Source organism: Bifidobacterium sp. UMB1197 (genome assembly GCF_030217745.1).
Taxonomy (GTDB): domain Bacteria; phylum Actinomycetota; class Actinomycetes; order Actinomycetales; family Bifidobacteriaceae; genus Bifidobacterium; species Bifidobacterium vaginale_B.
The window spans coordinates 1-47,734 of the sequence record NZ_JASOOL010000010.1 but is presented as its reverse complement, the minus strand read 5'-3'; the positions used below and the strand labels follow the sequence as shown (position 1 = coordinate 47,734).

Annotated in this window: 41 protein-coding genes and 5 tRNA genes; 34 read left to right on the top strand and 12 right to left on the bottom strand. The window is 48.9% G+C overall.

The features are described 5' to 3' along the window. Positions 1-289: 289 nt before the first annotated feature. Together QP420_RS06020 and QP420_RS06015 are read right to left on the bottom strand one after the other, a co-directional pair. Positions 290-374, bottom strand: a tRNA-Ser gene (locus QP420_RS06020). 134 nt (positions 375-508) lie between these two features. Beyond that, positions 509-1,270, bottom strand: a complete 762-nt coding sequence (locus QP420_RS06015) for a Bax inhibitor-1/YccA family protein (RefSeq protein WP_481616842.1) — start codon at positions 1,268-1,270, stop codon at positions 509-511. Positions 1,271-1,650: 380 nt separating this feature from the next. Here QP420_RS06015 and QP420_RS06010 point away from each other — a divergent pair. The 18 genes from QP420_RS06010 to QP420_RS05925 all read left to right on the top strand — a co-directional run bounded on the left by QP420_RS06010 (position 1,651) and on the right by QP420_RS05925 (position 19,048). Next, a tRNA-Gly gene (locus QP420_RS06010) sits at positions 1,651-1,723 on the top strand. A gap of 26 nt (positions 1,724-1,749) precedes the next feature. Further along, positions 1,750-1,820, top strand: a tRNA-Cys gene (locus QP420_RS06005). 31 nt (positions 1,821-1,851) lie between these two features. Next, positions 1,852-1,923 (top strand) — tRNA-Val (locus tag QP420_RS06000). Between the two features lie 39 nt (positions 1,924-1,962). After that, positions 1,963-2,035: transfer RNA gene (locus tag QP420_RS05995), tRNA-Val, on the top strand. A gap of 319 nt (positions 2,036-2,354) precedes the next feature. Further along, positions 2,355-2,657 (top strand): ACT domain-containing protein, encoded by a 303-nt coding sequence (locus tag QP420_RS05990; RefSeq protein ID WP_481616841.1) that lies wholly within the window; start codon positions 2,355-2,357, stop codon positions 2,655-2,657. A 19-nt stretch (positions 2,658-2,676) separates the two neighbouring features. Further along, positions 2,677-4,041, top strand: a complete 1,365-nt coding sequence (locus QP420_RS05985) for a DUF711 family protein (protein WP_481616840.1) — start codon at positions 2,677-2,679, stop codon at positions 4,039-4,041. Between the two features lie 160 nt (positions 4,042-4,201). Continuing rightward, positions 4,202-5,191 (top strand): ribokinase, encoded by a 990-nt coding sequence (locus tag QP420_RS05980; protein ID WP_481616845.1) that lies wholly within the window; start codon positions 4,202-4,204, stop codon positions 5,189-5,191. Between the two features lie 68 nt (positions 5,192-5,259). After that, positions 5,260-6,276, top strand: coding sequence for a ribose-phosphate diphosphokinase (locus tag QP420_RS05975; protein ID WP_415689456.1), 1,017 nt, complete (start codon positions 5,260-5,262; stop codon positions 6,274-6,276). A gap of 209 nt (positions 6,277-6,485) precedes the next feature. Next, positions 6,486-6,782 (top strand): 30S ribosomal protein S6, encoded by a 297-nt coding sequence (gene rpsF / locus QP420_RS05970; protein WP_060786896.1) that lies wholly within the window; start codon positions 6,486-6,488, stop codon positions 6,780-6,782. A gap of 117 nt (positions 6,783-6,899) precedes the next feature. Then, positions 6,900-7,583 (top strand): single-stranded DNA-binding protein, encoded by a 684-nt coding sequence (gene ssb / locus QP420_RS05965; RefSeq protein WP_481616839.1) that lies wholly within the window; start codon positions 6,900-6,902, stop codon positions 7,581-7,583. Between the two features lie 187 nt (positions 7,584-7,770). Further along, complete coding sequence (gene rpsR, locus QP420_RS05960; protein WP_004105399.1) at positions 7,771-8,019, top strand: 30S ribosomal protein S18; 249 nt, start codon at positions 7,771-7,773, stop codon at positions 8,017-8,019. A gap of 15 nt (positions 8,020-8,034) precedes the next feature. Next, entirely contained in the window at positions 8,035-8,481 is a 447-nt protein-coding gene (gene rplI, locus QP420_RS05955; protein WP_004121179.1) for a 50S ribosomal protein L9, read from the top strand. A 906-nt stretch (positions 8,482-9,387) separates the two neighbouring features. After that, entirely contained in the window at positions 9,388-10,416 is a 1,029-nt protein-coding gene (gene mvk, locus QP420_RS05950; RefSeq protein ID WP_481616838.1) for a mevalonate kinase, read from the top strand. 10 nt (positions 10,417-10,426) lie between these two features. Continuing rightward, the gene (mvaD, locus tag QP420_RS05945) at positions 10,427-11,545 is read left to right on the top strand and encodes a diphosphomevalonate decarboxylase (RefSeq protein WP_481616837.1); all 1,119 of its coding nucleotides are present in this window, start codon (positions 10,427-10,429) and stop codon (positions 11,543-11,545) included. Beyond that, positions 11,538-14,036, top strand: a complete 2,499-nt coding sequence (fni, locus tag QP420_RS05940; RefSeq protein ID WP_481616836.1) for a type 2 isopentenyl-diphosphate Delta-isomerase — start codon at positions 11,538-11,540, stop codon at positions 14,034-14,036. The genes mvaD and fni overlap by 8 nt, the downstream gene beginning before the upstream one ends. 539 nt (positions 14,037-14,575) lie before the next feature. Next, entirely contained in the window at positions 14,576-14,770 is a 195-nt protein-coding gene (gene rpmB, locus QP420_RS05935; RefSeq protein WP_004105392.1) for a 50S ribosomal protein L28, read from the top strand. A gap of 576 nt (positions 14,771-15,346) precedes the next feature. Further along, positions 15,347-17,791, top strand: coding sequence for an ATP-dependent DNA helicase RecG (locus QP420_RS05930; RefSeq protein WP_481616835.1), 2,445 nt, complete (start codon positions 15,347-15,349; stop codon positions 17,789-17,791). Between the two features lie 108 nt (positions 17,792-17,899). After that, positions 17,900-19,048: a PfkB family carbohydrate kinase gene (locus QP420_RS05925; RefSeq protein WP_415696008.1), complete on the top strand. Its 1,149-nt coding sequence runs from the start codon at positions 17,900-17,902 to the stop codon at positions 19,046-19,048. Between the two features lie 85 nt (positions 19,049-19,133). Here QP420_RS05925 and uriT read toward each other — a convergent pair whose 3' ends face one another. After that, positions 19,134-20,555, bottom strand: a complete 1,422-nt coding sequence (uriT, locus tag QP420_RS05920) for a uridine transporter UriT (protein ID WP_481616834.1) — start codon at positions 20,553-20,555, stop codon at positions 19,134-19,136. A 52-nt stretch (positions 20,556-20,607) separates the two neighbouring features. Continuing rightward, the gene (gene uriH / locus QP420_RS05915) at positions 20,608-21,555 is read right to left on the bottom strand and encodes a uridine-preferring nucleoside hydrolase UriH (RefSeq protein WP_060786919.1); all 948 of its coding nucleotides are present in this window, start codon (positions 21,553-21,555) and stop codon (positions 20,608-20,610) included. A 276-nt stretch (positions 21,556-21,831) separates the two neighbouring features. Between uriH and rsmD the strand changes: the two genes are divergently transcribed. Next, positions 21,832-22,416 (top strand): 16S rRNA (guanine(966)-N(2))-methyltransferase RsmD, encoded by a 585-nt coding sequence (rsmD, locus tag QP420_RS05910; RefSeq protein ID WP_481616833.1) that lies wholly within the window; start codon positions 21,832-21,834, stop codon positions 22,414-22,416. A 172-nt stretch (positions 22,417-22,588) separates the two neighbouring features. Here the strand turns inward: rsmD and trmD are convergent, their stop codons facing one another. From trmD to cysS, 7 genes are all read right to left on the bottom strand, one after another. Beyond that, the gene (trmD, locus tag QP420_RS05905; RefSeq protein WP_481616832.1) at positions 22,589-23,428 is read right to left on the bottom strand and encodes a tRNA (guanosine(37)-N1)-methyltransferase TrmD; all 840 of its coding nucleotides are present in this window, start codon (positions 23,426-23,428) and stop codon (positions 22,589-22,591) included. A gap of 30 nt (positions 23,429-23,458) precedes the next feature. Then, entirely contained in the window at positions 23,459-24,043 is a 585-nt protein-coding gene (gene rimM / locus QP420_RS05900) for a ribosome maturation factor RimM (protein WP_481616831.1), read from the bottom strand. Positions 24,044-24,051: 8 nt separating this feature from the next. Then, positions 24,052-24,285 (bottom strand): RNA-binding protein, encoded by a 234-nt coding sequence (locus QP420_RS05895; RefSeq protein WP_016636230.1) that lies wholly within the window; start codon positions 24,283-24,285, stop codon positions 24,052-24,054. A 2-nt stretch (positions 24,286-24,287) separates the two neighbouring features. Further along, positions 24,288-24,761, bottom strand: a complete 474-nt coding sequence (gene rpsP / locus QP420_RS05890; protein WP_060786915.1) for a 30S ribosomal protein S16 — start codon at positions 24,759-24,761, stop codon at positions 24,288-24,290. 626 nt (positions 24,762-25,387) lie between these two features. Then, positions 25,388-26,611, bottom strand: coding sequence for an endonuclease/exonuclease/phosphatase family protein (locus QP420_RS05885; protein ID WP_481616830.1), 1,224 nt, complete (start codon positions 26,609-26,611; stop codon positions 25,388-25,390). 39 nt (positions 26,612-26,650) lie between these two features. After that, the gene (gene ffh, locus QP420_RS05880) at positions 26,651-28,357 is read right to left on the bottom strand and encodes a signal recognition particle protein (RefSeq protein WP_481616829.1); all 1,707 of its coding nucleotides are present in this window, start codon (positions 28,355-28,357) and stop codon (positions 26,651-26,653) included. Between the two features lie 41 nt (positions 28,358-28,398). Beyond that, positions 28,399-29,994, bottom strand: coding sequence for a cysteine--tRNA ligase (gene cysS / locus QP420_RS05875; protein ID WP_481616828.1), 1,596 nt, complete (start codon positions 29,992-29,994; stop codon positions 28,399-28,401). A 303-nt stretch (positions 29,995-30,297) separates the two neighbouring features. Between cysS and QP420_RS05870 the strand changes: the two genes are divergently transcribed. After that, positions 30,298-31,704, top strand: a complete 1,407-nt coding sequence (locus tag QP420_RS05870) for a nicotinate phosphoribosyltransferase (protein ID WP_481616827.1) — start codon at positions 30,298-30,300, stop codon at positions 31,702-31,704. Positions 31,705-31,754: 50 nt separating this feature from the next. On the opposite strand, the gene QP420_RS05865 is transcribed toward QP420_RS05870, so the two are convergent. After that, complete coding sequence (locus tag QP420_RS05865) at positions 31,755-32,102, bottom strand: DUF3039 domain-containing protein (RefSeq protein WP_060786909.1); 348 nt, start codon at positions 32,100-32,102, stop codon at positions 31,755-31,757. Between the two features lie 372 nt (positions 32,103-32,474). On the opposite strand from QP420_RS05865, the gene coaD reads away from it, so the two are divergent. The 14 genes from coaD to QP420_RS05795 all read left to right on the top strand — a co-directional run bounded on the left by coaD (position 32,475) and on the right by QP420_RS05795 (position 47,582). Further along, complete coding sequence (gene coaD / locus QP420_RS05860) at positions 32,475-33,035, top strand: pantetheine-phosphate adenylyltransferase (protein ID WP_481616826.1); 561 nt, start codon at positions 32,475-32,477, stop codon at positions 33,033-33,035. 135 nt (positions 33,036-33,170) lie between these two features. Beyond that, positions 33,171-34,106 carry a hypothetical protein gene (locus QP420_RS05855; RefSeq protein ID WP_481616825.1) on the top strand — a complete coding sequence of 312 codons (936 nt, stop codon included), beginning with the start codon at positions 33,171-33,173 and terminating at the stop codon, positions 34,104-34,106. 1 nt (position 34,107) lies between these two features. Next, positions 34,108-34,764, top strand: coding sequence for a YceD family protein (locus tag QP420_RS05850; RefSeq protein WP_481616824.1), 657 nt, complete (start codon positions 34,108-34,110; stop codon positions 34,762-34,764). Between the two features lie 448 nt (positions 34,765-35,212). After that, positions 35,213-35,407 (top strand): 50S ribosomal protein L32, encoded by a 195-nt coding sequence (rpmF, locus tag QP420_RS05845; RefSeq protein WP_004113441.1) that lies wholly within the window; start codon positions 35,213-35,215, stop codon positions 35,405-35,407. 385 nt (positions 35,408-35,792) lie between these two features. Further along, positions 35,793-36,683 (top strand): ribonuclease III, encoded by an 891-nt coding sequence (rnc, locus tag QP420_RS05840; RefSeq protein ID WP_481616844.1) that lies wholly within the window; start codon positions 35,793-35,795, stop codon positions 36,681-36,683. 42 nt (positions 36,684-36,725) lie between these two features. Next, positions 36,726-37,898: a tyrosine recombinase XerC gene (locus QP420_RS05835; protein WP_481616823.1), complete on the top strand. Its 1,173-nt coding sequence runs from the start codon at positions 36,726-36,728 to the stop codon at positions 37,896-37,898. A gap of 145 nt (positions 37,899-38,043) precedes the next feature. Continuing rightward, on the top strand, positions 38,044-39,564 hold the full coding sequence (gene sufB / locus QP420_RS05830; RefSeq protein ID WP_481616843.1) for a Fe-S cluster assembly protein SufB: 1,521 nt from the start codon (positions 38,044-38,046) through the stop codon (positions 39,562-39,564). Further along, complete coding sequence (gene sufD, locus QP420_RS05825; protein ID WP_481616822.1) at positions 39,564-40,865, top strand: Fe-S cluster assembly protein SufD; 1,302 nt, start codon at positions 39,564-39,566, stop codon at positions 40,863-40,865. The genes sufB and sufD overlap by 1 nt, the downstream gene beginning before the upstream one ends. 9 nt (positions 40,866-40,874) lie before the next feature. Further along, positions 40,875-41,651: a Fe-S cluster assembly ATPase SufC gene (sufC, locus tag QP420_RS05820; protein WP_004113429.1), complete on the top strand. Its 777-nt coding sequence runs from the start codon at positions 40,875-40,877 to the stop codon at positions 41,649-41,651. 66 nt (positions 41,652-41,717) lie between these two features. Then, positions 41,718-43,643, top strand: a complete 1,926-nt coding sequence (gene typA, locus QP420_RS05815) for a translational GTPase TypA (RefSeq protein ID WP_248901334.1) — start codon at positions 41,718-41,720, stop codon at positions 43,641-43,643. A 35-nt stretch (positions 43,644-43,678) separates the two neighbouring features. After that, on the top strand, positions 43,679-44,113 hold the full coding sequence (locus QP420_RS05810; RefSeq protein WP_060786901.1) for a hypothetical protein: 435 nt from the start codon (positions 43,679-43,681) through the stop codon (positions 44,111-44,113). A gap of 100 nt (positions 44,114-44,213) precedes the next feature. Continuing rightward, entirely contained in the window at positions 44,214-45,248 is a 1,035-nt protein-coding gene (locus QP420_RS05805) for a prephenate dehydratase (RefSeq protein WP_481616821.1), read from the top strand. Next, complete coding sequence (locus QP420_RS05800; protein WP_481616820.1) at positions 45,242-46,327, top strand: prephenate dehydrogenase; 1,086 nt, start codon at positions 45,242-45,244, stop codon at positions 46,325-46,327. Before QP420_RS05805 ends, QP420_RS05800 begins: the two co-directional genes overlap by 7 nt. A gap of 406 nt (positions 46,328-46,733) precedes the next feature. Beyond that, a complete protein-coding gene (locus QP420_RS05795) occupies positions 46,734-47,582 on the top strand; it encodes a Panacea domain-containing protein (RefSeq protein ID WP_481616819.1) in 849 nt (282 codons plus the stop codon). The last annotated feature ends 152 nt before the right edge of the window (positions 47,583-47,734 follow it).

Below are 47,734 nucleotides of genomic sequence, written 5' to 3'. Positions count from 1 at the left end.
CAGGGAAGTATCCACGCAGCGTGGATAGTGTGATTAAGTAAAAGGGATATGTGTCCAGAAAAAGGGGTACATATCATTGGGTCAAATGTGGTACAAAGTGCGGAGTTGTGTTCCGCGTTTTGTACGTGATTTGGGTCAAATTTGGTACAAAGTGCGGAGTTGTGTTCCGCGTTTTGTACGCGATTTGGGTTGATTTTGGTACAAAATGCGTCAACTTTTCCGCTTTTTGTTGTTATAGACGCAAGAGACGAAAAAAGGGTTTCTAGCGATTTGCTAGAAACCCTGCTTGCGGATGAGGCGAGATTCGAACTCGCGGTAGGTTTCCCTACAACGGTTTTCAAGACCGTCTCCTTAGACCGCTCGGACACCCATCCAGTTGTGCGTGCTACGCTATAAACGTAAAAAGTGCACAATCGCACATTTTACCATAATCCCTGGGAAAACTTGGGATAAGCGCGCGCCCGCACGAGTCGCGCATCATACTCGCGCCACACGAGCGCACAAATACCTAGTCGCGCCTATTTCCCAGCAACTCCAACAAGTAAACAAACATGTTGATGAAGTCCAAATAAAGATTAAACGCGCAAATAATTGAAACGCGCTTAATCATTTCTGGCTGATTGGCGTACGCTTCAAAAATCGCACGCGTTTTCTGCGCATCGTAAGCCGTAAGACCTGCAAAAATAAGCACCGCAATCGCCGCAATAAATCGCATAGTTCCAGCGCTTGGCGCAACAAACATAAGGATAACTTGGCTAACTACAAGCACGATAAGTGCAACCATAAGAATTGGGCCAGCCTTAAGCATATTCACTTTTGTAGTGAGCGCAAGCATGGTAAGGCATAGGAAGAATCCCGCAGTTAAAGCCAAAACCATTGCAATAGAGCCAAGACTAAACACTGTAAAAATCGTACTAAGCGTAAAGCCCGTAAGTGCCGAATACGCGTAAAAAAGCGCGCGCGCCGCCGCAACGCTCATCTTCATAATGCGCATTCCAAGCACAACAGCCAGTGCCACCTGCGCAATAACAATGCCGAAGAAGCCGAGCCTACCCGTAGCATACAAGTACGAATAAAGCGCGCCCGTGCTTTGCGTAAACATTGCAACAAGCGTTGTAACAATTAAGCCAACGGTCATTTCTGCATAAACGCGACGCACGCTCACGCGCTCGGCCTGCTCGCGCACATAAGTGGCCTGCGTGTCTACGATTGTTGGGTTTTGCGCGAAATCGCCAGCATAATTGCCGTTAAAATTTCCAAAATCTCCCATAAATCCTCCTAAAATTCTATAAGACCATATACAACTCTATACAACTCTATAAACCCTTGAAAATATGAGTATAGTACATTTGTACGAAATGCGCAAGAGTAAAAGATCAGCAACAAAAGTACGCGACGACCTGCCTGAGCGCGGCTAATCCGCGCGAGCAATTTCCCGAGAATGTTGTTCAAATTGGCATGTTGAGCTACAAAATCGGGAGGTTTTTCCCGAGAATGTTGTTAAAAATGGCAAAATCAGCTACAAAATCGGGAAAAATGATCGAGAATGTTGCTCGACACGCCAAATATGGATAGGACTTGCATTTGAAAATATTTAGGGTATAGTAGTTACTCGTGCTTCGAGCTGGCATTAGTTAGCGAGAATGCGTTGCGGACATAGCTTAGTTGGTAAAGCGCAACCTTGCCAAGGTTGAGACCGCGGGTTCGAGTCCCGTTGTCCGCTCTAGGTCTGGTGAGTTATCGGCCTGTGGTGGGTTAGCCAAGCGGTTAGGCAGCGGCCTGCAAAGCCGTATAGATGAGTTCGACTCTCGTACCCACCTCGATTGAGCGTGTTAGCTTAATAAACAACCTGGGCGGTTGGCGCAGTGGTAGCGCACTTCCCTGACACGGAAGGGGTCACAAGTTCGAACCTTGTATCGCCCACTCGAAAGGATTGCCTTTCACGCATAATTAAAAAATTTTGGGTGATTGGCGCAGCGGCTAGCGCACTTCCTTCACACGGAAGGGGTCATAGGTTCGATTCCTATATCACCCACAATATGTTTGTTTTCGCGGTATTTTACCGCGTTTTTTTTTTTATTCATTGTTGTTCGCATTGTAAATCAGCTCGCATCACGCTGCATCACGCTGCATCGCGTTGCATCACGCTGCATCACGCATAAGCGCCATCCAATCGCAACGAATTGTCGATTATACGCGGCGGGCAATAGTATAAATAAGGAGAAAATCGCGCGCGAATGGCGTATGGTGTATAGCATATAGACCCTCCGCCGCGCCGAAATATCGCCAATAAAGCCAATATAGCTAATAAGCCCATAGAGCCAATAAAGCTAATAGAGCCAATAGGAGTGATTATGAACACCACTAATCCCACTAATCATGATGAAAACAAAGCCGTAATCACCGTAGTGGGCAAAGACGCTGTAGGAATCATAGCTAAAGTCACGACTCACTTAGCAAACAGCAAAGCAAATATTTTAGATATATCTCAAACAATCGTCAACGGATTCTTTAACATGATGATGATTGTAGACGTAAACGAAATAAGCGTAGAATTTGGCGAACTGGCCGAAGAACTGGCAAAGCTGGGCGAGGGAATAGGCGTTAGCATACACTGCCAGCGCGCGGAAATCTTTACAAACATGCACAGAATCTAGGGATTAGTAGGAGAAGCCCATGCTAAACATTATGGAAGTGAGCGAAACAAACTCCATGATCGAGCAAGAAAAGCTCGACGTTAGAACCATAACAATGGGAATAAATCTGCTAGACTGCGCAGACGCAAGCGTGCAAAAAGTGTGCGAAAACGTATACAACAAGATTACGCGCCTTGCAAAAGACTTAGTCAGCACGGGATGCGCGATTGAGCGTGACTACGGAATTCCGATTGTAAACAAGCGCATAACCGTAACGCCAATAAGCCTTGTTGGTGCGGCCGCATGCAAAAGCCCAGACGACTTTGTGCAGATTGCGCACGCGCTAGATAGAGCGGCTAAAAAAGTTGGCGTAGACTTGATTGGTGGCTATTCCGCACTGCCCGCAAAATCCATGACCGCCGCCGATCGCATGCTTATAGAATCGCTGCCAAAAGCCTTGAGCGAGACGGATATTGTGTGCTCGAGCGCAAACGTTGGGTCCACGCGAACTGGAATCGACATGGATTGCGTTCAGCTGCTTGGGCGAGTAGTCAAGCAAATCGCGCGCGCCACTGCAGACCGCGACTCGTACGGATGCGTAAAATTCGTGGCATTTTGCAACGCTCCAGACGATAATCCGTTTATGGCAGGCGGATTCCACGGCGTAACCGAAGGAGACGCTGTAATAAACGTTGGCGTATCGGGGCCAGGCGTGGTTTCGCGCGCGCTAGACGAGGCGCGTGGCAAGGATTTTGCGTTCTTGTGCGAGACGATTAAGCGCACAGCTTTTAAGATTACGCGAGTCGGCCAGCTGGTTGCGCAAGAGGCGTCTAGAAGGCTTGGTGTGCCGTTTGGAATAATCGACTTGTCGCTTGCGCCAACCCCAGCCGTGGGAGATTCCGTAGGTGAAGTCCTAGAGAAAATCGGACTTTCTACTGTTGGCGCGCCTGGCACAACCGCCGCTCTTGCAATGCTTAATGATCAAGTTAAAAAGGGCGGAATAATGGCCAGCAGCTACGTTGGCGGGCTTTCTGGCGCGTTTATACCTGTTTCGGAAGACGCAAACATGATTGCTGCCGCAAAGTCTGGCTGCCTTAAAATAGAAAAGCTAGAAGCAATGACGTGCGTATGCTCGGTAGGCCTAGATATGATTGCGATTCCTGGAAGCACAACCGCCGCAACAATATCTGGAATGATTGCGGACGAGGCGGCAATTGGCATGATAAATCAAAAAACCACTGCCGTGCGCATAATCCCAGTGGAAGGCAAAGGCGTTGGGCAAATGGCCAATTTTGGCGGTTTAATGGGGTATGCTCCGATTATGCCAGTAAACACCGAAAGCTGCGAGGAGTTTGTTTCGCGCGGCGGGCGAATTCCAGCGCCTGTTCACAGCTTTAAGAATTAAGTCACGGTTTAATCACGATTTAAATTACGGTTTAAGTCACGGTTTAATTACGGCTTAAGTCACGGCTTAATTACGACTTTAATAACGACTTTAATCACAATTTAATAATGATTTACGAAAGGAAGTCATTATGGAACAGACCACGCCGCTAAGCAGCGAAATGCTTGCTAGTGCGCTAAAAAAGATAGGTGAATCAAGCAATCGCGTTGCAGTAGTAGGCTCCATGAACGCCGACTACACAATAGTTGCCGACCGCCTGCCAAATCCTGGAGAAACCGTAAACGGAAGCGATTTGCGCGTGCTGCCAGGCGGAAAATCGGGCAACCAGGCCGTTTCTGCCGCAAAAATCGGAGCAAACGTGCAAATGTTTGGCGCGGTAGGCAGCGACGAAAACGCAAAATTCCTGCTAAACACGCTGGAATCCGCTGGCGTAGATACGTGTAAAATCCTGCGCGTAGAAGGCGTAAAAAGCGGCGCAACCGTAATCACAGTAGACGCCAAAGGCGGCGAAAATACAATCGTTTACGCGCCAGGATCCAACGCAAAAGTGAGCGTGGAATATATTAGTCAAGACGATGTTAAGCAGGCGATTTGCAGCGCAAGCGTTTTAGGACTTTGCTTAGAAAGCCCAATGGAAACCGTAACGGCGGCCGCAAAAATCGCGCACGCGGCTGGCGTAAAAGTTTTGCTAAACAATTCGCCTTTTGTAAGCGAGCTTCCGCGCGAGTTGATTGAAAACGCAAGCATACTTCTTGTAAACGAGCACGAGATGGCGCAGCTGCTTAAAATTAGCGAGCCAGAAGACGGAAATTGGGACGATTTTGACTGGGATAATGCGGCGCGCGTTATGCACGAGTACGGCTTCGACGAGGCCGTTGTAACGCTTGGCGCAAAAGGCTCGGTTGTTTTAGACTACGCTGCGCAAGATGGCAAAAAGGTTGTGCGCATTTGCCCTCAGCGCGTTAAGGCAGTAGACACCACGGGCTGCGGAGACGCGTTTATGGGAACCGTTTTGGCAGCGCTCGCCGCTGGATTTAGCCTAGCGCAAAGCGCGCAAGTGGCAACTTACGTTTCGGCGTATGCGGCAATGGGATTTGGTGCGCAAAGCTCATACGGCAGCGCGCAGCAGGTGGTTCGTGCGTTTGAGTAGTGGCGCTGTATGCTGATAGACTAGATGCGTACGCGTTTTTTTACCGATTTTGCAATGGGAAGGCAGATATGTCAACAATTCTTGAAGGCACTCCAAAAAAGCAAATGATGCTGGTAACGGGTAGGGCGTACCCACAGCTTGCGGAAGAAACTGCAAGCTACCTTGGCATAGACGTGCTGGAAACAACTGCCTATGACTTTGCAAACGGGGAGATGTACGTGCGCTTTACGCAGCCAGTTAGAGGCGCGGACGTTTTTGTTTTGCAAGCGCACACCGATCCAATCAACAATTGGATTATGGAACAGCTGCTTATGGTGGATTCTTTAAGGCGAGCATCCGCGCGTAGCATAAACGTTGTGGCGCCTTTCTTTGGGTATTCGCGCCAAGACAAAAAGCATCAAGGTCGCGAGCCGATTACTGCGCGACTTATGTTTGATTTGTTCCGATCTGCTGGAGCTACTCGTATTTTGACTGTAGACATGCACGCGGCTCAAGAGCAGGGATTCTTCGACGGACCTGTGGATCACTTAACGGCTATGCCAGTTTTGATTGACTACGTTCGCAACACAATGAGCCTAGAAAACACTACGATTGTTTCGCCAGACGCTGGACGAATCAAGGTTTCGGAGCAGTGGGCTGCAAAGCTAGGCGGATTGCCGTTGGCGTTTATTCACAAAACGCGCGATACAACAAGGCCAAATCATGCGGAAGCGCACGGAATTATTGGCGATATTAGCGGTCGCGATTGCATTGTTGTAGACGATATGATTGACACGGCTGGCACGATTTGCGAAGCGGTGCGCACGCTTAAGGGGGCGGGTGCAAAATCCGTTACCTTGGTTGCCACTCACGCGCTGCTTTCGGGGCCTGCGGTAGAGCGACTTAAGAGTTGCGGTGCGCGCGAAATTATTTTAACGGATACGGTTCCTGTTCCAGAAGAAAAGCGCTTAGAAAACATGACGGTTCTTTCGATTGCGCCGCTTTTGGCTGCGGGAATTAGGTCTGTGTTTAGGTCTGGGTCGCTTGTTTCGCTTAGAAACGCGCTTCCAGAAGACATGAAGCATAGAAATATTTACGCTCATTAGTGTTGTTGATTAGCTGCGCGGCGGTGAGTCGCAAGCATGATGTAGAATTAATAGGTTGTTCGTAAAATTAAATATGCAAAAATATATTGCATGATTAGTGCATGATTATTGCGTAATAAATTGCGTAATAACCTTGATTTACGAACGATTTTGCAAACACACTCCTGCTGTGGAAAGCCCGCAGCCGAATAGTCCGAAGGAGGTGGGTGATGTCTGCACATAAGTATGAACTGATGTTCATTGCCGATCCAGAGCTTGATGAGCGTGGTCTTAAGAAGTTGACCGAGCAGTATCTTGAGCTTGTCACCAAAGAGGGCGGTTCCGTTGATGGTACCGACTATTGGGGTCGCCGTAAGCTTGCTTACGAGATTAATGGCAAGAACGAAGGTAACTACGTTGTAGTGAATTACACTGCTGAGCCAGCCCTTAGCGACGAGCTTGACCGTGTTTTGAATCTTAACGAATCCGTAGTCCGCACGAAGATTCTTCGCAAGGACGCAAAGTAAAGCAAAATAAAGCAAAGTAAAGTCAAAAAGTCAAAATCTAAGATATTCAAAATTATTTTGGATTTGCTCTAATTGTTCCAAAAAATTGTTCCAAGTCTTAATAGAAACGAGGCTACGATGGCTGGAGAAACTGTTATAACGGTGATTGGTAATTTGGCTAAAGAGCCAGAGACTGCTACCAGTTCCAACGGTAGCGTTAGAACGTCTTTTACGATTGTTTCTAATTCTTCTACTTTTGACCGAAGAACAAACAGCTACGTTAACGGCACGCCATTATCGCTTAGATGCGTTGCTTGGGGCGACTTGGCCGAGCATTGCGCGCAAACGCTTACAAAGGGAATGCGCGTTATTGTTCAGGGTAGGTTGCGTGCAAACAACTACGTTGATAAAAACAGCAACGAAAAGCGATACAGCATTGATTTGATGGTTGATGAGATTGGGCCATCCTTGCGATTTGCCACCGCTCAAGTTAATCGTTTGAGCTCTAAGGGCGGTTTTGCGGGGAATAATGGCGGATTTAATCAGGGTGCTGATTTTGGAGCGGGCGCGTCAATGGGCGCTGGCGCTGGAATGGCTGCTGGTGGATACACTGGTGGTTATGCTGGCGGCGCGAATTATGCGAATAGTGCGGCCGCTGGTGCGGGTGCTGGAGTTGGCGCTGGAATGCCTGCGCAAAATGGCGCTAATCAGGGCGTAAACGTTGAAGACCCGTGGAGCGCTTCGGCTCCTTCAAACGGCGGATTTGCAACGTTTGGAGCTAGCTCCGATTTTGGTGGAGCAGACGAAGAGCCAGAATTCTAGTTTGCTGTGCGGGCTAATGGCGTCTAGGCGCCGCTGCTTTAGGGCAGATAGCTTAGCAAATATGCTTAGTAAAATGGCTTATTGTTTGTAAAACTAATATCGGCAAAAATCTAAATACGACTTTACAATTAAAAACATCAGTTTAGCGTATAAACAAACGTTTAACGCATTTAAGAGAGGACATCCTATGTCACGTAAGAGGCCGCAACCACCGGTCAAGCCTTTTAAGAAGAAGCCAAATCCTTTAAAGGCTGCCAAGATTACTGAAATTGATTACAAGGACGTTGCTTTGTTGCGCAAGTTCGTTTCGGACCGCGGCAAGATTCGTTCCCGCCGTATTACTGGTGTAACCGTACAGGAACAGCGCAAGATCGCGAAGGCCGTTAAGAACGCTCGCGAGATGGCTTTGCTCCCATACGCCACCACTGGTCGCTGATTGAGAGGATAGAACATGGCAGAAACCAAGGTTATTCTCACCAAGACCGTTGCAAACTTGGGTCACTCGGGTGACGTTATTACTGTTAAGGCTGGTTACGCACGTAACTACTTGATTCCACAGGGCTTGGCCTTTGCGTGGAATAAGGGCGCTGCTTCCCAGATTGAAGCTATGCGTCGCGCACGCTTGGCTAAGGCTGTGGCCACTCGCGAAGAGGCCGTTGCAGCTAAGGCCGCAATTGAAGGCACTGTTGTAGAAATCGCCGCTAAGGTGAGCGAATCCGGCAAGCTCTTTGGTGGTGTTTCCGCCGATAAGATTGCTGCCGCTTTGGCGCCAAAGGCCGCTGTTGAAGCACGCGCTATTAGCGTTGCTGCAATCAAGACCACTGGCGAATTCCCAGCAACTGTGGCTCTTCACCCAGAAATCACTGCTTCCTTTACTGTTAAGGTTGTAGCTGAGTAGTTAAACGTGTTCCAGCTTCCCACGCGGGTTTTGCGGGTCTTGCTTGTGAATTCTTGCTTGTGAATTCTTGCTTGTGATTTTGCGGAATTTGCGATGGGAGGCAATCCATTTGGATTGATCTTAAGCATTAGCTCTGCGTGAGTTGTGGCGAGTTTTATTTGCTGCGACTTGCGCGGGGCTTTTTTCGTTTCCAAAATTGGCCAAAATGGGAACAAACGTGGGGGAGTGTTCTTGTGTTTGTTTCCCAAAACACCAAAAATGGGAACAAACGTGGGGAAAAAGAAACAAACGTGGGGGAGTGTTCTTGTGTTTGTTTCCCAAAACACCAAAAATGGGAACAAACGCGGGCAAAAGGGAACAAACGTGGGCGCAGCTAATCTGCGTGCGAGTCGACGATTTCGAGCTGCATAATGCGCGAGAAATCACCTCGACTCGCTGAGCCGCTCAGGCAGAAGCACTGCTTCTGCGCGGCGAAGACGTTCGCGCGCGTAGACCGCGCGAACGACGACCTATATTTCCGCTTTTTGTACGTGATTTAGGTCAAATTTGGTACAAAGTGCGGAGTTGTTTGACGGGTTTTGTACGTGATTTAGGTCAAATTTGGTACAAAGTGCGGAGTTGTTTGACGGGTTTTGTACGTGATTTAGGTCAAATTTGGTACAAAGTGCGGAGTTGTTTGACGGGTTTTGTACGTGATTTAGGCCAAATTTGGTACATTTTCGGGAAATGTGAATGTGTTGTGTGTGTATGCGGCAAATCGTGGTGTTAAATCGTTTTAGATACTAAATTATAAAAGTTGGGAAAATGTGACTAGCCTAACGCGAACGATTGCAGCGGCGAACGATTGCAGCGGCGACGATTGCAGTGGCGACGAGTGAGCCTGTAGAACATTGCAAAGGAGGATTAGTGAGCGAGTGCAGCGGTTTAGCAAGTGGCGTTGGCGAAACTTGCGCAAAAGTGATTCTTTTTGGCGAGCACTCGGTGGTTTACGGCTACAGCGCAGTGGCTATTCCGTTGAAGAATCTTAAGATGCGTGCCACAGTCAAGAGAGCAAACGCGCCAATCACATCAAACGCGTCGAACGCATCAATCGCATCGAACGCGTCGAACGTATCAATCACATCAATCGCGGATGAAAAAAACAGCATAACGCTTAAAGCACTGGATTTTTGCGGGCCATTGCAAAACGCGCCAAAGCGCTTGGACTCCGTTAAAACCGCGATTTATAAGGCTTTGCAATTTGTAAATTGGCGCGGCGAAGCGTTGCAGGTGGAAACAGCTTGCGATTTTCCGCCAGAGCGAGGATTGGGGTCATCGGCTGCGGCGGCAGGTGCCGTAATCCGCGCGATTCTAGATTTTTACTCGATTGAAGCCAGCGAGGACGAGCTGTTTGCGCTCACGCAAGAGGCGGAAAATGTTGCACATGGAAAGGCATCGGGATTAGACGCTAAGGCTACGGCTGCGGCGCGCGCGGTGCGATTTTTTGGCGGCGAATTTAGCAACATAAATATACGCATGCACGCGTGGCTTGTTTTGGCCGATTCGGGGTGCAAGGGGCAAACGCGCAACACGGTTGAAGCTTTGCGCAAAAAGCGCGATTTGAATCCGCATGAGGTTGATGCGCTTCTAGAGCAGCTTGGAAAAATCGCCATTAGCGCTGAGGGCGATTTAGAGCTTGGGCGGCCGCTGGAAATTGGGCTTAAGATGAGCCGCGCGCACGAGATTCTTGCGCAATTAGGCGTGAGCACGCCGCTTTTAGACGCGTTGGTTAGGGCCGCGTGCAAAGGCGGGGCTTTGGGGGCAAAGCTGACTGGCGGCGGCGGAGGCGGTTGCGTTATCGCGCTTGCGCAAAGCTGCGAGGATGCGCTTAAAGTAAAATTGGCGCTAGAGCGCGCGGGCGCTGTTAAAACGTGGATTGTGGAAATCGGCGGTTAGAAAGGTGATTGTGGAAAACGTTGAAATTGAGCCAAAAATAGCGTTTGACGAGTCGATGCAAACGCATTGCGCAATCGCGGAAGCAAACGCAAACATTGCGCTAATCAAGTATTGGGGAAAGCGCGATGAGCAGCTGATTTTGCCGTATGCGTCTTCCTTATCTTTGACTTTGGGCGGATTTTCAACGAAAACCAGCGTGCACTTTGATGATTCTCTAGCAGACGACTCCGTTTGCTTAAACGATGTAGAGCTTAGCGGCGATTTGCTGCAAAGCAATGAACGCGCGCGAATCGTAAGAATGCTGGACATGGTGCGAAAAATGGCTGGAACGAGCCGCAAAGCGCGAGTCGTAAGCAAAAACACGGTTCCAACGGCGGCGGGCCTTGCGTCTAGCGCCTCGGGTTTTGCGGCGCTGGCGGCGGCGGCATCTTATGCGGCTGGTCTTAAGCTAAACGCGCGCGAACTTTCGATTTTGGCGCGCAAAGGGTCGGGCTCGGCATGCAGGTCGATTTATGGCGGATTGGTGCTGTGGAACGCAGGCGAGAGTAGCGAAACAAGCTACGCGGAGCCAATCGAATTGCCAAAAGATTTGAGCCTTGCAATGGTGGCCGTTGTTTTAAATCCTAACAAAAAGAAGATTTCCAGCCGCGTTGCAATGCGGCAAACTGTTGAAACATCGCCGCTTTACAAAAGTTGGATTAAAAGCTGCGAGGATGACCTTAAAACGGCTTTGCAAGCGATTAAAAACTGCGATTTAGAGGCGTTGGGCGAGGTTTCGCAGCGAAATGCTTTGGGAATGCATGCGGCGATGCGCGCGGCCAATCCCAGCGTTGATTACCTTAGCGAAGAAACGCACGCCGTGCTTAGAGTTGTGCGGCAAATGCGCGGCGAGGGGTGGCCTGTTTGGGCTACAATGGACGCGGGTCCGAATGTTAAGGTTTTAACTAGCGCGGGCAAGGCTTTGAGCGTTAAAAACGAGTTAAGACAGCGGGTTTTGCAGGAGATTGCGCAATCGCGGGGTTCGCTGGCGGCGTCGGGTTCCGACTCTGCGCAATCCAATCCGCAGTTTGTTATTGCGCGAGCGGGCGGTGCGGTTAGCGTGACGGCGTACGGAGAAAATCATGACTAAATTTCAAGCGGAAGCTCCTGGAAAGCTTTATATTGCAGGCGAATACGCTGTTGTAGATGGAAAAGCTGCGATTGTTGCAGCCGTGAATCGATATGTAAAAGTTACGGTTGACGCGGCTGGAGCTTGCGATTTTCCTTGCGATTTTTCTGAAGATGCCGACTGCGGCAGGAATTTTTACGGCAGGAATTTTTACGGAAAAATTGCGTGTGAGGATAAAAACTTTGAGCCGCTGTATTGGAGGTTTGACGAAGCACGTTTTGGCGGCATGCGTTTTGGCGGCATGCGTTTTGGCGGCAACAGCAGGGAATTTATTTTAGATAAAAGTTGCGGATGTGGCTTTGATTCCCGCGCGGATGCTTGCGATTTGCCCGCGGAAGAATCGCAAGCAACCAACGATTTGCCAGCGCAAACTAATGTAGAAAAAATTAAAAAATACTACGCGTATGTGATTTCCGCAATGAACGTAGTAGATGAATATGCGCGCGAGATGGGCGTGTTGGGCGCGGCGGGAGCGCAAGGCTTAAAGGGCGGCGCGCGCGAATACAACGTACGCATTGAAAGCGATTTAGACGATAAAAAAACGGGCAAAAAATACGGTCTCGGCTCTTCGGCGGCCGTAACGGTGGCGGCTGTTCGCGCGCTGTGCGAATGGTACGGGTTGACGATTGCAACGCCAGAACTGTGCAAATTGGCCATAATCGCATCGTCGCTAGTAAAAAAGTCAGGAAGCGGCGGAGATGTGGCTGCAAGCGCATACGGCGGGTGGGTATTATACCGCGCATACAATCGCGAATGGCTTAAAGCAGAAGTGGAAATGATTGAAAGCGGCGACTCCAGCTTGTGCGAGTTGCTGCAAAGAAAATGGCCGCGATTTGAAGTAAAACGATTAAAAGTGGGCGGTGGCTTGCGACTTTTAGTTGGGTGGACGGGGAGCCCTGCCAGCAGCGCGGAGCTTGTTGGAAGCGTGAAGGCTGGGGTGAAGGCTGGCGCAGCGTCTGGCGCAAATTCTGGCGATTCAGCCGCGCGCGAGCACGCTAAAACACATGCCAAAACATACGAAGATTTTTGTGCGCAAAGCGAAAAATGCGTGCAAAAAATCGCAAAAAGCCTAGAAAATGGGGATTTTAACGCGTTATTAAGCGGATTTGCGCAAAATCGAACGCTGCTAAAAGATCTTGGCGAAATAACGGGAACGCTAATCGAAACGTCAAAACTTACGCGGCTAATAGAGGCTGCAAATTGCGCAGGATTGCCAGCAAAAACAAGCGGCGCAGGCGGAGGAGATTGCGGAATCGCGATTGCGCGCTCGCAAGATTTTGATGCAGTGGCTAATCGCATTAAAAGCGAATGGCAAAAAAACGGGATTGAGGCGCTTGGGTTGCAAGTGGCGGAATTTGATGAAAATCGCGATTCTTCGCTTATCGAGCAGCGCAAAAACGATCACATAAAACTTGCGTGCAAACAATATAAATCGCGCGCGGATGCTGGGTTTGAAGCAGTGCGATTTATTCCAAACGCGTTGCCGCAGCTTGCGTTAAGCGACGTAGATACAAGCGTGAGCGTGCTTGGTGCCGCCGAAAAATGGGCTGCTCCGCTGTACATTAACGCAATGACGGGTGGCAGCAAAAATGGCGAAAATATAAACGCGTCGCTAGCTAGAGTGGCGGCAAAAACTGGCGTGGCAATGGCGTGTGGGTCGCTAAGCGCGGCGCTTAAAAATCCGCAGCTTGCGGGAACATTTAGCGTGATTAGACGCTTTAATCCGCGCGGATTTGTGATGGCGAATGTGAGCGCGGGAGCCGCCGCTGAGCAGGCGATTAAAGCCGTGGAAATTTTGCAGGCAAACGCGTTGCAAATCCACCTTAATGCGGCGCAAGAGCTGGTTATGAGCGAAGGCGACCGCGATTTTAGCGCGTGGCTTAGCAATATTGAGGCCATTGTGAGCGCGCTTGATTCAATGAAAGTGCCAGTTGTTGTTAAGGAAACTGGCTGCGGAATGAGCGCGCGTGATGTGTTGCGCCTGCAAAATGTTGGCGTGCGCGCGGTGGACGTTGGCGGGCGCGGCGGCACGAATTTTGTTGCGATTGAGAATGCAAGGCGCGGGGGCGGGCGCAGCTACGAGTTTCTTGATTCTTGGGGGCTTACCACTGTTGAGTCGTTGCTGGATATAGCGCGATGCGATGAGATTTTGTGCGATTCTGGCGATTCTTGCGATTCTTACGACTCTGCGCAAATGCAAGTGTTTGCAAGCGGAGGAGTGCGTACGCCGCTTGATGTTGTGCGCGCGCTTAAGCTTGGGGCAAGCGCAGTTGGAGTTGCGGGCGAGTTCTTGCATACGCTCACTTGCGGCGGTATGGATGCGCTTGTTGAGCAGATTGAGGATTGGAAGACGCAGATTCGCGTGATTATGGCGCTGCTTGGATGCAGAAATATTGCCGACTTGCGCAAAAATTCGCGCATCTTGATCGATGGCAAGCCGTTCGCGCTGTAACTGAACTTTATTGTTGCGCGATTTCCTATTTGGTGTTGTAGGAGGGCTGGGTGTTTCTTGTCTCACAACGCTCCGCCTATTACGTGTAGTCTGTTGTTGCGGTTGTTCCGATTTGGCTTTGATTTTGTTTTTGTGTTGAAGTTTGTTTGTAGGGTGAGTCATTGGATTATTTGGTATCGGCTGCCGCTCTTATACTGTTCGACCAAGAATCACCCAGCCCTCTTGCGTGCTTGAACAATTGTGTATCGCTAATCGCCTGAGATTCTCGATTTTTCTTGCTCTCTCGGCGAGTCACCACCTTCGGCGCTGAGGCTCACCTCGTTCACGGCGAAAAATCTCGAATCTCTACCGCACTTTGCGGAATTTTAAGCGTTATACCAACTCGTTCACGCTGTAATGTCGGGCGTAGTGATATACTTGTGTAGTTGTGCGTTCAGGCATGCCTGTTTGTTTGTGCGATTTAACATTGGTTAGTTGCATTTGGATTGGCGTGAGTGAGCGACGCAAGACTTGCAAGTCAAAGAAAATAGGAGTCCATTATGGCAGCTCGTTGCGCAGTATGTGGCAAGGGACCGCAGACCGGTTTCAGCGTTTCACATTCGCACATTCGCAATAAGCGCACCTTCCGCCCGAACCTTCAGCCGGTTCGCACCACCATTGATGGCGAAAACGTTCGCCTTCGTGTGTGCGTAAAATGCATTAAGGCAGGCAAGGTTCAGCGCGTTGAGGCGTGAATCGCGTGTTAAATGTAAGGCCCTGAGCAGTGCTCGGGGCTTTTTTGTTAGCGAATTGACTTACATGAGCGCTTAGACCGCGCGAGCGATATTTCCGCTTTTTGTACGTGTTTTTGGTCGAATTTGGTACAAAAGCGCGAATCGACTTGCATGGGCGCTTTGACTGAGCTTGAAATTGCATAATGCATTTCAAGCTCCTTCAAAGCGTGATTTGGCTCAAATGTAAAGTCCAGTGGACTTTACATGCCAAATCAGCCGAGCGGCTACTAATAGCCGTGAGGAAAAGCGTAGCGAGCGATATTTCCGCTTTTTGTACGTGTTTTTGGTCGAATTTGGTACAAAAGCGCGAATCGACTTGCATGAGCGCTTAGAGCGTAGCGCGCGAATGCACTTCGATTCGCTGAGCTTGCTCAGGTTGAAAGCACGGTGTGCTTTCAACGCAAGCGAAGACGTGAGCGCGGCTAATCCGCGCGAACGAAACGCTTCATCCGCTGCGAAAAATCTCGAATCTCCACCTCACTTGCGCTCCGACCTGCCTGAGCGCTTAAATCGTAGCGCGACGATTATAATCGAAGTATGGCCGCATCCGTAACACTAAACACACCAATATCATCCTTAGTAGGCAACAAGCGCCGCGTATCTGCCCTAAAATCGCTAGGCGTAGTCACGGTAAAAGACGCGCTAACGTACTACCCGTTTAGAGTCACGAATCCGCTAAAACCTGCGCATTTAAGCCAAATTTTGCCTGGTCAAGAAGTGGCGTTTTGCGCGGTTATACAGTCCATAAACTTGGTGCAAATGGCCGCGCGGCGAGGGTATCGCCTAGACGTAAACGTTGCGCAAGATGCGGCGCGCGCTCAAATCGTCTATTTTTCAAAAAACAGGCAATACGCGCAATGGGTTAGCAGCCGCATGAGCGTTGGTCAAACCGTTGTTGTGGGCGGGGTGAGCGGCGCGTTTAATGGCGTTTTGCAATTCACGCATCCGCAAGTTATAAGCGTTTTGGCGGCGGGTAGCGATGGTGAGAAGTCTAGCGATGGTGAGAAGTCTATCAACGATGAGAAGTCTAGCGCGTCTGGCGATTTTGTTGCGCAAAGCGTTGATGAAGCGATGGAAAGACTTTGCGCTCCGCAGCCGATTTACCACGCAAATTCACGCATTTCTAGCGACCACATTCACGAGACGATTTTAGGATTATTGCGACTTTTTAAGAGCTGCGATAGTGGCGATTTTGCGCCCGAGTCTTTGCCTGAGTCCTTGCCCGAGTCTTTGCCAGAGTCCTTGCCTGAATCCCTGCCAGACATTCTCCCGCAATCCGTAATCGCAAGTAAAAATCTTATGCACCGCGCGGCGGCGTTTGAGTCAATCCACAATCCGCAAACCAAAGAGGATTTTGCGCGCGCAATCAACACAATGCGCTTTGAAGAGGCGTTTATATCTCAAATCGCCGTTTTGCAATCGCGCGAGAACTCGCTTAACGGATCCGCCTACGCGTGCGACAATGGCGTTTTAAGGCAACAGTTTGAAGCCAGCTTGCCATTTGCGTTGACGGAAGGCCAAAAAAACGTTATTGGCGAGATTACGGAAGATATGCAAGATGCGCAAGATGAATCGCAAGCAACCGCGCCATCAGGTGAATCGCCAGCAACCGCAGAATCCCCACTAAAACCAATGCGTCGTCTTTTGCAAGGCGAAGTGGGCTCTGGAAAGACGGTTGTGGCAATGAGCGCAATGCTTCAAGCTGTTGGTTCGGGCCACCAAGCGGTGCTTGTTGCGCCAACTCAAGTTCTGGCCCAGCAGCACGCTGAAAATCTTCGCAAAATGATTGAGCGCGCGGGCATAAGCGTTGAAATTACGCTTGTGACGGGCGGAATGAAGCTGGCGGATCGAAGAAGAGCGCTGGCAAAAGTGGCAAGCGGCGAGCCTTCAATTATTGTGGCCACTCATGCCGCATTTTCCGCCAGTTTTAAGCCCACAAACCTTGCGCTGGCTATAATCGACGAGCAACACAGATTTGGCGTTGAGCAGCGCGATTCGCTTATACGCAAAATGAGCAATAATGCGGATGTTCATCTTCTTGTTATGACGGCCACGCCGATCCCTAGATCTGCTGCAATGACTTGGTTTGGCGATTTAGACGCGTCTTACTTAACGGAGCTTCCAGGCGGCCGCAAGCCGATTCGCACGTTTGTTATAAACGAGCTGGACTTTGCAAAAATGGCCGCAATGTTTAGCCACATTCGCTCCAGAATTGACGCGGGGGAGCGCGCGTACATTGTTTGTGCGCGAATAGACGATGATGATAATGGCGATAATGGCGATAATGGCGACTCTGCGGCTGCTTTCGACTTTTCCGCGTATTCATCTAATTCATTAAACAACGCACAATCTAACGCACAACCCAACGCACCAATACACACAGTATCGCAAATTTTAGCCCGCCTTAAAAATCTTCCTCAATTTAGTGGCGTCAATTTTGCCGAGCTTACAGGCCGCACAAGCGACGAGGAAAAGCGCAGTATTATGCGCGATTTTGAAAGCGGCAAAGTGCAAATTTTGGTTTCTACAACCGTAATCGAAGTTGGCGTAGACGTTGCAAAAGCCAGTTGCATAGTGATTTTTAACGCCGATCGCTTTGGCCTTGCGCAGCTTCATCAGCTTAGAGGCAGAGTTGGTAGAGCAGGCACGCAATCATGGGCCTTTTTGGTATCTGCAGTTCAAGACAACGAGTTGGCGGCAGCGCGCTTGCAGGTTGTAGAAGAATCGCTAGACGGCTTTGTGATTGCGCAAAAAGACTTGGAGCTTAGAAACGCTGGAGACGTTTTAGGAGACAGTCAATCTGGCGGAAAATCAAGCTTAAAGCTGCTTAGAGTTGTTAAAGACGCGCATATTATTGCAGACGCAAGGCAATGCGCAACTTCGATTCTTGCAAGCGACCCAACTTTGCAAAATCACACGCAACTTGCTGGGGCGGTTTTAGACTTTACTCGTGGAAGCAGCACGGCAATTTTGAGCAATTAGAAGAAAATCGCGAAGAAAATCGCACAATTTTTTACAATTTACGTGCGAAAAAGACAATTTTTGAATATTCTAGAAGTATAAGGTAAAAACGCGAGAGACGAGGCAAAGATGACTGAACGCGAACAACAAATATTGTCGTGGATTCAGCAGAATCCTATGATTAGTCAGCAGGAGCTTGCAGATTTAGCTGGTATTACGCGATCGGGCGTGGCAGCGCACATTTCTAATTTGATTCGCAAAGGGTACCTTAGAGGCAAAGGTTACATTGTTACGCCACCAAGCTACGTAACAGTAATCGGCGGAATAAGCATGGATGTTTTGGGAATCGCGTGCGGAGATCTTATGGACTACACGTCGAACGCTGCAAAGGTGCGTTACGCGCTTGGCGGAGTTGGGCGAAATATCGCAGTTGCTTTAGAGAGGATGAACACGCGCGCAAGCTTGGTCTCTGTGTACGGAGGCGACCACAATGGCGAGCTGTTTAAAATAGACGCATCCATAAACGGACTAGACATAGGCTACTCAAAGCAGCTGCCAGACGCCATGACAGCGTCTTATATGTATGTTGGAGACGCATCTGGGCAAAGGCTTTTGGCATTAGACGACATGAGCATCTACGACTACATGACGCCAGACTTTTTGCGCGAAAGAATATCAATCATAGAAAACGCAGACATTGTTGCACTAGACACCAACATCTCGCAAAAGTCGTTTGAATGGGTGTGCGATAACTACAGAAAGCCGATTATGGTTCGCGCAATAACGGATGCAAAAGCGCCGAGAATACTTTCGCGCCTAAATTGCATTGATACGCTTGTTTTAGACACGGCAGAATCGCAAGCGCTTACTGGAATTTGCGCTGTAGACGAAAGGTCAGCCGTGCAATGTGCAAAGGCTCTGCTTAAGCGCGGAGTTAAGCGCGTGTTTGTTAATTCGGGGCGTGAAGGCGTTGCGTATGGAATTCTTGGGGAAGGCATTGCGTTTTACCCTGTGCCTTTGCAGCGCGTACAAAGGATGATTGTTTCTAGAGGAAACGGATCCGAAGGCGCTAAGGCGGTTGGTAATGACAATGGTTCTAGCGATGCAGCCACAGCAGCCCTGATTTACGCTAGGTACAATCATTTTGATAACTCCAAGACAGGGCGATTTGCGGTGGCAGCTGCGGCGCTGAACACTGAGTCTGTTGAGGCGGTACATGAGGCAATGACGCCAGAACTTGTTGAGGAGCGAATGCAAAACATTCATGAGCGCGTTTGAGTGCTGACTGGCAAATATAAAAAGACCGCAGCTAAAAACTGCGGTCTTAGTTTATTCTGTTATTTTCTTGTGATTGATTAGTAAATCACTCGCAATCTTCTGGTTTAGGGATTAAGAACGAGCATGCAAACGCGAGCGCAAGCAACACAATTCCAGCAATCATCGAAGCAACGTAGCCAGTGGTTGCTCCAGCGTTCTGCGCAAAATTGGTCATAACAGCGTAGAGAATCGCAAAGCTCAATCCTGCTCCAAGGTTAAACGCACCAGCATTCATGCCAGGCAAATATCCAGGATTATCTTTAGGGGAAAGCACAATTCCAAGGCCGTTAAGCATAATGTTTGCAACGCCTGCGTAGCTAATTCCAAGCCACAAAGAAAGCACTACAAGCCCGCAGACAGAAGGCATCTCGGAGACGTACATTCCAAACACAACGCCAATAACGCTCACAAGGATTCCAGCGCGCAAAACGAGTCGGTATCCAAACTTTGCGGCGAGCATTCCAGCAACAGGGCCAAACACAAAGCCAATAATTGCGTACGGCGTAAGAGTTGCAAAGCTCACCACGCTTGCGCTCATTGCGGCTCCAGACTTAGCGTCTTGCGCAAGCTGAGGCACAACGCCATTCATGATTGCAAAAACGCCCGTCATTGTAAGAAGCGTGCAAGAAAGCAAGCCCCAAGTGCGGCGCTGGCTCATGTATTTTGTAGAAACAAGCGGAGCGGAGCTTTTGCCCTCTACGTTCCAGAAGATTACAAAGAAAACGATTGCAAGAACTACAAGAACCGCCACAAGAGTCAAGTTGGCGCCCGCAAGCTTGCCGATCTCGTTAATCGCAAGATATGCAGCCAAGAATGCAATGCCAAGCGTTACAACGCCAATCCAATCCATCTTAGGGGTGTCTTGTGCGTGCGATTCTTCGGTTTGGAATATAACCAAAAGAACTGCAATCACGCCGATTACAGCCATAGTCCAAAATACAGATCTAAAGCCAAAGTTGCCTGCGAGCCAGCCGCCTGCAAGTGCGTCAACGCCTGCAATTCCGCCGTTTACAGAGGTTAAAATTGCCATCAACTTTGCGTAACGTTTTTCTTCGCTAACGCGCACACGCAGCATAATCAAGCACATTGGTACAACAGGGCCGCTTGCACCCTGAAGGATTCGGCCAATCATAAGAACCGTAACGTTTGGCGCAATGGCACTAACAACGCAGCCTAAAATGGTTGAAACCAGAATGCCAGTAAGCACCTTTTTGCGGCCAACAAGGTCTGCCAAGCGCGGCAGGAATAGCGAAAACAGAGCCGCCGCCGTAAAGAACACGGTTTGTGTTAGCGCGATTTGCGTATCTGTTGTTTTAAGCTCGTGCGTCATAGTGGCAAGTGCTGGGGAGAGCATGGATGCGTTTAGCTGGAACGCAAAAATGGCCACTAGAAGTGCGGTCATAAGTGCTACGATTGAGCGCCCGCCCTTGTCTAACATGTGTGGAGCTGGAGATGAAACCTCAGTCATAATAACTCCTATTTGTTTGTTTTATATCTATTATTTGATGTCTATTGTTTTATTATTTGATTCCATCGATTCGCTTTAGAGCGTCGATAATCAAATCCCAGAACTTGTTAAAGTCAAGCTTAGTGGCCACTTGCGTGTGGCATTCGCTGGCTGATGGCTCTGGTCCGCGCAAATCTGCAACCGTCATTCCAAGCGTTAAATCGCCTTTAATTTCAACGTCTAGAGGGCATCTGCGGGTCTGCACAACGCTGTGATCAATCAAGTATGCAACCGTGCATGGATCGTGTACAGGCGGGTCAATAAAATCTTGATTATTTTGGTACGCCTTGCGGAAGAAGTCCATCAAACCGCTTGCAAAAGCCGAAAGAGGCGTGCCGATTGCGTCGATTTTGGCCTGCACTTGCGGCGTGCAAAGCGCCTGATGCGTTAAATCCAGACCAACCATTGTAATAGGCCAATCTTCGTTAAACACAACGTGAGCCGCTTCTGGATCCGTCTTAATGTTAAATTCTGCGACCGCGCTCCAATTGCCAACGTGATAGCCGCCGCCCATAAGCACAACCTCTTTAACGCGGCTAACGATTCGCGGCTCCATGCGCACCGCCATTGCGATGTTTGTAAGTGGGCCAGTTGGAACAAGGGTAATTGTGCCTGGCTCGCTGTTCATAATCGTGTTAACAATCCAGTTTACGGCGTGGCCTTCGTCTAATGGGCGAGTTGGCTTTGGAAGCGTTACTCCGTCTAGGCCAGTTTCGCCGTGCACAGCGGCGGCCACTTCTAGCGGGCGAATCATTGGGCGATCGCAGCCTGCGTGAACTGGAATGTTTGTTGCGTGAGCCATTTCTAGCGTTGCTCGCGCGTTGTACGTTACTTTTTCTAGGCTCTGATTGCCGCCGACTGTTGTTACGCCAAGCAAATCAATGTTTGGGTTGCCAAGCGCTAGCAGAATTGCCATAGCGTCGTCGTGGCCAGGGTCGCAATCTAAAATGATTGAAGTCATTTTTGTTCCTTGTTGCTTGATGGTTTTTGTTTGTTTTTGTTGTTTGTTGTTTGTTGTTTGTTTTTATTTTATGCGTAGGTCGTTTGCAAACATCATTGTTTAGCTGTGGCTAGGGGTAAATCGCCAGAAACCAGTGCTAAGCAACATTTGTTTATGTTTATAAACAAATGGCCAATACAATTTTAGCAGGGATAAAATTTGACACAAGTCAAAGTGGTTACGCAAATCAAAATTGCAATCGTAAGTCAAAGTGATTTAAAATGATATGCTTAAAACATGCACGTAATTGCAGGAAGATTTAAAGGCACGCCATTATGCGCCGCAAAGTCATGTACAAGACCCACAACAGACCGTACAAAAGAGGCGATTTTTTCTAGACTCGACTCGTGGGGAGTGTGCGAGGGAGCGCGCGTACTCGACTTATTCGCTGGAACCGCGGCGTTGGGAGTAGAGGCGATTTCTAGGGGCGCAAACGAGCTGGTGTGTGTAGAGGCGAACGCGGCCGCGGCGGCGCTAATTGCAAAAACCGTTAAAGTGCTAGAAAGTCAAAGCGCGTGGAGCCAGGATTTAAGCGTGCGCGTAAATAAAAAGCGCGCGGAGCAGTTTGTGCAAGATTACAGCGGCGAGGCGTTTGGGCTGGTGTTTGTGGATCCGCCGTACGCGTTGGAGACGGCGCAAGTTGAGCGGCTGATTGAAAACATGGTTAGCAATGGCGTTGTAAGCGAGGCGGCAGATACGCTGATTGTTTTGGAGCGTAGTGCGCGCAGTGTTGCGCCTAAGATTTGCGCGGGGTGGGAGATTTTCGACACGCGCAACTATGGCGAAACTGCCGTGATGTTTATTCAAGCTACTACGCATTGACCTTCTACGCATTGATTTTTATTTTCGTTTATGCTTTGCCAAGCTAGGTAGAGATTCGAGATTTTTCGTTCGCGCGGTCTAAGCGCGCGAACGTCTTCGCCGCACAGAAGCAGTGCTTCTGTTTTGAGCGGCTCAGCGCGCCAAATTGCCTTCGCGCGCTACGCTTTAAGCGCTACGGCAGGTTGGCGCGCGTCGGCGAATCGCCAGAAACCTCCCATCCAAGGCTAAGCAGTGTTTTTCTATCTTGCTTGCTAAGCGATTTGCAATCAAGCTTCTCAATCAAATCTGGTCTGATTTGGCTTGTGCGCGCCAACGCATCGTCTCTGCGGAAGCGATCCACCTTAGCGTGGTCGCCCGAAGTAAGAATCGCAGGCACGCTAAGGCCGCGCCAAGTTGTTGGCCGCGTGTACTGGTGATGCTCAAGAATCGCGTCCGCGCCCGTATACGACTCTTCCACAATCGACTCGGGGTTGCCCATAAAGCCTGGAATCAAGCGCGTAATGGCCTCTACCATAACACTAACAGCCACTTCGCCGCCGTTCAGAACGTAGTCGCCAATCGAGTACTCGCGCACGTCTACGCCGCGTGATTTGTAGTATTCGGGGATTCGCGCGTCGTAGCCTTCGTAGCGGCCGCATCCAAACACGAGTCGCTTGGCGTTTGCTAGCTGCGTTGCGTCTTTTTGAGAAAACAGTGGGGCAGAAGGATTTGGGAAGATTAGAACTGTGCCGTTATCAATGCTGTTATTTGCGATATTATCGCCATTATCTGCGTCATTATTGCCACTAAAAAGCAGCTCATCCAGGCACTCCGCCCACACTTCTGGCTTCATCACCATTCCCGCGCCGCCGCCAACTGGCGTGTCATCAACCGACTGATGAACGTCGTGCGTCCATTTTCTAAGATTATACGCGTTGATTTTAAGCAGGCCGTTATCTTGCGCTTTGCCGAGCAAACTCAGATCGAGCATGCGAAAATATTCTGGAAATACGGAGATTATGTCGATTTGCATTTTAAAGCCTTTAAGCGTAAATCCTGCGCATTAAAGCCCAGGAATCAGTCCGCCTGGAGGGTCTAAGGTTAAATATTTTTCTTTAAGATTAACTTCGGGAACCAGCGCCTGAACAAATGGAACTAGCGCGGTTTTATCATCGCCAACTGGCTCCAAAAGGCGGATTTTAAGCAGTGACTGCGCGCCGTCCACAACGTCTACAACTTTGCCGATTTCGCGCGACGTAACTCCAAGTGAATTATTCTTGCAAATGTGCGCGCTAAGGCCTATTAAATCCTTAATATACCAGGCGTTTTCTTGCTCTAATTCTTCCGCGCTTTGAGCCTTAGTGTAAAGCTCCAAGCCGTTTAGGGACTCTGCGTCATTACGATTTAAGCTTTGTTCAAAAAGCAGAATCCAGCGGTTTTTAAACGTGCGGGAAGCTTCGATTGTAAACTCGCGCTCGCCGTCTTTAGTGTAAAGCACATTGCCTGGTTCAAAGCGATTATAAGGCTCGTCGGTAAAAACTTGAACCGTGACTTCGCCTTTCAATCCTTGCGCTTTTCCAATACGACAAACCCTCAGTAGGGTGTTTTCACCTTGCTGAGGGTTGTCAAAAAGTTGGTTTTTAGCCACGTTCAATCTCACTTACGTACGTCCATAATGTCTACGCGCACGTTGCGATGGCTTAGAGCCTGCACAACAATACGAATAGCATTGGCGGTACGACCGTTTCTTCCAATAACGCGACCGATGTCTTCTGGATTTACGCGCACGCGCAAAAGTTCGCCGCGAGCGTTTGAATGAGAACGCACGGATACGTCATCTGGAAAATCCACGATGTTTTTAATGAGATGTTCCACAGCTTGAGCCAGCATAATTACTCAGCCTTTTCCTCGGCTTCAGCATTTGCTGCTGGAGCTTCTTCTGCGGCTTCTTCGGCTTCGTTCTTAGCGGCTTCTGCAGCGGCCTGAGCCTTTGCAGCGGCTTCGGACTTAGCAGCCTTAAGCTTCTGAGCCTCGGCTTCTACAGCCTCAACACGAGCCTGGGCGTCTGGGCCAGCCTCAGAAGTCTTCAATGTGCCTTCTGCACCATCGAGACCCTTGAACTTCTGCCAATCGCCAGTAATCTTTAGCAGCTTCAACACTGGTTCGGTTGGCTGTGCGCCAACGCCAAGCCAGTACTGTGCGCGATCAGACTTAATCTGAATCAAAGATGGCTGCTTGTTTGGATCGTAGATACCGATCTCTTCGATGGACTTACCGTTACGCTTGTTGCGCGAATCAGAAATTACAACGCGATAGAAGGCGTAGAACTTCTTGCCCAATCTCTTAAGACGAATCTTGGTTGCCAAAATGGCTCTCCTTATAACTAAAGTCGTAGAATTTCGCTCGGGTGTGGGGCACTCCTTGCGAGTTCCACTGTTCCTCGCGTGGTCGATAAGAGGGCTTCGATTCACGCGAATAACTTTTCTATTATGCCTGATTGCGTGGACTATATGTTTTCCCGAGAATGTTGCTATAATTCGGGCGTTTTGTAGCGATTCATGGCGTGTCGAGCTACAAACTCGGTCGCGAGCGACATTTCCTATTTGATGTGTAGGAGGGCTGGGTGTTTCTTGTCTCACAACGCTCCGCCTATTACGTGTAGTCTGTTGTTGCGGTTGTTCCGATTTGGCTTTGATTTTGTTTTTGTGTTGAGGTTTGTTTGTAGGGTGAGTCATTGGATTATTTGGTATCGGCTGCCGCTCTTATACTGTTCGACCAAGAATCACCCAGCCCTCTTGCATGCTTGAACAATTGCGTATCGCTAGTCGCCTGAGATTCTCGATTTTTCTTGCTCTCTCGGCGAGTCACCACCTTTGGCGCTGAGGCTCGCCTCTTTCGCGGCGAAAAATCTCGAATCTCTACTTCACTTGGTGGAGTAATGTACGCAAAGAGCATTGTTATTTGGGTGAAGAAGCGGGGAGCTAGAGGGGAGCTAGAGGTGGAGCGAAACGCAAACGATTAGCGCAAAGTGGTCACTGCCGTCCACGCGAATCGTGCGTTGCGCTGTGGCTTTAGCGGCGCAGCCTGTTGACTTTATTAGCACATGGTCAAGCGCAAGATTTGGCCATTTTTGCCACGTTGGCCAGGTTTTTAATCGCTTGCCAATTTGCATTGATGCGTCGAAAAAGCCTGATTTTAGTAGCGCTCTAAAGCTCGGGTGGTCTGGTGTTGAGTTTAAGTCTCCGCAGATTATTGTGACTTTTTTGCAGTCGCTTTTATTATGATTTTCGCCGATTTTTGCAAGCGCCATTATTCCGCTGCTCCAAGCCGCACACCCGCGCATAGGCGATTTTGGATGCGCCGAAGCGAATGTTATTAGAAGATTTTCCGCGCGCGTCTCGCAAGCAGCCGCCGTAACAATTGGCACGTTTGCCGCATCAATCTTAATCGACTCGCCAAAAGATTGTTTTACAGCGCTTAATCGCGTATAAATCGCGTTAAATCCGCCATTTTCGCGGTTGTTTGTATTTCCCAATTGCACATGCGCAAAATCACGCCTAATCCCAAGTTTTTCAAGGCTTTTTACAAGTTTTTCGCTTACTTCTTGCAAAAGAATTGTATCGACTTTATGCGTTTTTGCGAGTTCTATTATTTGACTCGCGTTTGCGCGTCCATATCTGCAATTAAGCGTCATAACGCGGATTTCTAGCGATTTTTCCTGCGATTTTTTTGGCGATGATTCCCACGTTTGTTTCCATTTTTGCTGTTTTTGGGAACAAACACGGGCATCTATTCCCACGTTTGTTTCCGTTTTTGGTGTTTTTGGGAACAAACACGGGCATGTGTTCCTGCGTTTGTTTCCGTTTTGGGTGTTTTTGGGAACAAACACGGGGAAGTATTCTTGTATTTGTTTCCGCAAATGCCTTGCAAAATACGGCGTATACGATTTTAAAGAGATTAAGAGCAACGCCGCATATGCCACGCACAAAAACACGTACGATTTACAAAATTCATTTTGCAATCGTGTTGAGGCCGCCGCCACAGCGCTGGCGATTAGCCCAAACCCTGCGCAAAACGGCGCAATCGGCAGCAGTGCAATAACGTAGGGCAGAGGTTTTAGCCCGTCTGCTCCAGCTGGCAGCCACCTAAGCAGCTGCCAAGCCAGAAGTAAAACAAGCGAAATAAGTAAAATCGCAGGTAAAATCGCGTGAATCATCTACTGATTATTTGCTATCTGATTATCTTGCTTATCTGCTTATCTGCCAAAAAGTCCCGAAAGACCGCCGCCCAAATTAGGCGGCAAATCAGGCATTCCGCCAGCAAAATCACCTTCGCCACTCATAAGATTTTGAAGATTTTCTGGCAGATTATTAGGCAAATCCTGCTTCTTCTTCATAAAGGCAGACTCGCCATTTTCGCCATCGCCATCATTTGCACTATTTGCAGAAGAATTTCCAGATAAGCGATCCCTAAGTGCGCGCTCCTCGGCCTCGCGGCGCATAGGATTTCCAGACTTTCCGCCCTTCTTCTTGCTCTTTTTGTCTTTGCGCTTGGACTTTCCAGCGCCGCCGCCAAACCCAGGAATTCCGCCCATTCCAGGCATTCCAGCGCCGCCGCCATTGCTCATGCGCTTCATCATCTTAGCTGCCTGCTCAAAGCGCTGCAAAAGCGCGTTCACCGCGGAAACTGGAACGCCCGCGCCAGCTGCGATTCGCGCGCGCCTGGAGCCGTCAATAATCTTTGTGTCTCGGCGCTCCTTAGGTGTCATCGAGCGAATAATCGCCTCTGTGCGGTCTATCTCGCGGTCGTCAAACTGCTCAAGCTCTTGCCTATGCGCTGCCATTCCAGGCATCATGCCAAGAATTTTCTTCATAGAACCAAGCTTTTTAACCTGCTGAAGCTGATCCAAAAAGTCGTCTAGTCCAAAAGTTCCTTCAGATATTTTAGCGGCCGCTTTTTTAGACTCTTCCTCGTCAAACTGCTTTTGCGCATTCTCAATAAGCGTTAGAATATCGCCCATATCTAGGATTCTGGAGGCCATTCTATCTGGGTGGAAAATCTCAAAATCCTTCAAACCTTCGCCAGTAGAAGCAAACAAAATCGGCTTGCCCGTAACGCTTGCAACCGATAGCGCAGCACCGCCTCGCGCATCGCCATCTAACTTAGAAAGCACAACGCCCGTAAAATCAACGCCCTCGTTAAACGCTTGAGCCGTATGAACAGCATCCTGACCAATCATGGCGTCTATAACAAACAGGATTTCTTGCGGATTAACAGCATCGCGAATTTCGCGCGCCTGCTGCATAAGAGCATCGTCCACGCCAAGGCGACCAGCGGTATCGATAATAACCGTGTCGTACATTTTTGCGCGCGCGTAGTCAATGGAATCTCGCGCAACCTTAACAGGGTCTCCCGTCGCTAAACCAGCTGAAACCACTTCGCTGCCGCCATCACTTTGCACGCCTCGCTCTGGCGCAAACACAGCCACGCCCGCGCGCTCGGCAACAACCTCAAGCTGCGTAACGGCGTTAGGGCGCTGCAAATCCGCCGCAACAAGCAAAGGCGTATGTCCAGAATCCTTAAGCCAGTAGCCCAGCTTTCCTGCAAGCGTTGTTTTACCAGCGCCTTGCAAGCCAGCAAGCATGATTACGGTTGGGGGGTATTTGGCAAAATTCAGCGGCCTATCAACGCCTGCGCCTAAAACATTTGTAAGCTCGTCGTTTACAATTCGCACAACTTGCTGCGCAGGATTCAGTGCGCTAGAAACCTCTTCGCCAAGTGCGCGCTCGCGGATTTTAGCGGTAAAAGATCGCACAACGTCTAAAGCCACGTCTGCGTCTAAAAGCGCGCGGCGGATTTCGCGAATTGTGCCGTCTATGTCTGCGTCGGATAATTTGCCTTTTCTACGCAAGTGCTTGAATGCGCCAGAAAGTCTTTCTGTTAACGAACTAAATGCTGCCATAATTGCTCTATTCTACAGGTTGTTTGGAATGTTTAAGAGTTTTAAGATAAATGCCACGATGAGCCTTGTGCACAATCTTCGATTACAACGCCAGCGGCGGTTAAAGAGTCGCGAATCGCGTCTGCGCGTGCAAAATCCTTGGCCGCGCGCGCAATCGCCCTTTGTTCCAGCTGATTTGCAATCAAAGATTCAAGAGCCTTGTGTTCCGCGCTTGCGCCGTTATCTGCATCTTCGCCCAAATCTTGCGATTTTTGCGCGTTGCGGCGCCATTGCTGGGAGTAAGGGTCTAGCCCAAGCGTGTCTAGCATTGCGCGAACTTGCAAAACGCACGTTTTAATAAGGCTTTTAATGCTGTTGTTTTGGCCGTCATCTTGACTTTGTGCATAGTCGTCCAAAAGCGCGTTGCCAGAGCGAATCGCAGTAAAAATCGCGGCCAGCGCGCCCGAAACGTTAATATCGTCGTTCATAGCTTTAGTAAAATCTTCTGGAAGATTATCTGCATCAACGCCCTGAACTTCCGCATAATCTGGCTGATTTTCGATTACACGCCCAGCGCGCTCGAGGAAGTTCGATATGCGATCATAAGCCGATTGCGCCTCGTTTAAAGCCTGATCCGACCACTCCAGCATTGCGCGGTACTGCACGCCGCCTAGCGCGTATCGCACAACCCACGCGGATTTTTGAGCCAGAACCGATGGAACAGAAAGGCCGTTTCCAAGGGATTTGCTCATTTTTTCGCCCTTTGCTGTAACCCAAGCGGAATGCATCCACACGTTTGCACTCTTCCAGCCAGCAGCAAGTGTTTGTGCCATCTCGTTTTCGTGGTGCGGGAAGCGCAAGTCTAGTCCGCCGCCGTGAATGTCGAAGGAATCACCAAGATAGCGGTGACTCATTGCCGAGCATTCAATGTGCCAACCTGGGCGGCCTGCTCCAAACGGCGTATTCCAGCGCGCGTCTTTTTGGTCAAAATCGCAAGGTGCCTTCCAAAGCGCAAAATCGCGAGCATCGTGCTTATCTGGGCTTGCATCGGCAGGGTCAATTGGATTGTATTTGTCGGCTTTGCTGGATTTGTCGTCGCTATTGCTGCCATCTGAATTGCCATTTTGATGCGTAAGTGCGCCGTAATCCTGCCAACTTGGAACACTAAAATACACGTTTCCAGTAGGATTGCCATTCGCATCCGTTATTGCGTATGCGTGTCCGCGATCAATCAAGCGCTGTATAAGCTCCACCATGTCGTTGATGTGGCCAGTTGCGCGCGGCTCCACAGTCGGCGGCATAACGCCGAGAGTGTTGTAAGCTTCAGTAAACTCGCGCTCGTAAATGTAGGCGCGCTGCCACCATGTTTGGCCATTTTCGCTAGCTTTTTTGATGATTTTATCGTCTATATCTGTAACGTTTCTAACAAAAGTAACGTTGTAGCCAAGGCGCAAAAGCCATCGGCGAACAACGTCGAAGGCGATTGCTGCGCGAATATGACCTATGTGCGGCGAGCTTTGCACGGTTGCGCCACACACGTACATTCCAACGTGACCAGGGGTGACGGTTTTAAACTCGCTGGTGTTGTGAGTTGCCGTGTTGTACAAGCGCAATCGCGTGGCTGCTGCGGTAAGAGTTCTGTTCGTATTTTCAAGCATAATCTCAATTATATGTTTAGCTAATAACTCACGTTTAGAGCGTGCGAACGATTTGACGCATTTTGTACCATATTTGATCTAAATCACGTACAAACTCGGGAAAACAACTCCGCATTTTGTACCATATTTGATCTAAATCACGTACAAACTCGGGAAAACAACTCCGCACTTTGTAGCTTTAAGTCGTAGATAGACATAGGACTATGATTGCTAGCAGATAGAAATCGCAAGCGCAGCTACGCAAAAATGGCCACTAACCGCTCGCCAAATTCACGTCACTAAAATCGCAAGAAAGGATTAAAAATGCCTGATTCTTTTGATTTCGCAAACTCTGAAGCAAACTCTGAAGCAAAGCCTTACACAAACTCTTCCGTGCTCATGACCGACATGTACGAGTACACAATGCTAGATGCCGCGCTAAAAGACGGCACAGCAGACCGCAAATGCGTTTTTGAGATTTTTGCGCGACACCTTCCGCAAGGCCGCCGCTACGGAGTGGTAGCAGGCACGGGAAGAATCCTAGAAGAGCTAGCGCGATTCCACTTTAGCGATGAGGACTTGCGATTTTTGCAAGACCGTAAAATCGTAAGCAAAGACACCATTAAATGGCTAGAAAACTACCATTTTAGCGGCAAAATCCGTGGTTACAGGGAAGGCGAAATGTTCTTCCCAGATTCGCCGATTTTGCAAGTTGAAGGCACTTTTGGCGAGTGCACGCTGCTAGAAACGCTGCTGCTTTCTGTGCTTAACTACGATTGCGCGGTGGCGAGCGCCGCGGCTCGTATGGTTTCCGCATCCGCTGGAAGGCCGTGCATGGATATGGGCGGCAGGCGCACAAACGAGTGGTCGGCAGTGGCTGCCTCTCGCGCGGCGGTAATCGGCGGTTTTAAAGGCACGGCAAACCTGCTTGCGGCAAAGCTTTACGGGCTTAAGGCGATTGGAACGGCCGCGCATTGCTTTACGCTTGTGCACGATTCGGAGCGCGCCGCCTTTGAGTCGCAAATTGCCGCACTCGGCAAGGGAACAACGTTGCTTGTAGACACGTACAACGTGGAAGAGGCTGTTAAAACCGCCGTGCAGGTTGCTGGCGCGGATCTTGGCGGTGTGCGCATTGATTCGGGCGATTTGTGCGTTATGGCTCGTCGCGTGCGCGCGCAGCTCGATGCGTTGGGCGCTAAAAACACTAAAATCACGGTTACTAACGATTTGGACGAGTATGCGCTCGCGTCTTTGCAAAACGCGCCAGTCGATTCCTACGGCATTGGAACCATGCTGGTTACGGGTTCGGGCGCTCCTACTTGCGCAATGGTTTATAAGCTTACGGAGCGCCAGGGCGCGGATGGAGTTATGCAACCTGTTGCTAAGAAGTCTAAGAATAAGGCGACTGTTCCAGGGCGCAAACTTGCGTATCGTTCTTACGATTTTGGCGGCGTAAACGGCGGCGCTTCTGGTAATGGCGTGGCCGACTGCGAGCACGTGATTTCTGGATCAGAGAGTGCGCTCGCTGCTTTTAAACCGCAGGATTCTTGGGAAGATTTGCTAGTTGACTACGTGCAAAATGGCGAATTTAACACGGAGTTTATGGGTCATGACGCGATTGCGCGCGCACAGAATTATTGCGCCAAATCTCTTAGCAGACTTCCGATTTCTGCTCAAAGTCTTATGCGTGGCGACCCTGCGATTCCTACAGAAATCAGCGTTTTAGGCTAGTTTAGGCTGGTTTAGGCTAAGTTTATAAATCAGCTTTAATTTGAGTTACTCTAAAAGCCCAGATTGTTCATCTCTTCGTAGATTTTTTTGCACTCTGGGCAAACGGGGTAGTCGTTTGCCTCGCGCTTTGGAATCCACACTTTTCCGCACAACGCCACAACAGGGCGGCCAGTCAAGCGCGATTCAATTACGCGATCTTTGGAAACGTAGTGTGCAAAGCGGTCTGCGTCGCCGCCATCGTCCATTCGCGCGGATTCGTCTACTTCTGGCTTTTCGAGCACGCTTGTGCTTGTGCTAGACCCAGAATCTGGGAGGCTTTTTGAATCGTCTTCCATAACAGCGTTCAAATTAGCAGCGTTTGAGCTATCGCCATACTTTGAATCATTTGAAAACGTCATTGCATCCCTTTCGTACAAATCCTTTTCACACAAATCATGTTGCATAAATCGCGTTGCATAAATCATGTTTTGTTACTTGCGATTTATGTTTATACAAGCATAATTCATAATCGCAACAAATGCTGGCAAATGGGAACAAACGCGGGCAAAAGGGAACAAACGCAGGGAAGTGTGCCCGAGTTTGTTCCCAAAATTGGCTGAAACGTAAACAAACGTGGGGGAAAAGAAACAAATGCAGGGAGGCTTTCTTGCTTTTGTTTCCAAAATTGGCTGAAATGGGAACAAACGTGGGGGAAAAGAAACAAATGCGGGCAAAATAGGCCATATCTAGCCAGTGTCCAGCTCGTGGCCGATTCGTGGTAACCTAAAAGCATGACTATAGCTGTTTGCCCAGGCTCCTACGATCCCGTTACGGCCGGACACTTAGACGTGATACAACGTTGTACGCATCTTTTTAACGAAGTGCATGTTTTAGTGGCGGTTAACGCGGCCAAAAAGCCCATGTTTTCCGAGTTGGAGCGCGTAGATATTATTCGCAAGGCGCTGGAAGACCTAAAAGATGATTCGCCAGTCGGCAAGTTTGTGCCACCTTTGTGCGGGGCGTCTAAGTCGCCAGCGTGCAAAATAGTGGTTGCTTCTACCAGCGGTCTTATTACGGATTATTGCAAAAAAGTCGGCGCAACCGTAATTGTTAAGGGATTGCGTCAAAACGGAGACTATGAGGCGGAACTTGGAATGGCGCTGGTTAATCGCAAGCTGGCTGGCATTGAAACCATGTTCTTGCCAGCGGATCCTATTTTGGAACACGTTTCTAGCTCGGTTGTAAAAGATGTGGCTCGTCACGGCGGAGACGTTTCTGGAATGGTGCCAAATAATGTGATTCCGCTTTTGCAACACGTTTTTTCTAAGACAAATGCAATATCTCAATCATAAAATTAGCGAAATATTACAATGGTGAGTTAAATATCACCGAAATAAGTACAATATTACTAAAATAAGTACGTACTAAAATACGTACAATAAAATTGTTAAGAGATAAGAGAGCAGCTACTTAGCGAAGGAGCGAAAATGAGCGAAAACGAAGACGACACAATGGAAAGCCAAGTATCGGCAAACCACAGCCAAAAGTTGCCATTAAATCCAGTGATTGCAAATAACGACGATTCGCCTAGTGCTGCTTTTGAAGCTTATGACGCGGTGCCTGCGGCGAGTAAGGCGAGCGACGATGCGGCTGCTGGCGATTCTGCGGCTGCTGGCGATTCGTCTGGCAACGCAGCTGGCGATGTGCCTCAAAACCTGTTCCCAATGCCAGATTTGCGCGAGCGCGAAGACGGCGGCGCAATAGAGTTTGACGACGAAGAAGAAAACGCGTTTAAGGCCGCGGATCCGCAAACCGTTAGCGAGGAAGTACGCACAAAGTCGCGCGAGGAATTTACTACTGTTTACGACATAATCGACACAATGGAAGCCGCGCTAAACAGTGCAAAAGGCGTGCTTTTTGCTGCTGGAATGGCAAAGGTGGATCGCGAAGAGTTTGGCGATTATTTGTCTAGGCTAAAAGACATGCTGCCTGTTCAGCTGGAGCGCGCGAGTGCGTTAATGCGAGAAGCGGAGAGGCGCTTGCGTACGGCTCAAGCACAGGCAAACTCTGTTGTGAGTTCGGCGCAAAGTCAAGCCGCGCAAATGGTTGAAGAAGCCCAGGAGCGAGCCAAATTCTTGGCAGGTCAAGAAAATGTGGTTGCGATTGCAAAGAACCAAGCGCGAGATATTATAAGCAATGCGCAGGCAAAGGCCGATAAGCTTACGCGCGGCGCGGATCAGTACAGCGCCACGGTTATGGAAGGCCTAAAGCAGCAGTTAGACAAGCTGGAGCAAGACGTTCAAGCGGGTCAGCGCGTTTTGGAAGAGCGCAGGCGCGCGGCGGCACACGTTCGAAATGAGGCTGCAAACCAGATTGATGAAGAATTTGACAGTGAAAGCAGCGAAAGCGAAGAAAGGAATTAAAATGACATCGCATCCCTCCCAGTCTTTGTGGGCGGTACCAGTTGCGCAAATGGCGGCACGAGCGGGCAGTAGTATGCAGTTGCATCGCGCCTTCCCAGCGCCAGAGGGCATTGGAGACAGCGTTATTGGCGTGGAGCCAGGGAGTGATGTTACCGTAGATGGCAATTTTGATTCCGTTGTAGATGGGCTTATGTTTCAGGGCACTATTACCGCGCGCGTGCATGCGGAGTGCTCGCGATGCTTGATGCCGTTGCATAGAGATTGGCCTGTTGATGTGTGTGCGTTTTTTGCGCGCGTGGAGAGCGGCAAGGGCGGCAAGGGTGCAAATGGCGGCAAGAGCGGCGCGCGTTCTAATAACTCTAATAACTCTAATGATGATTTAGAAGATGCTGATATTTGGGACGAAGGCGACGATTCTGGAAACGTGTATCCGCTGGTTGGTGGCGGCGATTTTGCCGACATTGAGGCTCTGATTCGAGACACAATGGTTAGCGAGTTGCCACTTAAGCCTTTGTGCGAGCCTGATTGCAAGGGGCTTTGTTCGCAATGCGGAGAGAATCTGAATGAGCATCCGGATCATCATCACGACGTTACGGATATTCGTTTTGCGGCGCTTGAAGGACTTAAGGAAAAGCTTGAAGCGCAACAATCTGCCTGAATAAAAGTCCTTACTTGGTGTTGCGCGGCTTCCTATTTAACGTTGTAGGAGGGCTGGGTGTTTCTTGTCTCACAACGCTCCGCCTATTACGTGTAGTTTGTTGTTGCGGTTGTTCCGATTTGGCTTTGATTTTGTTTTTTGCTTAAGTTTGTTTGTAGGGTGAGTCATTGGATTATTTGGTATCGGCTGCCGCTCTTATACTGTTCGACCAAGAATCACCCAGCCCTCTTGCATGCTAGAACTTTTTCGTAGCTTTCATCACCGAGATTCTCAATTTTTCTTGCTACTTCAGCGAATCACCATCAAAGATGCTGAGGTTCGCTTCATCCGCGGCGAAAAATCTCGAATCTCCACCTTATTTGACGTGTGTTTGTGAATAATGTATGGCGCTTGCTGTAATATACAGAACGCTTAAGCTCAATCGGTTGAACGAAATAGAGGAAAGATTATGGCACTGCCAAAGTACAAGACCTCGCGCGCTAATACTCATTCGCGTCGCGCCAATTGGAAGGCTTCTGCCGTGCAGACTATTACCTGCCCGAACTGCGGTTCGCCAGCGTTGTCTCACATGGCTTGCCCAACCTGCGGTAACTTCCGCGGTCGCGTGTATCGCGAAGCAATTCGCTCTGCGCACACCAAGTAGGTTGTATTTTAAAAAAACCCTGCCATCGACGGGTGGCAGGGTTTTTGTTTTTGCGCGCTTTTATTGAGCTTGAAATTGTATAGAGCGATTTCATACTTAACGTTGCGCGAGGTTTGAGTATTTCTCTCCTCGCAAGTCCCGTCGCTACGCTCCTCTTTTATTGCTCGTAGAGAAATACATCAAACCTTCTGGATATTTAGAACTTTTTCGTATCTTTCATCACCGAGATTCTCGATTTTTCTTGCTCTCTCGGCGAGTCACCACCTTCGGCGCTGAGGCTCACCTCTTTCGCGGCGAAAAATCTCGAATCTCCACCTAGCTTGGCGTAATTTACATAAACTTGTAGTATTTCGTGGCTAATAGCGCAAATCAACGACTTCAATGCATGCGCTATAATGTTGAAGATATGAGTGGGAACAACACAAAAGACCAGTATGACGGCCAAAATGATGGCAATTACGGCGCATACAATAACCCAAATCAGCCAGAAGACGCTAAAACTAGTAGCATTGGCGTTGCGCGCACGCAAGATGGACACACGCAGGATGGGGATCCTACTAAGGAGCTTTTGCGCGCTCTTGGCACTACGATTTCGCCAGATTTGCTGGTGGAGGCTCTTACTCACCGCTCGTTTTCGCACGAGCATCCAGGCACTAAAAACTACGAGCGCCTAGAGTTTTTGGGCGATGCTGTTTTGGAGCTTGTTTCTACAGAAACGCTGTTTTCTGCTCACCCAGATATGACGGAAGGCCAGTTGGCTAAGCTTCGCGCTAAGGCTGTTTCGGAGTGGGCTTTGAGCGCGGTTGCTCGCGATAAGTTGCACGTTGGTTCGTACATTCTTTTGGGCCATGGCGAGATGGAGCATGGTGGCGCTCAAAAAGACTCGATTTTGTGCGATATTGTTGAGGCGCTTATTGGCGCGACTTTTGTTGAGCATGGCATTGACGAGGCGCGCGCTGTGGTGCATCGCTTGATTGACGACACTTTAGCGGAGGTTCTTACAGAAGGCCCAGCTTTGGATTGGAAGACTTCGCTTACGGTTTTGGCGCACGAGATGGGGCTTGACGAGCCGCAATATAGAATGTCGGTTTCTGGCCCAGATTATGCGCCTGTGTTTCGTGCGCGCGCGGTTTTGGCGCACGAAAATGGAGATGAGCTGCTGGGTGAGGCGGACGGTTCTAGCAAGCGCAAGGCTCAGCTTGCTGCTGCAGATAAAGCTTGGCACGTGTTGGATAGAAGGCGTAAGTCGAGCGCGAGCGAAGAAAGCGGTAATTAGGTCTTTCTGATTGCTGTTATATAGGCGATTTGAGGCGGTTCTATGGCTAGCAGTCGTAATAATAATGATTTATTATTTGACGATGATTCAGCATCATCAACGGTTGCTGGCGACTTTTGCGACTTCGGCTACCACTGTGCGCGCTACGTTGACTATTTGCGCGCCAACAAAGGCCTTGGAAAGGCCACTTTACGCGCGTACGGCGCGGATGTTTTACAATGCTTAGAGTGGTGCAGCCGCAATGGTTTTTGCGATTTGCGCGCGGTTTCCACCAGTGTTTTGCGCCAATGGATGTATTGGCTTAACAAGAATCACGCGCGCTCGAGTTTGGCGCGCAAAGTGGTAGCCGTGCGCGGCTTTTTTGCGTGGGCTACGCACGTTGGTTTGATTAGCGTAAATCCTGCGCAAATTCTTGCAACTCCTAAGATCGCTAATGAGCTTCCTACGGTTTTAGATGAAGCGCAGGCGCAAAAGTTGTTGGATTGTGCAGACGACTGTGCAGACAACTGTGCAGATGATTGTGCGGATAACTTTGCGCAGGACTCAACTGCACATGATTCAACTGCGCATGATTCAACGATGCAAAATTGCGCGCAAAAAAAGCCGCGCGCGCAAAAGTCGCAAGCTTCCGAGCATCAAGAAAACACGCCCCTAAAATCGCCCCTAAAATCGCCCCAAAAATCCCTCCAAGAACATGCACTCGCCCTTAGAAACGCTGCGATTCTAGAGCTTTTATACGCCACGGGCATGCGCGTTGGGGAGCTTACAAGCCTTAATGTGCAAGATATGGATTTTGAAAATCACACCGTAAAAGTTACAGGTAAAGGAAACAAGCAGCGCGTGGTGCCGTTTGGCGTTCCTGCTGCAAATGCGTGCAAAGAGTGGATTGAGCATGGGCGAAGTGCTCTGCTAGAAAAGCACGCCGCAAACTCAGCTGGTATGCAAGCGCTGTTTTTGGGCGCGCGAGCAAAGCGTATCGATCAGCGTGTTGTAAGAAGTATTGTTCACGCTGCCGCCGCAGCCGCAAACGTGCCAGATGTTGCTCCGCACGCACTCCGCCACAGTGCTGCAACGCATATGCTCAACGGTGGAGCGGATCTTCGCGAGGTTCAGGAGCTTTTGGGGCATTCCTCGCTTAACACAACCCAGCGCTACACGCACGTTTCTATTCAGGCTCTTAAGCAGCGCTATTCGCAGGCTTTCCCTCGTGCGTAGAAGGAGAATGCATATGCAGAAAGGCAGAGATGTGATTTGAATCACGTAATGCCGCTGCGTGGCTAAATGTATAATCGATTTATAAGCTTGATAGGAGGGTAAAACAGTGGTTGATGATTCAAATAAGCCTGAATCAAGCGCATTGATGAATAGCGTATCGACGAATAAGAATGTAGCGAATCAAAATGACTCCAGCGCGGCAGACGTTGAAATGAGCCAGTACGTGGCAGATCGCGCTCGCGTAAACGAAGATAAAATCCGCCAAGACGAACAAATCGTTGCAGAATTTGGCGAGTACAATTACGGCTGGCATGATTCGGATGCTGCAGGCGAGGCCGCAAAAAAGGGCATTGACGAGTCGGTTGTTCGCGCAATTTCCGCCGATAAAAACGAGCCAGAATGGATGCTAAACCTTCGCTTGCAAGGATACCGCGCGTTTTTGCAAAAGCCTATGCCAGATTGGGGCGTGGATTTACGCGGCTTTGACGCCGACGATTTTAAGTACTACGTTCGCCCAGTACACGATCAAGCGAAAACTTGGGATGATTTGCCAGAAGATATTCGCAAAACTTACGATAGGCTTGGCATTCCAGAAGCGGAGAAAAAGCGCTTGGTTTCGGGCGTTGCAGCTCAGTACGAGTCGGAAGTTATTTACAATTCGATTCGCGAAGACTTGGCTGCGCAAGGCGTGATTTTTGTTGATACGGATACAGCAGTTCAAAAGTATCCCGATCTTGTAAAAAAGTATTTTGCAACCGTGATTCCAGTTGACGACAACAAGTTTGCGGCTCTTAACACAGCGGCTTGGAGTGGCGGCTCGTTTGTGTACGTGCCAAAAGGCGTGCATGTGGATATTCCGCTTCAGGCTTACTTCCGCATTAACACGCCAAACATGGGTCAGTTTGAGCGCACTTTGATTATTGCAGACGAAGGATCGTACGTGCATTACGTTGAAGGTTGCACAGCTCCGATTTATTCCACGGATTCGCTTCACGCTGCAAACGTTGAGATTGTTGTAGAAAAGCATGCGCGCGTGCGCTACACAACCGTGCAAAACTGGTCAAATAACGTGTACAACTTGGTTACCCAGCGAGCCTACGTGCGCGAAGGTGGCACAATGGAGTGGGTTGACGGCAACATTGGCTCCAAGGCAACTATGAAGTATCCTGCATGCATTCTCGCCGAGCCGTACGCAAAAGCGGAGACTATGTCTTTGAGCTTTGCTGGCCGCGGCCAGTACCAAGATACGGGTGCGAAGATGATTCATTTGGCTCCGCACACAAGTTCCACGATTGTTGCTAAGTCGATTTCGCGTGGCGGCGGGCGTTCTGCCTACCGCGGTCTTGTAAAAATTGTTAAAGGCGCTAGCGGCTCTAGCTCTTCGGTTGTGTGCGACGCTTTGCTCGTTGACGATTTTTCTAGGTCCGACACTTATCCCCATGTTGATGTGCGCGAAGATAACGTTTCGATGGCTCACGAGGCCACTGTTTCCAAGGTTTCCGAGGATCAGCTTTTCTATTTGATGAGCCGTGGACTTGAAGAAAAAGAAGCTATGGGAATGATTGTGCGCGGCTTTGTGGAGCCGATTAGTCGCCAGCTGCCAATGGAGTATGCTCTGGAGCTTAATCGTCTTGTGGAATTGCAAATGGAAGGATCCGTGGGGTGATGAGCGAAGATCTGAAAAAGAATTTAGGCAATAAAATGACGGAAAAAGAAATTAATATTCCTGTAGCAGACCCTAACGATCCTTATGCGGTTCCTGCTGCAATGCCTTCTAGCGCAGATAAATCCGTGCGCTCTTTTAGCGTGCAAGACTTTGCGATTCCAACGCGCAAGCAGGAAGATTGGAGATACACGCCAGTTGAGCGAATCTCCGAGTTTTTTGAGAGCTTTGAGCCGTCTAACAACGTTACGGTGGAGCTAAAAGGCGCTGATGGCGATTCGCATGCAACTCTACAAATTTTGCCAAAAAACGAGGCTCCGCACACCGAAATGAAGCCTTCGGATCGCGTGGCTGCTGTTGCGTGGAACTCGGCAAAATCGGCATACGTTTTGCATGTTTGCGGCGAAGCTACAAAGCCAATAATATTGCAAATCCACGGAAATCTTAAAAATGAAAGTACTTTGCAGTCGCTAGACGCTGCGAAATCATTAGACGCATTGCCATTAGACGCATTGCACTTAGTGATTGAAGCTGATTCCTGCACAAACGCGGATATTATTGTAGAGCACACAGGAGTTGCAAAGCTTGCTGAAGGCGTAGAAATCATTCTTGGAGAGAACGCGCATGTTTCTACAACGTTCATTCAAGAGTGGGATTCAGGCAGCAAACACGTTGGAAATCATAGGATTCATGTGGGTGCGGGAGCGTCTCTTCGCCACACAATGGTCACGCTTGGCGGAGACGTTGTGCGAATCCGCATGGATCAGGATTTTGGCGGCGAAAAGGGCGATTTGAACATGCTTGGCATGTATTTTGTGGACCCAGGCGAGCATGTTGAGCATCGTACGATGGTTGTTCACAATCACCCAGAATGCAAGTCGCGAGTAGTGTATAAGGGCGCGCTTTATGGCAAAGGAGCGCATTCTACATGGGTTGGAAACGCGCTTATTAAGCCAGAAGCTCCAGGCACGGATTCGTACGAGTTGAACCGAAATTTGGTGCTAACTCCTGGCGCGATTGCCGATTCGGAGCCAAATCTAGAAATCGAAAACGGCAATATTATTGGTGCGGGTCATGCAAGTTCGGTTGGTAGATTTGACGACGAGGAGCTGTTTTACTTGCAGTCTCGCGGCGTGAGCGAGGCGGATGCTAGGAAGCTTGTTGTGCGCGGATTCTTTAACGAGCTGATTGAGGAGATTGGCGTGCCGCAAATCGTAGATCATTTGATGGCTGCGATTGAGAGGCGTTTAGCTAAGACGGATGAATCGCAAGCAACCAACGAATCGAAATATGCGGAAGAATAGGAGATAAACATGTCAACTTTAGAAATCAAGGATTTGTACGCGTCTGTAGAAACAAAAGAGGGACGCAAGCAAATATTAAAAGGTGTAAATCTTACAGTTAATTCGGGCGAAACGCACGCGATTATGGGACCGAATGGCTCTGGAAAGTCTACTCTCGCATACACTTTGGCGGGTCACCCAAAGTACGAAGTGGATTCAGGCCAGGTGCTTTTAGACGGCGAAGATATTTTGAAGATGACTCCAGATGAGCGCGCAAAAGCTGGGCTGTTCCTTGCAATGCAATACCCGGTAGAGGTACCAGGCGTGTCGATGACGAACTTTTTGCGCACAGCAAAAACAGAGGTGAGCGGCGAGGCTCCGACTTTGCGTGCGTGGGTTAAAGAGCTTAACGAAGCAATGAAGCGCTTAAGAATGGATCCAAAGTTTGCGTCTCGCTCTGTAAACGAGGGCTTTTCGGGCGGCGAGAAAAAGCGTGCGGAAGTTTTGCAACTAGAGATTTTAAAACCAAAGTTTGCGATTTTGGACGAGACGGATTCTGGCCTAGATGTGGATGCTTTGCGAATTGTTTCGGAAGGCGTAAATCGCGCCAAAGAAAGCACTGGTTTGGGCATTATGATGGTTACGCATTACACGCGAATCCTTAAGTACATTAAGCCAGATATTGTGCACGTTTTTGCGCAAGGTCACTTTGTAAAGACTGCAGGGCCAGAGCTTGCGGACGAGTTGGAAGAAGAAGGATACGACAAGTATTTGCCAGAAGGCGCCAGCGAGTCTGCGATTGCATAAGCGGCGTGTCTAAAGCCGCGAGTAAACTTGTTTAAGTTTGGCTAAATAAAACGGAAGAGGTTTGTAATGACTGTTCGCGGTGATATTAGAAATGTGGCAATCGTAGCGCACGTTGACCATGGTAAAACAACGCTCGTAAATGCCATGCTTCAGCAGTCGCACGTATTCTCCGAGCGAGAAGAAGTGCCAGACCGCGTAATGGACTCCAACGACCTTGAGCGCGAAAAGGGCATTACCATTCTTGCCAAGAACACGGCCGTTCAATACACCGGCCCGCTTGCAGAAAAGTATGGTCACCCAGAGGGAATCACAATTAACGTAATCGATACCCCAGGCCACGCCGACTTTGGTGGCGAGGTGGAGCGCGGCATCTCCATGGTTGATGGCGTTGTGCTTCTCGTCGACGCTTCCGAAGGCCCACTTCCACAAACTCGATTCGTTCTACGCAAGGCACTTGAGGCAAAGTTGCCAGTGATTTTGTGCGTTAACAAAACGGATCGTCCAGACGCGCGTATTGACGAGGTTGTTAGCGAAGCTACGGATTTGCTTCTTGGCCTTGCACAAGACGTTGTTGAAGAAGGAATCGATCTAGATATTGATTCGCTTCTTGATTTGCCTGTTATTTATTGCGCCGCAAAGGCTGGCTATGCATCTTTGAATCAGCCAGAAAACGGCGGCTTGCCAGATAACGATAATTTGGAGCCTCTTTTTGACTCCATTATTTCCAACATTCCAGCACCAGAGTACGAGGAAGGCGCGCCTCTTCAGGCACACGTTGCAAACATTGATTCCTCCGACTTCCTTGGCCGCCTCGGCTTAGTGCGAATCTACAACGGCACTTTGGAAAAGGGCAAGACTTACGGTCTTTCTCGTGTAGACGGCTCGCTTGAAAACTTCCGCGTTTCCGAGCTTTTGCGCACGCAAGGCTTGGAGCGCACTCCTGTGGCATCCGCAGGCCCTGGAGATATCGTTGCAGTTGCAGGCGTTAACGACATTATGATTGGCGAGACTATTGTGGACCAGAACGATCCAAAGCCTCTTCCATTGATTCACGTTGATGACCCAGCTATCTCCATGACTTTCGGCATTAACGACTCGCCGCTTGCAGGCACGGAAGGCAAAGATCACAAGCTTACAGCGCGCATGATTAAAGATAGGCTTGATCGCGAGCTTATTGGTAACGTGTCTATTAAGGTTCTTCCAACAGACCGCCCAGATGCGTGGGAAGTTCAGGGTCGTGGCGAGTTGGCGTTGGCAGTTTTGGCGGAGCAAATGCGTCGCGAAGGCTACGAGCTTACAGTTGGTCGTCCTCAAGTTGTTACTAAGACGATTGATGGCCAAATTAACGAGCCTATGGAAAACACTACGATTGATGTTCCAGAAGAATACATGGGTACTGTTACGCAGCTTATGGCGGATCGCAAGGGTCGCATGGATTCTATGAGCAATCATGGATCTGGCTGGATTCGCTTGCAATTTACTGTTCCTTCTCGTGGTCTTATTGGCTTCCGCACAGCTCTTCTTTCTGCAACTCGCGGCACGGGAATCGCAAGCTCCATTTCTGCAGGCTATGCGCCTTGGGCTGGTCAGATTGTAACTCGCCAGAACGGTTCCATGGTTTGCGATCGCAAGGGTGTTGCAACGCCTTATGCTATGCAGCGTTTGCAGGCGCGCGGCGTGTTCTTTGTGGATCCGCAAAGCCCTGTGTACGAAGGCCAAATCGTTGGTATTAACAATAAGCCAGACGAGTTGGATGTTAATATTACGCTTGCTAAGCATATGACTAACATGCGTTCTTCTACAGCAGATGTGCTTGAGACTTTGACGCCACCAATTAAGATGAGCTTGGAAGAGTCGCTTGACTTTGCTAACGAGGACGAGTGCGTGGAAGTTACGCCTGAGTCGATTCGCGTGCGCAAGATTATTTTGAGCCGCGATGAATGGTACAAGTGGCGCGCTAAGCAGCGTAGGCAGAACAACAACGCTGCGTGATTGCTTTGTGTGATTGCTTTGTGTGATTGCTTAAAATGATGTTTAACATAAAGTCGCATTCCGTGCTATTTGCTGGCAGGTGTGCGGCTTTATGCGTTTTAGCGGCATTTTGCGCGGTTTTGGGCACTTTTGCGCACCGAATGGGCGCTATGTACAACTTTCCGTACGGTCTTGTAATCGCGTTTTTGCTTGTTATTTTGAGCGCGTGTTTTGCTCGCATGCTTTGCGGCGTTTTTGGCTTGATTTTGCACGCAATCGTATGCTGTTCGGTTGTTTGGATGATTGCGCTTGGATGGTTTAGGGTTTTTGGCGCGTTTCGTGGCGTGCTTGTTGCCGTTGGATTTGGCGTGGATAATCTTCCGTGGATTGCGCAAAATGCTGGATATTTTTGGCTTTATGGCATTATCATCGCTCACGTAGTTTTGCTTTGTATGCCTAATAAATTCTTTGCTATTTCTGGCGCTAAATAAGTGGCGCTAAATCAATGTAAGGTAGTCTTACTTATAGTCTTATATAGTCAGTCTTATAGTCTTAAAGTCTTACAATCTTAAAGTAGTTTGAGGAATAGTCATGAATAGCAATATAGTCATGAATAGTAATAAGAACAGTAATAGTTCCCGTAAATTATGCTATTTAGGGCCAGAAGGTTCTTTTACTCATCAAGCTGCTTTAAAAGTTAAAGAGCAATGTAAATCGCTAGGTGCTTTGCGCCTTATTCCAACTGCGTGTGAGAATATTTGTAATATTGCTAGCAAAATTGAAGATTGTCACGATTTGGGTATTATTGCGTGGGAAAACAATATTGAAGGCGTAGTAATACCTAATTTAGATTTATTAATTGATGCAAAAAATATGGTTGGCATTGCTCGCTTGGGCGTTGATATAAGTTTTGATGCTGTTGTTTGCAAGTCGGATTCAATCGAAAACTGTTCGACTATTGTTGCTCATCCTCACGCGTTGGCACAATGTCGTAAGTTTGCTCAAAAGCGCGGATTGAAAGAAAAAACTGCGTCTTCAAACGCTGCTGCTTGTAGGGATTTAGTTAATGGCGAAGTTGCTTTGTGCCCTAAAATTTGTGCTGATTTATACAATAGGCAAATTGTGAGTGAAGCTGTTGAAGATTTTTCTGGCGCTCGCACTGAGTTTTTAGTGTTAGCTCCTAGAGATGAGGCTTTAAGTTTTGTTAATATGCAGCGCGAAAGCTATTCATCTTTTTCTTCGATTATTGCTTTTATTCCGCGTTCTACGGGCGCTGGAGTGCTAGCAAATCTGCTTGATGTTGTGCGCGATCATGGTCTTAATATGACTTCTTTTATGTCTAGGCCGATTAAAGGTCAGGATGGTTTATATAGTTTTATTGCCACTGTTGATGCTGCCCCTTGGGATTCTACGTGTAAAGCTATGATTCAAGAGGTTGTTGAACATGGTGATTGGGTTCGAGTTTTAGCAGTGTATCCTTCTGATAATCAAGATAATCCTGTTATGAATGATTGGATGCTGCCAAATGGCGGAGTGTGCGTTGATGCTTCGAGTGCTTCGTCTGATACTTCGAGTGCTTTGAGTGCTTTGAACGTAATGCGTGCAGAAAGAGAATTATTATGGTAGAAGATGCTGAATTTTCTCAAAAATTTTCTGTTGGTATTGTGGGGCTTGGACTTATTGGCGGCTCAATCGCAAAGCGTTTGGTGGCCGCTGGCTCTTGCAAAGTGTACGCGTATAATCGCCATCAAACAATGTATAAAGAGGCGCGCGCCCTTGGAATCACTTGCGTTGAAAGCGTTTCGGAGCTTGCGCGCATGCAGCCAAATGTTTTGATTTTATGCAATTCGCTTGCCGCTATGCCAGAAGTTCTTGGCGAGATTTCGCGCGAAATCAACAAGCAGCGCACTACTTTGACGGATGTTGGTAGCGTTAAGGGGCTTGTGCGCCAGCAGGTTAAGGCCGCAGGGCTTGGCGATTGTTATATTGGCGCGCATCCTATGGCTGGAAGCGAGTTTACGGGTTGGCAGGCGTCGAGCGCGCAGCTGCTGGACGGCGCACTTTGGGCTGTTAGCGTTGATGAGAGCAGTGATTTTTGGCGGTTTTTGGCGGTTTTGCGTGTGATTGTGGGGTTGTGTGGAAACCGCGCTCTTGTGTTGAACGATTCTATACACGACGCTTCGGCGGCGCTGATTTCACACATGCCGCACGTTGTTTCTACTGCGCTGGCGAACGTTTTGTGTGGAAGCGAAAATCGCAATGTTGCGTTGCAAATGTCGGCTGGTTCTTGGCGAGATATGACGCGAGTGGCACTTACGGATCCAAATCGCACGCGTGCAATGGTTGCGGAAAATCGGCGAAATGTGGCGGATTTGCTGGGTAGTGTGATTGATGAGTTGAGCTTTGCAAAGAAGATGCTTGAGGGGAGCGATGAGTGCGATGAGCACGCGTTTTTTGCTAAGGCGGATTCTTGGCGCGAGTATAAATATGAGGAGCGCGTGGCGGATGACAGTAATGAATCTGCGGCGGCTCTCGATTTGCGCGAGCTTCGATTTGCCCTTGATTGCGCATGCGATTGGCAAAGTCAGCTGATTCAAAGCGCGCAAAGCGGGGAGCAGATTGTTGGCGTATCACTGAGTGACTCTGCGGTTGCTTGCGATTCGTGTGCGGCTCGCATAACGCTTCGCCGCGTCTCAACTCTCTAACCCGCAACAAACTCGGTAAATATCGTTCGCGCGCTACGCTTCTCAAGCGAAAGGCGCTTTGACTGAGCTTGAAATTGCATAACGCATTTCAAGCTCCTTCAAAGCGTGATTTGGCTCAAACATAAAGTCCAGTGGACTTTATGCGCCAAATCAGCCGAGCGGCTACTAATAGCCGCGAGGAATGGAACGCAAGCGAAGATATGAGAGCGACATGCCCCGTTTTCCATGCGACACGCCGTTGAATTTGTGTTGTATGTGAATCGTATGCTAGCGTTTTCGCTAACTTAAAACCAGTATCGTCTAATAGTAGAAGAAGCTAACTGTTAGTAAGTCTAACTTCTAGGGGATGTTGGTTTATTAAGTGTCCGTGTCTTTTCAATGGTGAAAGGGTGAAAGGAAGAGAGTTATGTCTACAGTTAAGCGTGTTGCGTATGCGATTTTGCAGCATTACGGCGCGATGAGTCACGAGCGTCTGGAATTGTTCACCTATTATAGTTACGCGCATTATTTGTCTTCAACTAATCTCAACTTGTTTTCTAATGGTTTTCAGGCTTGGAAGAATGGGCCGGTGTGTTTGGAATTGTTTAACTCGTGTTTGTTTAGTTTGGATTTGGTTTGCGCGCAGAATATTATTTTAAGCCCGTGTGAGTTTAGTAAAACGTTTGAGTGTTCTATGCTTCGTGAGATTTATAGCGTGTGTGATGTGTTGGATAATTTTAGTACTGCAAGTCTTGGCGTGCGTGTTAGGAGTGAGCTTCCTTGGGTTGATGCTAGAAAGGGTGTTGGTAGGAATTGTGCTTGTGATGTTGAGATTTCGCATAAGCTTATTCATGATTATTATGCGAAGCATCCTGTGGTTAATGTGAGTGAAGTGGTGTTGCATAGTAATCGTAGTGAGAATGGTATACGCGTGTTAAAGGGCGTGCGGCTTAAGAGTCTTAAGAATGCGGAGGATGAGCGGCGTAGGGCTTTGGATGAGGCTTATGCTATGAGTAATATCAGCCAGCATGCCAGGCTTGTTGAAGAGAATATTCTTAATAGTATTAGTAGACTACGTGAGTTTAATAATTTGGAGGATGATTCTAGTAGGAGTAGGGCGCGTTTAATAGCTAGGCGATTTAGTAGGCAGATATGCGAGTGTGAAAAGCAGGCTGTTAGGCGTGAAAATCTTCAAAAGAACTTGGAATTCTTAAAAAAGCAAAACAATGCTGATGCTAAAGATGCTGACGATGCTGATGCTAAGCCGAACGCGTAGATTTTCCCGACTTTGTTGCTCAAAACAGCACGTTTGACTACAAACTCGGGAAAAGATTGACGCACTTTGTACCATATTTATGATATGTACCCCTTTTTCTGGACACATATCCCTTTTACTTAATCACACTATCCACGCTGCGTGGATACTTC

What these genes read in the sequence shown, in the direction of transcription:
- QP420_RS06015 (WP_481616842.1), bottom strand. Translation starts at nt 1,270, where the DNA reads ATGGGAGATTTTGGAAATTTTAACGGCAATTATGCTGGCGATTTCGCG.
- QP420_RS05990 (WP_481616841.1), top strand. Translation starts at nt 2,355, where the DNA reads ATGAACACCACTAATCCCACTAATCATGATGAAAACAAAGCCGTAATC.
- QP420_RS05985 (WP_481616840.1), top strand. Translation starts at nt 2,677, where the DNA reads ATGCTAAACATTATGGAAGTGAGCGAAACAAACTCCATGATCGAGCAA.
- QP420_RS05980 (WP_481616845.1), top strand. Translation starts at nt 4,202, where the DNA reads ATGCTTGCTAGTGCGCTAAAAAAGATAGGTGAATCAAGCAATCGCGTT.
- QP420_RS05975 (WP_415689456.1), top strand. Translation starts at nt 5,260, where the DNA reads ATGTCAACAATTCTTGAAGGCACTCCAAAAAAGCAAATGATGCTGGTA.
- rpsF (WP_060786896.1), top strand. Translation starts at nt 6,486, where the DNA reads ATGTCTGCACATAAGTATGAACTGATGTTCATTGCCGATCCAGAGCTT.
- ssb (WP_481616839.1), top strand. Translation starts at nt 6,900, where the DNA reads ATGGCTGGAGAAACTGTTATAACGGTGATTGGTAATTTGGCTAAAGAG.
- rpsR (WP_004105399.1), top strand. Translation starts at nt 7,771, where the DNA reads ATGTCACGTAAGAGGCCGCAACCACCGGTCAAGCCTTTTAAGAAGAAG.
- rplI (WP_004121179.1), top strand. Translation starts at nt 8,035, where the DNA reads ATGGCAGAAACCAAGGTTATTCTCACCAAGACCGTTGCAAACTTGGGT.
- fni (WP_481616836.1), top strand. Translation starts at nt 11,538, where the DNA reads ATGACTAAATTTCAAGCGGAAGCTCCTGGAAAGCTTTATATTGCAGGC.
- rpmB (WP_004105392.1), top strand. Translation starts at nt 14,576, where the DNA reads ATGGCAGCTCGTTGCGCAGTATGTGGCAAGGGACCGCAGACCGGTTTC.
- QP420_RS05930 (WP_481616835.1), top strand. Translation starts at nt 15,347, where the DNA reads ATGGCCGCATCCGTAACACTAAACACACCAATATCATCCTTAGTAGGC.
- QP420_RS05925 (WP_415696008.1), top strand. Translation starts at nt 17,900, where the DNA reads ATGACTGAACGCGAACAACAAATATTGTCGTGGATTCAGCAGAATCCT.
- uriT (WP_481616834.1), bottom strand. Translation starts at nt 20,555, where the DNA reads ATGACTGAGGTTTCATCTCCAGCTCCACACATGTTAGACAAGGGCGGG.
- uriH (WP_060786919.1), bottom strand. Translation starts at nt 21,555, where the DNA reads ATGACTTCAATCATTTTAGATTGCGACCCTGGCCACGACGACGCTATG.
- rsmD (WP_481616833.1), top strand. Translation starts at nt 21,832, where the DNA reads ATGCACGTAATTGCAGGAAGATTTAAAGGCACGCCATTATGCGCCGCA.
- trmD (WP_481616832.1), bottom strand. Translation starts at nt 23,428, where the DNA reads ATGCAAATCGACATAATCTCCGTATTTCCAGAATATTTTCGCATGCTC.
- QP420_RS05895 (WP_016636230.1), bottom strand. Translation starts at nt 24,285, where the DNA reads ATGCTGGCTCAAGCTGTGGAACATCTCATTAAAAACATCGTGGATTTT.
- QP420_RS05885 (WP_481616830.1), bottom strand. Translation starts at nt 26,611, where the DNA reads ATGATTCACGCGATTTTACCTGCGATTTTACTTATTTCGCTTGTTTTA.
- ffh (WP_481616829.1), bottom strand. Translation starts at nt 28,357, where the DNA reads ATGGCAGCATTTAGTTCGTTAACAGAAAGACTTTCTGGCGCATTCAAG.
- cysS (WP_481616828.1), bottom strand. Translation starts at nt 29,994, where the DNA reads ATGCTTGAAAATACGAACAGAACTCTTACCGCAGCAGCCACGCGATTG.
- QP420_RS05870 (WP_481616827.1), top strand. Translation starts at nt 30,298, where the DNA reads ATGCCTGATTCTTTTGATTTCGCAAACTCTGAAGCAAACTCTGAAGCA.
- QP420_RS05865 (WP_060786909.1), bottom strand. Translation starts at nt 32,102, where the DNA reads ATGACGTTTTCAAATGATTCAAAGTATGGCGATAGCTCAAACGCTGCT.
- coaD (WP_481616826.1), top strand. Translation starts at nt 32,475, where the DNA reads ATGACTATAGCTGTTTGCCCAGGCTCCTACGATCCCGTTACGGCCGGA.
- QP420_RS05855 (WP_481616825.1), top strand. Translation starts at nt 33,171, where the DNA reads ATGAGCGAAAACGAAGACGACACAATGGAAAGCCAAGTATCGGCAAAC.
- QP420_RS05850 (WP_481616824.1), top strand. Translation starts at nt 34,108, where the DNA reads ATGACATCGCATCCCTCCCAGTCTTTGTGGGCGGTACCAGTTGCGCAA.
- rpmF (WP_004113441.1), top strand. Translation starts at nt 35,213, where the DNA reads ATGGCACTGCCAAAGTACAAGACCTCGCGCGCTAATACTCATTCGCGT.
- rnc (WP_481616844.1), top strand. Translation starts at nt 35,793, where the DNA reads ATGCGCTATAATGTTGAAGATATGAGTGGGAACAACACAAAAGACCAG.
- QP420_RS05835 (WP_481616823.1), top strand. Translation starts at nt 36,726, where the DNA reads ATGGCTAGCAGTCGTAATAATAATGATTTATTATTTGACGATGATTCA.
- sufB (WP_481616843.1), top strand. Translation starts at nt 38,044, where the DNA reads ATGAATAGCGTATCGACGAATAAGAATGTAGCGAATCAAAATGACTCC.
- sufD (WP_481616822.1), top strand. Translation starts at nt 39,564, where the DNA reads ATGAGCGAAGATCTGAAAAAGAATTTAGGCAATAAAATGACGGAAAAA.
- sufC (WP_004113429.1), top strand. Translation starts at nt 40,875, where the DNA reads ATGTCAACTTTAGAAATCAAGGATTTGTACGCGTCTGTAGAAACAAAA.
- typA (WP_248901334.1), top strand. Translation starts at nt 41,718, where the DNA reads ATGACTGTTCGCGGTGATATTAGAAATGTGGCAATCGTAGCGCACGTT.
- QP420_RS05810 (WP_060786901.1), top strand. Translation starts at nt 43,679, where the DNA reads ATGATGTTTAACATAAAGTCGCATTCCGTGCTATTTGCTGGCAGGTGT.
- QP420_RS05805 (WP_481616821.1), top strand. Translation starts at nt 44,214, where the DNA reads ATGAATAGCAATATAGTCATGAATAGTAATAAGAACAGTAATAGTTCC.
- QP420_RS05800 (WP_481616820.1), top strand. Translation starts at nt 45,242, where the DNA reads ATGGTAGAAGATGCTGAATTTTCTCAAAAATTTTCTGTTGGTATTGTG.
- QP420_RS05795 (WP_481616819.1), top strand. Translation starts at nt 46,734, where the DNA reads ATGTCTACAGTTAAGCGTGTTGCGTATGCGATTTTGCAGCATTACGGC.